Annotated in this window: 49 protein-coding genes and 1 tRNA gene (2 of these 50 only partly in view); 30 read left to right on the top strand and 20 right to left on the bottom strand. The window is 60.9% G+C overall.

Annotated features, from left to right (window positions below):
• Window positions 1-2,238, bottom strand: partial view of a PAS domain S-box protein gene (locus HX869_RS13090; RefSeq protein ID WP_178903166.1) — the 5' portion only. 150 nt of this gene lie to the left of the window's left edge; only the first 2,238 of its 2,388 coding nucleotides appear in the window; its start codon is at window positions 2,236-2,238; its stop codon lies beyond the left edge, outside the window.
• 77 nt (window positions 2,239-2,315) lie between these two features.
• Between HX869_RS13090 and HX869_RS13085 the strand changes: the two genes are divergently transcribed.
• The gene (locus HX869_RS13085) at window positions 2,316-3,290 is read left to right on the top strand and encodes an alpha/beta hydrolase family protein (protein ID WP_178903165.1); all 975 of its coding nucleotides are present in this window, start codon (window positions 2,316-2,318) and stop codon (window positions 3,288-3,290) included.
• A 180-nt stretch (window positions 3,291-3,470) separates the two neighbouring features.
• Here the strand turns inward: HX869_RS13085 and HX869_RS13080 are convergent, their stop codons facing one another.
• The 3 genes from HX869_RS13080 to HX869_RS13070 are packed head-to-tail and all read right to left on the bottom strand — an operon-like array spanning window position 3,471 to window position 5,930.
• On the bottom strand, window positions 3,471-4,238 hold the full coding sequence (locus HX869_RS13080; RefSeq protein WP_003210983.1) for a TerB family tellurite resistance protein: 768 nt from the start codon (window positions 4,236-4,238) through the stop codon (window positions 3,471-3,473).
• A 1-nt stretch (window position 4,239) separates the two neighbouring features.
• Complete coding sequence (gene murU / locus HX869_RS13075) at window positions 4,240-4,914, bottom strand: N-acetylmuramate alpha-1-phosphate uridylyltransferase MurU (protein ID WP_177020667.1); 675 nt, start codon at window positions 4,912-4,914, stop codon at window positions 4,240-4,242.
• On the bottom strand, window positions 4,911-5,930 hold the full coding sequence (locus tag HX869_RS13070) for an aminoglycoside phosphotransferase family protein (protein ID WP_008434428.1): 1,020 nt from the start codon (window positions 5,928-5,930) through the stop codon (window positions 4,911-4,913). The genes murU and HX869_RS13070 overlap by 4 nt, the downstream gene beginning before the upstream one ends.
• Window positions 5,931-6,060: 130 nt before the next feature.
• On the opposite strand from HX869_RS13070, the gene HX869_RS13065 reads away from it, so the two are divergent.
• The 11 genes from HX869_RS13065 (at window position 6,061) to HX869_RS13015 (ending at window position 20,167) form a co-directional block, all read left to right on the top strand.
• Window positions 6,061-8,871: an LPS-assembly protein LptD gene (locus tag HX869_RS13065; RefSeq protein ID WP_177027969.1), complete on the top strand. Its 2,811-nt coding sequence runs from the start codon at window positions 6,061-6,063 to the stop codon at window positions 8,869-8,871.
• The gene (locus HX869_RS13060) at window positions 8,852-10,189 is read left to right on the top strand and encodes a peptidylprolyl isomerase (protein ID WP_003210991.1); all 1,338 of its coding nucleotides are present in this window, start codon (window positions 8,852-8,854) and stop codon (window positions 10,187-10,189) included. The genes HX869_RS13065 and HX869_RS13060 overlap by 20 nt, the downstream gene beginning before the upstream one ends.
• A complete protein-coding gene (gene pdxA, locus HX869_RS13055; RefSeq protein ID WP_178903164.1) occupies window positions 10,186-11,175 on the top strand; it encodes a 4-hydroxythreonine-4-phosphate dehydrogenase PdxA in 990 nt (329 codons plus the stop codon). Before HX869_RS13060 ends, pdxA begins: the two co-directional genes overlap by 4 nt.
• The gene (gene rsmA, locus HX869_RS13050; protein ID WP_178903163.1) at window positions 11,172-11,984 is read left to right on the top strand and encodes a 16S rRNA (adenine(1518)-N(6)/adenine(1519)-N(6))-dimethyltransferase RsmA; all 813 of its coding nucleotides are present in this window, start codon (window positions 11,172-11,174) and stop codon (window positions 11,982-11,984) included. Before pdxA ends, rsmA begins: the two co-directional genes overlap by 4 nt.
• A gap of 124 nt (window positions 11,985-12,108) precedes the next feature.
• Window positions 12,109-12,489: a Co2+/Mg2+ efflux protein ApaG gene (gene apaG / locus HX869_RS13045; protein ID WP_003210996.1), complete on the top strand. Its 381-nt coding sequence runs from the start codon at window positions 12,109-12,111 to the stop codon at window positions 12,487-12,489.
• On the top strand, window positions 12,489-13,340 hold the full coding sequence (locus tag HX869_RS13040; RefSeq protein ID WP_102604410.1) for a symmetrical bis(5'-nucleosyl)-tetraphosphatase: 852 nt from the start codon (window positions 12,489-12,491) through the stop codon (window positions 13,338-13,340). Before apaG ends, HX869_RS13040 begins: the two co-directional genes overlap by 1 nt.
• A 33-nt stretch (window positions 13,341-13,373) precedes the next feature.
• Window positions 13,374-13,703, top strand: coding sequence for a thiosulfate sulfurtransferase GlpE (gene glpE / locus HX869_RS13035; RefSeq protein ID WP_178903162.1), 330 nt, complete (start codon window positions 13,374-13,376; stop codon window positions 13,701-13,703).
• Window positions 13,704-13,988: 285 nt separating this feature from the next.
• The gene (locus HX869_RS13030; RefSeq protein WP_003210999.1) at window positions 13,989-15,911 is read left to right on the top strand and encodes a PrkA family serine protein kinase; all 1,923 of its coding nucleotides are present in this window, start codon (window positions 13,989-13,991) and stop codon (window positions 15,909-15,911) included.
• Between the two features lie 126 nt (window positions 15,912-16,037).
• Window positions 16,038-17,309, top strand: a complete 1,272-nt coding sequence (locus tag HX869_RS13025) for a YeaH/YhbH family protein (protein WP_003211000.1) — start codon at window positions 16,038-16,040, stop codon at window positions 17,307-17,309.
• Window positions 17,306-18,868, top strand: coding sequence for a SpoVR family protein (locus HX869_RS13020; RefSeq protein WP_003211001.1), 1,563 nt, complete (start codon window positions 17,306-17,308; stop codon window positions 18,866-18,868). Before HX869_RS13025 ends, HX869_RS13020 begins: the two co-directional genes overlap by 4 nt.
• Window positions 18,869-18,931: 63 nt before the next feature.
• On the top strand, window positions 18,932-20,167 hold the full coding sequence (locus HX869_RS13015; protein WP_008434412.1) for a multifunctional CCA addition/repair protein: 1,236 nt from the start codon (window positions 18,932-18,934) through the stop codon (window positions 20,165-20,167).
• Here HX869_RS13015 and folK read toward each other — a convergent pair.
• Together folK and folB are read right to left on the bottom strand one after the other, a co-directional pair.
• Window positions 20,137-20,655: a 2-amino-4-hydroxy-6-hydroxymethyldihydropteridine diphosphokinase gene (gene folK, locus HX869_RS13010; protein WP_003211005.1), complete on the bottom strand. Its 519-nt coding sequence runs from the start codon at window positions 20,653-20,655 to the stop codon at window positions 20,137-20,139. The genes HX869_RS13015 and folK overlap by 31 nt on opposite strands.
• Window positions 20,646-20,999 (bottom strand): dihydroneopterin aldolase, encoded by a 354-nt coding sequence (gene folB / locus HX869_RS13005; protein ID WP_003211007.1) that lies wholly within the window; start codon window positions 20,997-20,999, stop codon window positions 20,646-20,648. Before folB ends, folK begins: the two co-directional genes overlap by 10 nt.
• A gap of 74 nt (window positions 21,000-21,073) precedes the next feature.
• On the opposite strand from folB, the gene plsY reads away from it, so the two are divergent.
• Window positions 21,074-21,643 (top strand): glycerol-3-phosphate 1-O-acyltransferase PlsY, encoded by a 570-nt coding sequence (plsY, locus tag HX869_RS13000; protein ID WP_003211009.1) that lies wholly within the window; start codon window positions 21,074-21,076, stop codon window positions 21,641-21,643.
• A gap of 33 nt (window positions 21,644-21,676) precedes the next feature.
• On the opposite strand, the gene tsaD is transcribed toward plsY, so the two are convergent.
• Window positions 21,677-22,702: a tRNA (adenosine(37)-N6)-threonylcarbamoyltransferase complex transferase subunit TsaD gene (gene tsaD / locus HX869_RS12995; RefSeq protein ID WP_087694726.1), complete on the bottom strand. Its 1,026-nt coding sequence runs from the start codon at window positions 22,700-22,702 to the stop codon at window positions 21,677-21,679.
• Window positions 22,703-22,905: 203 nt separating this feature from the next.
• On the opposite strand from tsaD, the gene rpsU reads away from it, so the two are divergent.
• From rpsU to HX869_RS12965, 6 genes are all read left to right on the top strand, one after another.
• Window positions 22,906-23,121 carry a 30S ribosomal protein S21 gene (rpsU, locus tag HX869_RS12990; protein WP_002551877.1) on the top strand — a complete coding sequence of 72 codons (216 nt, stop codon included), beginning with the start codon at window positions 22,906-22,908 and terminating at the stop codon, window positions 23,119-23,121.
• Between the two features lie 445 nt (window positions 23,122-23,566).
• Window positions 23,567-25,528 (top strand): DNA primase, encoded by a 1,962-nt coding sequence (gene dnaG, locus HX869_RS12985; protein ID WP_003211012.1) that lies wholly within the window; start codon window positions 23,567-23,569, stop codon window positions 25,526-25,528.
• A gap of 67 nt (window positions 25,529-25,595) precedes the next feature.
• A complete protein-coding gene (rpoD, locus tag HX869_RS12980) occupies window positions 25,596-27,446 on the top strand; it encodes an RNA polymerase sigma factor RpoD (RefSeq protein ID WP_003211014.1) in 1,851 nt (616 codons plus the stop codon).
• A 120-nt stretch (window positions 27,447-27,566) separates the two neighbouring features.
• Window positions 27,567-31,310: a bifunctional diguanylate cyclase/phosphodiesterase gene (locus tag HX869_RS12975; RefSeq protein WP_178903161.1), complete on the top strand. Its 3,744-nt coding sequence runs from the start codon at window positions 27,567-27,569 to the stop codon at window positions 31,308-31,310.
• 15 nt (window positions 31,311-31,325) lie between these two features.
• A tRNA-Ile gene (locus HX869_RS12970) sits at window positions 31,326-31,402 on the top strand.
• Window positions 31,403-31,549: 147 nt separating this feature from the next.
• Entirely contained in the window at window positions 31,550-32,062 is a 513-nt protein-coding gene (locus tag HX869_RS12965; RefSeq protein WP_178903160.1) for a hypothetical protein, read from the top strand.
• Window positions 32,063-32,148: 86 nt separating this feature from the next.
• On the opposite strand, the gene HX869_RS12960 is transcribed toward HX869_RS12965, so the two are convergent.
• The 4 genes from HX869_RS12960 to HX869_RS12945 form a co-directional block, all read right to left on the bottom strand.
• Window positions 32,149-32,553, bottom strand: a complete 405-nt coding sequence (locus HX869_RS12960) for a type II toxin-antitoxin system HicB family antitoxin (RefSeq protein ID WP_178903159.1) — start codon at window positions 32,551-32,553, stop codon at window positions 32,149-32,151.
• A 55-nt stretch (window positions 32,554-32,608) separates the two neighbouring features.
• On the bottom strand, window positions 32,609-32,791 hold the full coding sequence (locus tag HX869_RS12955) for a type II toxin-antitoxin system HicA family toxin (RefSeq protein WP_003211022.1): 183 nt from the start codon (window positions 32,789-32,791) through the stop codon (window positions 32,609-32,611).
• A gap of 185 nt (window positions 32,792-32,976) precedes the next feature.
• Entirely contained in the window at window positions 32,977-34,230 is a 1,254-nt protein-coding gene (locus HX869_RS12950) for an amidase (protein ID WP_178903158.1), read from the bottom strand.
• Window positions 34,231-34,240: 10 nt separating this feature from the next.
• A complete protein-coding gene (locus HX869_RS12945) occupies window positions 34,241-34,666 on the bottom strand; it encodes a VOC family protein (protein WP_178903157.1) in 426 nt (141 codons plus the stop codon).
• Window positions 34,667-34,779: 113 nt separating this feature from the next.
• On the opposite strand from HX869_RS12945, the gene HX869_RS12940 reads away from it, so the two are divergent.
• Window positions 34,780-35,646 (top strand): LysR family transcriptional regulator, encoded by an 867-nt coding sequence (locus HX869_RS12940; protein ID WP_003211026.1) that lies wholly within the window; start codon window positions 34,780-34,782, stop codon window positions 35,644-35,646.
• Between the two features lie 42 nt (window positions 35,647-35,688).
• Here the strand turns inward: HX869_RS12940 and HX869_RS12935 are convergent, their stop codons facing one another.
• Window positions 35,689-38,049 (bottom strand): glucose/quinate/shikimate family membrane-bound PQQ-dependent dehydrogenase, encoded by a 2,361-nt coding sequence (locus tag HX869_RS12935; protein ID WP_178903156.1) that lies wholly within the window; start codon window positions 38,047-38,049, stop codon window positions 35,689-35,691.
• A gap of 161 nt (window positions 38,050-38,210) precedes the next feature.
• Between HX869_RS12935 and HX869_RS12930 the strand changes: the two genes are divergently transcribed.
• From HX869_RS12930 to pqqE, 9 genes are all read left to right on the top strand, one after another.
• Complete coding sequence (locus tag HX869_RS12930) at window positions 38,211-38,693, top strand: Lrp/AsnC family transcriptional regulator (RefSeq protein WP_050543199.1); 483 nt, start codon at window positions 38,211-38,213, stop codon at window positions 38,691-38,693.
• Between the two features lie 167 nt (window positions 38,694-38,860).
• Window positions 38,861-40,543, top strand: a complete 1,683-nt coding sequence (locus HX869_RS12925; RefSeq protein ID WP_177020672.1) for an NAD(P)/FAD-dependent oxidoreductase — start codon at window positions 38,861-38,863, stop codon at window positions 40,541-40,543.
• 10 nt (window positions 40,544-40,553) lie between these two features.
• Window positions 40,554-41,348: a carbon-nitrogen hydrolase family protein gene (locus tag HX869_RS12920; protein WP_003211036.1), complete on the top strand. Its 795-nt coding sequence runs from the start codon at window positions 40,554-40,556 to the stop codon at window positions 41,346-41,348.
• A gap of 51 nt (window positions 41,349-41,399) precedes the next feature.
• On the top strand, window positions 41,400-43,772 hold the full coding sequence (gene pqqF / locus HX869_RS12915; RefSeq protein WP_178903155.1) for a pyrroloquinoline quinone biosynthesis protein PqqF: 2,373 nt from the start codon (window positions 41,400-41,402) through the stop codon (window positions 43,770-43,772).
• 159 nt (window positions 43,773-43,931) lie between these two features.
• Window positions 43,932-44,006, top strand: a complete 75-nt coding sequence (pqqA, locus tag HX869_RS12910; protein WP_003194766.1) for a pyrroloquinoline quinone precursor peptide PqqA — start codon at window positions 43,932-43,934, stop codon at window positions 44,004-44,006.
• 77 nt (window positions 44,007-44,083) lie between these two features.
• Entirely contained in the window at window positions 44,084-44,995 is a 912-nt protein-coding gene (gene pqqB, locus HX869_RS12905; RefSeq protein ID WP_003211040.1) for a pyrroloquinoline quinone biosynthesis protein PqqB, read from the top strand.
• Between the two features lie 11 nt (window positions 44,996-45,006).
• A complete protein-coding gene (pqqC, locus tag HX869_RS12900) occupies window positions 45,007-45,759 on the top strand; it encodes a pyrroloquinoline-quinone synthase PqqC (protein ID WP_003211042.1) in 753 nt (250 codons plus the stop codon).
• Window positions 45,756-46,031, top strand: coding sequence for a pyrroloquinoline quinone biosynthesis peptide chaperone PqqD (gene pqqD, locus HX869_RS12895; RefSeq protein WP_003211043.1), 276 nt, complete (start codon window positions 45,756-45,758; stop codon window positions 46,029-46,031). The genes pqqC and pqqD overlap by 4 nt, the downstream gene beginning before the upstream one ends.
• A complete protein-coding gene (pqqE, locus tag HX869_RS12890) occupies window positions 46,024-47,163 on the top strand; it encodes a pyrroloquinoline quinone biosynthesis protein PqqE (RefSeq protein ID WP_008434380.1) in 1,140 nt (379 codons plus the stop codon). Before pqqD ends, pqqE begins: the two co-directional genes overlap by 8 nt.
• Before the next feature lie 7 nt (window positions 47,164-47,170).
• Here the strand turns inward: pqqE and HX869_RS12885 are convergent, their stop codons facing one another.
• The 4 genes from HX869_RS12885 to HX869_RS12870 all read right to left on the bottom strand — a co-directional run bounded on the left by HX869_RS12885 (window position 47,171) and on the right by HX869_RS12870 (window position 49,610).
• Complete coding sequence (locus tag HX869_RS12885; RefSeq protein WP_003211049.1) at window positions 47,171-47,329, bottom strand: YqaE/Pmp3 family membrane protein; 159 nt, start codon at window positions 47,327-47,329, stop codon at window positions 47,171-47,173.
• A 96-nt stretch (window positions 47,330-47,425) separates the two neighbouring features.
• Complete coding sequence (locus HX869_RS12880; protein ID WP_063026725.1) at window positions 47,426-47,746, bottom strand: DNA-binding transcriptional regulator; 321 nt, start codon at window positions 47,744-47,746, stop codon at window positions 47,426-47,428.
• On the bottom strand, window positions 47,730-48,095 hold the full coding sequence (locus HX869_RS12875; RefSeq protein WP_177041282.1) for a type II toxin-antitoxin system RelE/ParE family toxin: 366 nt from the start codon (window positions 48,093-48,095) through the stop codon (window positions 47,730-47,732). Before HX869_RS12875 ends, HX869_RS12880 begins: the two co-directional genes overlap by 17 nt.
• Window positions 48,096-48,329: 234 nt before the next feature.
• Window positions 48,330-49,610: an aspartate aminotransferase family protein gene (locus tag HX869_RS12870; RefSeq protein ID WP_178903154.1), complete on the bottom strand. Its 1,281-nt coding sequence runs from the start codon at window positions 49,608-49,610 to the stop codon at window positions 48,330-48,332.
• A 209-nt stretch (window positions 49,611-49,819) separates the two neighbouring features.
• Between HX869_RS12870 and HX869_RS12865 the strand changes: the two genes are divergently transcribed.
• The gene (locus tag HX869_RS12865; RefSeq protein ID WP_003211052.1) at window positions 49,820-50,710 is read left to right on the top strand and encodes a LysR family transcriptional regulator; all 891 of its coding nucleotides are present in this window, start codon (window positions 49,820-49,822) and stop codon (window positions 50,708-50,710) included.
• Between the two features lie 226 nt (window positions 50,711-50,936).
• On the opposite strand, the gene HX869_RS12860 is transcribed toward HX869_RS12865, so the two are convergent.
• The 4 genes from HX869_RS12860 to HX869_RS12845 all read right to left on the bottom strand — a co-directional run.
• On the bottom strand, window positions 50,937-52,715 hold the full coding sequence (locus tag HX869_RS12860) for an acyl-CoA dehydrogenase C-terminal domain-containing protein (RefSeq protein ID WP_177020657.1): 1,779 nt from the start codon (window positions 52,713-52,715) through the stop codon (window positions 50,937-50,939).
• Window positions 52,716-52,837: 122 nt separating this feature from the next.
• Window positions 52,838-54,622: an acyl-CoA dehydrogenase C-terminal domain-containing protein gene (locus tag HX869_RS12855; protein ID WP_177008814.1), complete on the bottom strand. Its 1,785-nt coding sequence runs from the start codon at window positions 54,620-54,622 to the stop codon at window positions 52,838-52,840.
• Between the two features lie 90 nt (window positions 54,623-54,712).
• Window positions 54,713-56,002 carry a diguanylate cyclase gene (locus tag HX869_RS12850; RefSeq protein WP_023659318.1) on the bottom strand — a complete coding sequence of 430 codons (1,290 nt, stop codon included), beginning with the start codon at window positions 56,000-56,002 and terminating at the stop codon, window positions 54,713-54,715.
• Window positions 56,003-56,205: 203 nt separating this feature from the next.
• A protein-coding gene (locus HX869_RS12845; RefSeq protein ID WP_087694738.1) for a phenylacyl-CoA dehydrogenase crosses the window boundary here: on the bottom strand, window positions 56,206-57,406 show its 3' portion. Its footprint extends 605 nt past the window's final position; the window shows 1,201 of its 1,806 coding nt (coding positions 606-1,806); the start codon falls outside the window, past its right edge; it ends in the stop codon at window positions 56,206-56,208.

Raw genomic sequence — 57,406 nt, 5'->3', positions numbered from 1 at the left:
GTCGTCGCTGATGGTCAGGCGCAAGTGCGCGCCCTCCACCACCAGCGTCAGCTCGACAGTATGCGCCTGGGCATGGCGCATCACATTGGTCAGTGCCTCCTGCAGGATGCGGAACAGGCCGATGGCCTTGGCGTCGCTCAGCGCCGGCAGATTATCCGGCACCTGCACCAGGCACGGAATCTGCGTCCGGGCCTCGAAACGCCGGGCCTGCCATTCGATCGCCGAGGCAATCCCGGCATCGAGAATCGGCGGACGCAAGGCGGTGGCCACATCGCGTACCAGTTGGAACAGTTGGGCGATCAGGCGCTTCATGCTGTTCAGCCGCTCGTGCAGGCCGGGATCCAGTTGGGCGTAGGTCAGCTCGCACATCGAGGTCTCCAGCTTGAGCACGGTGAGCATCTGCCCCAACTCGTCGTGCACTTCCCGGGCGATGCGGGCCTTCTCTTCCTCGCGCACGGTTTCCAGGTGGGCCGACAATTCCCGCAATTGCGCGCGGGAGGCGTCCAGCTCCAACTCGATGCGCTTGCTCTCGCTGATGTCCCAGACAATTCCGTCCCAAACCACGGCGCCGTCTTCCAGGCGCCGGGTCACGGCCTTGATATCGGCCCAGCGCTGCTCGCCCAGGCGGGTCAGGATACGGCCCTGCCAGGCCCAATTGCTCTCGGTCTCGATGGCCTGGTCCTGGGTGCGGTGATAACTGGCGCGGTCGTCGGGATGCACCAGGCTGCGAATGCCCATGGCCGGATGGCTGAGCACTTCCGGCGCGTACCCCACCAGGCCCTCGCTGCCCTGACTGATGTAGGCGAACTCGATCGCCTCGCTGCGCGGCAAGCGCTCCAGGCGAAACACCAGCCCCGGCACATTGGCGGCGATCCCTTGCAGCCGCGCCTCACTTTCCTGCAAGGCCGCGAGGGCCCGGCGACGCTCGGTGACATCGTTGAGGTAGACCACCAGGTATTCGCCGTCGGCAAAGCGCAGGAAACTCAGGGACACATCGGCTGGCAATACGCTGCCATCGGCGCGCAGGCAATTGGTGGCAAAACTCTGTGGCCCGTCTTCGCTGGCCCGGGCGCGCTTCCACAGGTTGAGCCAGCGGTCCATGGTCAGCGTCGGGTCGAATTCGATCAGCGGGCGTTCGATCAGGGCGCCGGGGGCGTAGCCGAGCATGGTTTCCGCCGCCTGATTGGCGTAGCGCACATGGCTGTCCCAATTGACCCAGAGGATACCGACGGTGCTTTGGTCGATGGAGAACTGGGTCAGGCGCAAGGCTTCGGCACCCGCGGCGCGGGCGGCGCTTTCTTCGCGGGCGGCCAGCAGATTATGCTCCAGGCCGCGTTGCTGGCGGCGCTGCCAGAACACCACGGCCAGGCTGGCGAGCAATAGCAGGCCCAGCAGCAACGTGAGGTTTTGCCAGAAGCCGGGGGACTCGGTCACCCGTGGGTATTTGGGCTGCAGCCAGCGGCTGTGCAACTGGTCCAGATCACGAGCGGGAATCGCGCGCAAGGCGCTTTGCATGATATCGGCCAGCTCGGGCCAGTCGCGCCGCGTGGCCACCCGCAGCAATTGCGGCAGGCCGATATCGCCGACCACGGCAAGGCCGGCGAACTCGGTTTCGCCCGACAACCGGCTCAATTGCGCCTCATCCACCACCGCATACCGCGCCTGCTGGCTCACCAGCAATTGCAGGGCCTGGCGCTCCATGGGCACACCTTGCAGGTTGAGACTCGGGTAGGTGCTGCGCAGGTAATCCGCCACTGCGCTGGGCATGCGCACGGCGACGCGGGATTGGTCGTCGAGTTTCTCCAGGTCGACTGCGGTGCTGCCATCACGAACCCCGACAATGTGCTGGGGCACCCGCATATACGGATCGGAGAACAACCACAGGCGCAGGCCGGCCGGGGTTTGCAGCAGGCCGGGGGCGAGGTCGACCTCGCCGTCACGCACCGCCGCCTCCAGTTGCTCCTGATTGGGAAAGTTGCGCCAGGTCAGTTCGATATTCAGCGCCTTGGCCAACCACTGCATCAATTCGACATTGGCCCCGGACAGCCGCTGCAAGCGCCGATCGTATTGGGCATAAGGCGCCTGTAACACCAGCCCGACCCGCAGGTCGGGATGCTGTTCGAGCCATTCGCGCTGGCCGGCATCGAGCTGCGCCTCGTGAGTGGCAGGCGCAGGCACGGCGCCCGCGATCAAGGGAAAGCATATACAGCCGATAACCAGCAGGTAGCGAAAATCCATGATCCACGTCTCATATCACTGACAAATACTGACCAACCCATTAGGCTGCCGGAATCACTTCTGGCCGGAAATCAACGATGCCACTTTCCCACCGCTCGGCACTGCCAGCATTGTGCCTGTCGCTGCTGTTTACCAGCGCCTTTTGTGTCGAGGCCGCCGACACTCCCGCTCCCGCCCCGGAAAAGCCAGTGGTGCGCCAGCCCTTGCCGGAGCGCAGCCAGGAAGAAGCCAACGCCCTGGAACGACAAATCCCGCAGCAGGAACAACAACAGTTGCAGGCAGGCAGCGATTCTTTCCTGGCTTTGTGGAAGCCGGCCAACAGCGGTGAGCCTGAAGGCGTGGTGATTATCGTCCCGGGCAACGGCGAAAGTGCTGACTGGCCTCAAGCAATCGCGCCGTTGCGCAAGAAATTGCCGGACGCTTCCTGGGGCACCCTGAGCTTGTCGCTGCCGGACCTGACCCTGGACACCTTGCCACCCCGCGTCATCGAATCGCCCAAGGCGACCGTGGAGACCAGCAGCAAAGACGCCAGCACCGTCGCCAAACCCGTGGAGCAAGCCGCCAGCGCCGAAGCGGAAGGCACTGACCCGGCCGTGGTTCCCGGCACCGATGAACAAGACAAGACCGACGCCACGCGAATCTTCGCGCGCATTGACGCCGCCCTCGCCTTCGCCCAGACCCAGAATGCCCGCAGCGTCGTATTGCTCGGCCACGGCACCGGCGCCTGGTGGGCCGCGCGTTACCTGAGTGAAAAACAACCGGCGCAGGTGCAGAAATTTGTCATGGTGGCCGGGCAGACCCCGGCGGGCCGTGCCCCGGACCTGCAACAACTGGCACCGAAACTGAAGCTGGCCACGGCAGACTTTTTCTACCAGGACAACGCCCAGGCACGCAAAGCGGCCCAGGAACGTTCCCAGGCCAGCAAGCGTTTGAAGAATGATAGCTACAAGCAGGTGTCGTTGAAGGCCCTCCCCGATAACAGCCAGGCAGGGCAAGAGCAGCTGTACCGGCGGATTCGCGGGTGGCTGAGCCCGCAAAATCCCGGAGACTGATCGTAAATCTCAAAAACACTGGAGAACAAAATGTGGGAGCGGGCTTGCTCGCGAATGCGGTGAGTCAGTCACTGCATCTGTTACTGATCCACCGCATTCGCGAGCAAGTCGAATCGTCGCACCGCCACTCCCACAGTTGATCCGGTTTACGCCATAAAAAAGCAGCGCCTGATAATTCTGTTAGCGAAAGTCTCGCCTTTCGCGAATCAGCGCGTAGGCGTTGTGCAGCTCGCGGGTGCGCTCGGTCGCCTCGCGCACTTGTGCGGGGCTGGCGCCACTGCCGGCAATCTTGTCCGGGTGGTGCCGGCTGAGCAGGCGCCGGTAGGCACGCTTGATCACCGCGGGCTCCGTCGTCGACGTCACCCCCAGAATACGCAACGCCTCCTGATAAGCCCCGCCACGATTGGCCAACGGCTTGCGCTCCGGCTCATAGTCAGCCGCCAGCGCCTGGATCTGCTGGACCGTCCAGCCGAGCCATTTGCCCCATTGTTCAATCAACTCGCGCTCGGCCGTACTGGCCTTGCCGTCCGCCCAGGCCATGCGCCAACAGGCACGCAGCACACCTTCCGCCGCATGGGGCTGGGCCTTGAGCACGCCCAGGTAACTGCGTACCCGGTCCGAGCCGGATTTACCTCGATTGAACGCGGCAATCGCACGGCGCTGGGCCGGCTCGGCCATGTCCAGCGAGCGCATTTCCTGGCGCGCCTGCTGGATATGCCCGTCCACCACCCGGCCGTTGCTCTTGGCCAGGCGACCGAGCAACACGAACAGCAGTTCGTCATTGCGCAACGCCGGCCGGCCGCCAAGGCGCTCGCGTAACTGGGCCCAGCTTTGCAGTTCCAGGCGCCGGTCCAGCGCCTGGCCCAGCAGTGCGCCCAACATGGCCCCCGGAATGCTGGCAATGGCAAAGCCCGCCCCGGCTCCGATCAGAGTCCCTGGCCACAACATCCTAGTGCCCCGCTGTCAGCAGGGTTTCGACTTGCGCCAGACGCTCCAGCGTCCCGACATCGATCCAGCGTCCGTTCATGTGTTCCCCCGTCACCAACCCTTTCGCCATGGCGTCACGCAACAGCGGCGCCAGCTTGAAGGCACCCGCACTGCAACCCGCGAACAGCTGGGGGTGGAGTACGGAAATGCCACTGAAGGTCAGGTTATCGGCACCGGCGGCGGCATCATGAAGCGCGCCGTCCTTCAGGTAGAAATCACCACCGGACGGATGGTGCGGCGGGTTGTCGACCATCACCAGGTGGGCCAGCCCATCCAGTGGCTGGTGGAGGCTGGCGAAGTCGTAGTCGGTCCAGATGTCGCCATTGACCACCAGGAACGGTTCGTCCCCCAGCAGCGGCAAGGCCTTGAAGATCCCGCCGCCGGTCTCCAGCGGCTCGCCTTCGGCCGAGTACTGGATGCGTACGCCGTACTGCGAGCCATCGCCCAGATAGCCTTCGATCTGCTGGCCAAGCCACGCATGGTTGATGACGATCTCGGTAAAGCCCGCTTTCGCCAGCGCCTCGAGGTGGTACTCGATCAGGCGCTTGCCGCCGGCCTGGATCAGCGGCTTGGGCGTGTGCAAGGTCAGCGGGCGCATCCGCTCACCTTTGCCGGCGGCCAGGATCATGGCCTTCATACCACCGCCTCGACGCGCAGGCTCGCCAGCAATTCACCCAGTTCGCTCAACTCTGGCCGGTCCGCGAGCACCGCCTCTATATAAGCGAAGAAGCGCGGCACGTCCGCCAGGTAGCGCGGCTTGCCATCGCGGTGGCAGATGCGCGCAAAGATGCCGATCACCTTGAGGTGACGCTGCACGCCCATCAGGTCGCTCGCCCGCAGGAACTCCTCGAAGTCCGCCTGCACCGGGATACCCAGCGCGCCGGCGCGCTGCCAGTAACCGCGCTGCCATTCCCGCACGCGGGCCTGCGGCCAACTGAGGAAGGCGTCCTTGAACAGGCACGTGATGTCGTAGGTCACCGGGCCGTAGACTGCGTCCTGGAAGTCCAGCACGCCGGGGTTCGGCTCGCTGATCATCAGGTTGCGTGGCATATAGTCGCGATGCACCAGGACCTTGGGCTGGGCCAGGGCGCTGTCAATCAGGTGTTCGCTGACGCGTTGCCACAGGCCAAGCTGCCGGGCGTCAAACTCGATGCCCAGCTCCCGGCGAACGTACCATTCAGGAAACAATTCCAGCTCCCGACGCAACAGCGCGACGTCATAACTGGGCAACGGGGCTTCCATCGGCAATTGCTGGAAAGCCAGCAATGCGTCGATGGCATCGGCGAACAATTGATCGGCATTTTCAGCCGTAATCACGTCCAGATAGGTTTTTTTCCCCAGGTCGTTCAGCAAAAGAAAGCCGCGAAGCAGATCTTGCGCATAAATTTTCGGAACATTTATTCCCGATTGACCGAGTAAATGAGCGATATCGACGAAAGGTTTGCAGTTTTCCTGGGGGGGTGGAGCGTCCATCACGACAAAACTGCGACCTCCTCCCTCCCACCGGAAGTAACGCCTGAAACTCGCGTCACTGCTGGCCGCAGTCAACGTGGCCGGGGGTACGACACCCCAGCCCTGGGTGGTAAAGAGGCCTGGCAATTGCTCATCAAGCCAGACTTTCAGCTGTTGCAAACGTAGATCTTGGTCGGGCATTACAAGGGTCTCCGACGGCGCTAGCCGTCAAGCGGGTCATGCTTTATTATCACGCATCTTTTTCAGACCATCGAGAGGCGTGCGGCCCACACCGCGGGCAGATGGCACGCAGGAAGCCCGGACTAATAAGATGGCATTGAAATCCCCCGCGTTTCGTAGAAAATTTCCGTTGCTGGTAACCGGCAGTCTGCTGGCCATGCAACCTTTCGCCACCTCATTCGTGGTCGCCGCGGAACAGTATGACTGCTCAGTCTCTGCTTCGGGTGCCTGGGATTGCGCGCCGAAAACGGCCGCAGCCCCGCTGCCACCGCGCCCGGTGCATGACGGCAGTGCCGTCAGCTCTGCCAGTGGCACGCCGCAAGGCGAGTCCGGCGGCACCGCCGAGGCCGTGCCGCAGACCGCTCTGGTCACCGAAGCCAAGGGCCGCGGCCTGCGTTCGCGCAGCGCCGACTATAGCCACCTGGACTGGGTCCCTCGCGAGAAGCTCACCGCCGCACAACTGGCCGAAACCGGCCCGTACTGCTCCGGCGCGTACATCGAGCCGATCCGTCCTGGCATGAACGACAAGACGAATAAGAGCGACGCGCCGACCTTCATCGGCGCCAAGGTCTCTCGTTACGAGCAGGAACAACAAGTTGCTTCCCTGGCCGGTGACGTCGTCATGCGCCAGGGCAGCATGCAGGTCGAGGCCGACGAGGCCAACCTGTACCAGGCCGAGAACCGTGGCGAGCTGAACGGCAACGTCCGTCTGCGCGACAACGGTGCCCTGCTGGTGGGCGACCACGCTGAAGTCCAGCTGGACACCGGCGCCGCCAAGGTCGACAACGCCGAATACGTGATGCACAAATCGCGCATCCGCGGTAACGCCCTGTACGCCAAGCGTGCCGAGAACGCGATCATCCGTCTCAAGGACGGTACGTACACCACCTGCGAGCCGAACAGCAACGCCTGGCAGCTCAAGGGCAACAACATCACGCTCAACCCGGCCACCGGTTTCGGTACCGCGACCAACGTGACGTTGCGGGTCAAGGACATTCCGATCCTTTACACCCCGTACATCTACTTCCCGATCGACAACCGTCGTCAATCCGGCTTCCTGCCGCCGAGCTTCAGCACCGGTGGCGAGACTGGCTTCACGCTGGTTACGCCGTACTACTTCAACCTGGCGCCAAACTACGACGCCACGTTGTACCCGCAATACATGACCAAGCGCGGCCTGTTGATGGAAGGCGAATTCCGCTACCTCACCAAGTCCAGCGAAGGCCAGTTCGGCGGCGCGTACCTGAACGACGACAGCAGCGAGCGTAAAGGCCAGACCGACTACGAAAAAGATCGCTACATGATCAACTGGCAGCACAAGGGCGGGCTGGACTCGCGTGTACTGACCCAGGTCGACTACACCAACATCAGCGACCCTTATTACTTCCAGGATCTGAAGTCCTATCAGGAAGGGATCAAGAGCCAGGACTACGTGAACCAGCAAGGTTCGGTGACCTATCGCGGTGATACCTTCCAGGCGAAGCTGAACCTGCAGGCGTACCAGCTGGCAACGATCTCCCAGATCACGCCGTATGACCGCTTGCCACAGATCACCTTCAACGGCACGCTGCCGTACCATCCAGGCGGGGTGAACTTCACCTACGAGACCGAAGCCGTACGCTTTGATCGGGACTTGGAGAACGGAAGCTTCACGGATGAAAACGGGCTCGTATCGCCGCGGCTCGACACCTACGTAACCGGCCTGACCCGTGCAAACGGTACTCGCCTGAACGTTGCGCCGGCAGTCGACTACCCGATGAACTGGACCTACGGTTTTATTACGCCAAAGTTGAAGTACGTCTATACCAAGTACGATCTTGATTTGGACAGCATCGGCAAAAACCAGATTATCGCAGCGCAAGCCGCGTCAACTGCAGCCAACCCTTATGCTGGCGGCACCTTCAAAAGCTCGCAAGACCGTGCAATTCCGATTGCCAGCATCGACAGCGGCCTGTACTTCGACCGCAACACCAACTTGTTCGGCAAAGACTACCGTCAAACTCTGGAGCCTCGTGCGTACTACCTGTATGTACCGAACAAGGACCAGGGCGATATCCCGGTATTCGACAGCGGTGAGTACTCGTTCAGCTACGCGTCGCTGTTCCGTGACAACCGCTTCAGCGGTACTGACCGCATCGGCGACGAGAACAAACTGTCCCTGGGCGTGACCAGCCGCTGGATCGAAGAAAACGGCTTCGAACGCCAACGCGTCAGCATCGGCGAGGCCGTGTACTTCAAGAACCGCGAAGTTCAACTGCCGGGCATCCTGGCCGCGGACCGTGCGGACGCACAGTCTGATGTTTCGCCAATCGCCCTGGACTACGAGTTCCGCTTCAACCGTGACTGGCGCGCCACTGCCGATTACAACTGGGACCCGGAAAGCCACAGCCCACGTTCCGGCAGCGCGATGTTCCACTATCAGCCGGAAGACAACCCGAACAAGGTTATCAACGTCGGCTACCGATATCGCAACGACCAGGTGGTGTACAACCAGCTGACCGGCAAATGGCAGTTTGGTGGCGACTACGGGCAGCCAGGCGACCCGAACTTCGTGAAGGATTACTACAAAATCCAGCAACACGACTTCTCGATGATGTGGCCGATCGTTCCGCAGTGGAACCTGATCACCCGCTGGCAGTATGACTATGCCCGCAACCGTACCCTGGAAGCCTTCGGTGGTTTCGAGTACGACAACTGCTGCTGGAAACTGCGCGTCATCAACCGTTACTGGGTTTCCAACGACGAATACAGCCAGATCGCCCCGCTGAACGAAAAGGGTGACCACGGGCTCTTCTTCCAGATCGTCCTTAAAGGACTCGGCGGCCTGACCGGCGCCAAGGTAGAGAGCTTCCTCGACAAAGGCATTGAAGGTTATCGTGAACGTGAAGACCAAGCTTTCTGATTGTCTGCGCCCGCTGATGCTGGGCGCGCTGTTCCTGGGTACCGCCGCAGCTCACGCTGCGGTTCAACCGCTGGACAAGGTAGTGGCCATCGTCGATAACGACGTGATCATGCAGAGCCAACTGGACCAACGGGTCAAGGAAGTTCAGCAAACCATCGCCAAGCGTGGCGGCGGCGTACCACCGACCAGCGTGCTGGACCAGCAGGTGCTTGAACGCCTGATCGTTGAAAACCTGCAACTGCAGATCGGCGATCGCTCCGGTATCCGTATCAGCGACGAAGAATTGAACCAGGCTGTCGGCACCATCGCCCAGCGCAACAACATGAGTGTTGATCAGTTCCGCGCAGCCCTGGCTCACGACGGCCTGTCCTATGAGGACGCCCGTGACCAGATTCGCCGGGAAATGATCATCAGCCGTGTACGTCAGCGTCGCGTGGCCGAACGGATTCAGGTGTCCGAGCAGGAAGTGAAGAACTTCCTCGCCTCCGACCTTGGCAAGATGCAGCTTTCCGAAGAACTGCACCTGGCGAACATTCTGGTGCCTACGCCAGACAGCGCCAACGCTGAACAGCTCAATGCTGCCGCAGCGAAAACCCAGGCTATCTATGACCGTCTCAAGCAAGGTGCCGACTTTGCCCAGATGGCCATTGCCCAGTCCGGCAGCGACAACGCCCTCGAAGGCGGTGACATGGGCTGGCGTAAAGCCGCGCAACTGCCACCACCGTTCGACCGCGAGCTGAGTGCCATGGAAGTCGGTGGCATCACCCAGCCTGCCCGTACGCCAGGCGGTTTCATCATCCTCAAGTTGCTCGGCAAGCGCGGTGGCGAAGAAGCCCAGATGAAGGACGAAGTTCACGTTCGTCACATCCTGGTCAAGCCAAGCGAGATCCGTACCGAAGCCCAAACCAAGGAACTGGCCCAGAAGCTCTATGACCGCATCGAAGCGGGCGAAGACTTCGGCGAACTGGCGAAGAGCTATTCCGAAGACCCGGGTTCGGCGCTTAACGGCGGCGATCTGAACTGGATCGATCCGAAGGCACTGGTTCCAGAGTTCCAGGACGTCATGGCCAAGACCCCGCAAGGCGTGCTGTCCAAGCCGTTCAAGACCCAATACGGCTGGCATGTGCTGGAAGTCCTTGGCCGTCGCGCCACTGACAACACCACCCAGGCCCGCGAGCAGCAAGCCCTGACCGTACTGCGTAACCGCAAATACGACGAAGAGCTGCAAACCTGGTTGCGTCAGATCCGTGACGAAGCCTACGTAGAGAACAAGCTTCCTGGTGCCGACCAAACAGGCACCGACCAGGCAGCCCAGTGACACCCAAGCGTTTCGCACTGACACCCGGCGAGCCGGCCGGCATTGGTCCTGACCTGTGCCTGCTGCTCGCCTCGCACACCCAGCCACACCCCCTGATTGCCATTACCAGCCGCGACTTGCTCCTTGAGCGGGCCGCTCAGCTGGGCGTGGCCGTCGATCTGCTCTCGGTGGGCCCAGGTAACTGGCCTGACCTTCCGGCACCGGCCAAAAGCCTATACGTGTGGGATACCCCGCTGGCGGCCAAGGTCGTCGCCGGGCAACTGGACAAGGCCAACGCTGCCTTCGTCCTGGAAACCCTGACCCGGGCCGGCCAAGGCTGCATCGACGGGGATTTCGCCGGAATGATCACCGCGCCCGTGCACAAGGGCGTGATCAATGAATCGGGGATCGCCTTTTCCGGGCATACCGAATTTCTCGCTGAGCTGACCCATACCGAACAAGTGGTGATGATGCTGGCAACGGGCGACCTGCGGGTGGCGCTGGTGACCACTCACTTGCCCCTGCGCGAGATTGCCGACGCCATTACCCCCGAGCGACTGGAGCGTGTGACACGCATCCTGCACGCCGACCTGCAACAGAAATTCGGCATCGCCCAACCACGCATCCTGGTCTGTGGGCTCAACCCTCACGCCGGTGAAGGTGGTCACCTGGGCCATGAAGAAATCGACATCATCGAACCAACCCTGGAGCGTCTGCGCCTTGAAGGCATGGACCTGCGCGGCCCATTGCCTGCCGACACTCTGTTTACCCCCAAATATCTGGAGCACTGCGACGCAGTGCTGGCGATGTACCATGACCAGGGCCTGCCCGTGCTGAAGTACAAAGGCTTCGGCGCCGCGGTCAACGTGACACTGGGCCTGCCGATCATCCGCACCTCCGTCGACCATGGCACCGCCCTGGACCTCGCAGGCAGCGGCAAGATCGATACCGGCAGCCTGCACGTGGCCCTGGAAACCGCCTATCAGATGGCCGAGACCCGTATATGACCGAGCATTACCAACACCGGGCGCGCAAGCGTTTCGGGCAAAACTTCCTGCACGACGCTGGCGTGATCGATCGCATCCTGCGTTCCATCCATGCCCAGGCCGAAGACCGCCTGCTGGAAATCGGCCCGGGCCAGGGCGCCCTGACCCAAGGCCTGCTGAAAAGCGGCGGCCAGCTGGACGTGGTTGAGCTGGACAAGGACCTGATCCCGATCCTCAACCAGCAGTTCGCCGGCATGCCCAATTTCAACCTGCACCAGGGCGACGCGCTGAAGTTCGACTTCACCAGCCTCAATGCAGCGCCCAACAGCCTGCGGGTGGTCGGCAACCTGCCATACAACATCTCCACCCCGCTGATTTTTCACCTGCTGAACAACGCCGGCATCATCCGCGACATGCACTTCATGCTGCAAAAGGAAGTGGTCGAGCGCCTGGCAGCGGGTCCTGGAGGCGGTGACTGGGGTCGCCTGTCGATCATGGTTCAGTACCATTGCCGCGTAGAGCACCTGTTCAACGTCGGACCTGGCGCGTTCAACCCCCCGCCGAAAGTCGACTCCGCCATCGTGCGCCTGGTGCCTCACGCGGTGTTGCCACACCCGGCCAAAGATCACAAGTTGCTGGAGCGCGTGGTGCGCGAAGCCTTCAACCAGCGCCGCAAGACCTTGCGCAATACGCTGAAGGCTTTGCTCAGCAACGCTGAAATCGAGGCCGCCGGCGTCGACGGCAGCCTGCGCCCCGAGCAGTTGGACCTGGCCGCCTTCGTGCGCCTGGCTGACCAGCTCGCCATTCAGCCTGCGCCAGTGGCTGAATAAATAGTAGGCGCCGGCTTGCCGGCGATGGCGCACTCACGATCGCCATCGCTGGCAAGCCAGCGCCTACGGGCCTAGACTGACCGGCATCCGCTGTTCCCCCGCTTTTGCTTTTAAGGCCTCTTGCATGTCCGATCCTCGTTATCAGATCGACGTCAGCGTCGTCACCCGCTTTCTGGCGGAACAATCGCAACCCGAGCAGAACCGCTTTGCGTTCGCCTACACCATCACCGTGCAAAACAACGGCGAGCTGCCTGCCAAGCTGCTGTCGCGCCACTGGGTCATCACCGACGGTGACGGCCAGGTCGAGGAAGTACGCGGCGCCGGCGTGGTCGGCCAACAACCGCTGATCGCCCCAGGCAAGAGCCACACCTACAGCAGCGGCACTGTCATGACCTCCCGCGTCGGCAACATGCAAGGCAGCTACCAGATGCTCGCCGACGACGGCAAACACTTCGACGCCATCATCGCCCCGTTCCGCCTCGCGGTGCCTGGAGCCCTGCACTGATGGCGACGTATGCCGTCGGCGACCTGCAAGGCTGCCTGGAACCGCTCAAGTGCCTGCTCGAGCGTGTGGCCTTTGACCCGGCCAAGGATCGCCTGTGGCTGGTGGGCGACCTGGTCAACCGTGGCCCGCAATCCCTGGAAACCCTGCGCTTCCTTTATGGCATGCGCGACTCCCTGGTGTGCGTACTGGGCAACCATGACCTGCACTTGCTGGCCGCCGGCAATAACATCGAGCGTCTGAAAAAGGGCGATACCCTGCGGGAAATCCTCGAAGCGCCGGATCGCACCGAGCTGCTTGACTGGCTGCGCCGGCAAAAACTCATGCACTACGACGAGAGCCGCGACACCGCCTTGGTGCATGCCGGCATTCCACCCCAGTGGACGCTGAAGAAAGCCCTCAAGTGCGCGAGTGAAGTCGAAGCAGCCCTGGCCGATGACAACCTGTACACCGCTTACCTGGATGGCATGTACGGCAACGAACCCGTTAAGTGGGACAACGAACTGACCGGCGTCGCGCGCCTGCGGGTGATCACCAACTACTTCACCCGCATGCGTTTCTGCACCGCCGAAGGCAAGCTGGACCTCAAGAGCAAGGAAGGCGCCGACACTGCGCTGCCCGGCTACAAGCCCTGGTTCGCCCACAAGGAGCGCAAGACCCGTGATACGAAGATCATCTTCGGCCACTGGGCAGCCCTGGAAGGCAAGTGTGATGAACCTGGCGTGTTCGCCCTCGACACCGGCTGCGTATGGGGCGGCGCCATGACCCTGATGAACATCGACACCGGCGAGCGCTCGAGCTGCCAGTGCGACTCCCCCGTTCCCGAACAACTGCAGGCCGCGGCAAAGCGCTGAGCCGCGCTTTCATACAGGCCAAAGGAGCCCGCCATGACTGAATTCAAACGTATCCCTCCCGAGCAAGCCCAGGCCCTGCGCGAGCAAGGCGCGGTGGTTGTAGACATCCGCGACCAGCCAACCTACAACGCTGCCCACATCAGTGGTGCCCAGCACCTGGACAACCACAACATCGCCGACTTCATCCGCGCCGCCGACCTCGACGCGCCGGTCATCGTCGCGTGCTACCACGGCAACTCCAGCCAAAGCGCGGCCGCCTACCTGGTGAGCCAGGGTTTCTCCGACGTCTATAGCCTCGACGGTGGCTTTGAGCTATGGCGTGCGACCTATCCTGCAGAAATTGCCACAGGCGACGCGCAATAATTTTTTTCAAACCCCGCTATCCCGCGTGACGCTTGGCCTCGCGCCGTTTCTGACGAACGGCGCGGCCAAACTAATTTCGTATCGCGCCTTGACCTCCCGGATTCCGAACTATCCTTAAGCGCAGGCCATCCAAAACAGGGGAGAGCCGGTACACCGGCGTGCGGGTCATCGGTAGCGTTTCAGGGTGTTCTGGGGGGAAAACGGCCATTGGTGTCCACCAATGGCTGCCAGCATCGACTGATTGATCCGGCGTCGGCTCCACGTATCGAGCGAGGTGACGACGTCATGAGTATTTTTAGCCACTTCCAACAACGCTTCGAGTCCACCCGCCAGGAAGAGCTCTCGCTTCAGGAGTATCTCGAACTGTGCAAAAAGGACCGCAGCGCCTACGCGTCTGCCGCTGAACGCCTGCTGTTGGCGATCGGCGAGCCGGAGCTGGTGGACACCGCAGCCAATTCGCGCTTGTCGCGGATTTTCTCGAACAAGGTGATCCGTCGCTACCCGGCCTTTGAAGACTTCCACGGTATGGAAGAATGCATTGACCAGATCGTCTCGTATTTCCGCCATGCCGCCCAAGGCCTGGAAGAGAAGAAACAGATCCTCTACCTGCTCGGCCCCGTCGGCGGCGGCAAGTCGTCCCTGGCCGAAAAACTCAAACAACTGATCGAGAAGGTGCCGTTCTACGCCATCAAGGGCTCACCGGTGTTCGAGTCGCCCCTGGGGCTGTTCAACGCCACGGAAGATGGCGCGATCCTCGAAGAAGACTTCGGCATTCCACGGCGCTATCTCAATACCATCATGTCGCCCTGGGCGACCAAGCGCCTGGCCGAGTTCGGCGGCGACATCAGCCAGTTCCGGGTGGTGAAGCTCTACCCCTCGATCCTCAACCAGATTGCCGTGGCCAAGACCGAACCCGGTGACGAGAACAACCAGGACATCTCGGCACTGGTGGGCAAGGTCGATATCCGCAAACTCGAAGAATTCCCGCAGAACGACGCCGATGCCTACAGCTACTCGGGCGCACTGTGCCGGGCCAACCAGGGTCTGATGGAGTTCGTGGAGATGTTCAAGGCACCGATCAAGGTGCTGCACCCACTGCTCACCGCGACACAGGAAGGTAACTACAACAGCACCGAAGGCCTGGGGGCGATTCCATTCACCGGGATCCTGCTGGCCCACTCCAACGAATCGGAATGGCACACCTTCCGCAACAACAAGAACAACGAAGCCTTCATCGACCGGATCTATATCGTCAAGGTGCCGTACTGCCTGCGGGTCAGCGATGAAATCAAGATTTACGACAAGCTGCTGTTCAACAGTTCCCTGGCCAAGGCTCATTGCGCGCCTGACACCCTGAAGATGCTGGCCCAGTTCACCGTGCTGTCGCGCCTCAAGGAGCCGGAAAACTCCAACATCTACTCGAAGATGCGCGTGTATGACGGCGAAAACCTCAAGGACACCGATCCGAAGGCCAAGTCGATCCAGGAATACCGCGACACCGCCGGCGTGGATGAGGGCATGAACGGCCTGTCGACACGTTTTGCGTTCAAGATCCTGTCAAAGGTCTTCAACTTCGACCCGCACGAAATCGCCGCCAACCCGGTGCACCTGCTCTACGTGCTGGAACAGCAGATCGAACAGGAACAATTCCAGGCTGAAACCCGCGAGCGCTATCTGCGCTTCCTCAAGGAATACCTGGCACCGCGCTACATCGAGTTCATCGGCAAGGAAATCCAGACCGCGTACCTGGAGTCCTACAGCGAATACGGCCAGAACATCTTCGACCGCTATGTGCTGTACGCAGACTTCTGGATCCAGGACCAGGAATACCGCGACCCGGAAACCGGCGAGATTCTCAACCGCGTAGCCCTCAACGAGGAACTGGAAAAGATCGAAAAACCCGCCGGCATCAGCAATCCGAAGGATTTCCGCAACGAAATCGTCAACTTCGTGCTGCGCGCCCGGGCCAACAACAACGGCAAGAACCCTACCTGGCTCAGCTACGAGAAGCTGCGGGTGGTCATCGAGAAGAAAATGTTCTCCAACACCGAGGATCTGCTGCCGGTCATCAGCTTCAACGCCAAGGCCAGCAAGGAGGATCAGCAAAAACACAACGACTTCGTCACTCGCATGGTCGAGCGTGGCTACACCGACAAACAGGTACGACTGCTCTCCGAGTGGTACCTGCGGGTCCGCAAATCGCAGTAAGGCAGCGACAAGCGTGCAATGCCAGGCTCCCGGTGCGCCGGACAGCCTGGCAATCGACCGCTTGTCTTTAAGCTTCCAGCTTGCCGCTTGAAGCTTGTAACTTGAAGCTGCCCGGAGGGCTCCTGCATGAGCTATGTGATCGACCGACGTCTCAATGGCAAGAACAAGAGCACGGTAAACCGCCAGCGGTTCCTGCGGCGTTACCGTGACCACATCAAAAAGGCCGTCGAAGAGGCCGTCAGCCGCCGTTCCATCACCGATATGGAGCATGGCGAACAGATCAGCATCCCCGGACGCGACATCGATGAACCGGTGCTGCACCACGGCCGGGGCGGCAAACAGACCGTCGTGCATCCCGGCAACAAGGAATTCACCAGCGGCGAACATATCCAGCGGCCCCAGGGCGGCGCGGGCGGCAAAGGCCCGGGCAAGGCCGGTAACTCCGGCGAAGGCATGGATGAGTTCGTGTTCCAGATCACCCAGGAAGAGTTCCTGGAGTTCATGTTCGAAGACCTGGAACTGCCCAACCTGGTCAAACGCAACCTGACCGGTACCGACACCTTCAAGACCGTGCGTGCCGGGATCAGCAACGAAGGCAACCCGTCACGGATCAACATCATCCGCACCCTGCGCTCGGCCCATGCGCGACGTATCGCCTTGTCTGGCAGCAGCCGGGCAAAACTGCGGGATGCCAAGGCGGAACTGGAACGCCTGAAACGCGAAGAGCCGGACAACTTCGGCGATATCCAGGAAATTGAAGCCGAAATCGCCAAACTCAGCGCGCGAATCCATCGCGTGCCGTTTCTCGACACCTTCGACCTGAAGTACAACCTGCTGGTCAAGCAACCCAATCCCAGTTCCAAGGCGGTGATGTTCTGCCTGATGGACGTGTCCGGCTCCATGACCCAGGCGACCAAGGACATCGCCAAGCGCTTCTTCATCCTGCTGTACCTGTTTCTCAAGCGTAACTACGACAAGATCGATGTGGTGTTCATCCGCCATCACACCAGCGCCAGGGAAGTCGACGAGGAGGAATTCTTCTACTCGCGGGAAACCGGCGGCACCATCGTCTCCAGCGCCTTGAAGCTGATGCAGGAAATCATGGCCGAACGCTATCCGGCCAACGAGTGGAACATCTACGCCGCCCAGGCTTCCGACGGCGACAACTGGAACGACGACTCGCCGATCTGCCGCGACATCCTGATCAACCAGATCATGCCGTTCGTGCAGTACTACACCTACGTCGAAATCACCCCGCGCGAGCATCAGGCCCTGTGGTTCGAATACGAGCGCATCAGCGAAGCCTTCGCTGACACCTTCGCCCAGCAACAATTGGTCTCGGCCGGCGATATCTATCCGGTCTTCCGTGAACTCTTCCAGCGCAGGTTAGTGACATGACCGCCAAAGAGCATAAGCGCCAACCCATATCCACGGGGTCCGAATGGACCTTCGAACTGATCCAGGCCTATGACCGGGAAATCAGCCGCATCGCGGCGGGTTATGCCCTGGATACCTACCCCAACCAGATCGAAGTGATCACCGCCGAACAGATGATGGATGCCTATGCGTCCGTGGGCATGCCCCTGGGCTATCACCACTGGTCCTACGGCAAACACTTCCTCAGCACTGAAAAGTCCTACACCCGCGGCCAGATGGGCCTGGCCTACGAAATCGTCATCAACTCCGACCCGTGCATCGCCTACCTGATGGAAGAAAACACCATCTGCATGCAGGCGCTGGTGGTGGCCCACGCGTGCTACGGGCATAACAGCTTCTTCAAGGGTAACTACCTGTTCCGCACCTGGACCGATGCCAGCTCGATCATCGATTACCTGGTATTCGCCAAGCAGTACATCATGCAGTGCGAGGAGCGCCACGGCATCGACGCGGTGGAAGACCTGCTGGACTCCTGCCATGCCCTGATGAACTACGGCGTCGACCGCTACAAACGCCCGTATCCGATTTCCGCCGAAGAAGAACGGCTGCGCCAGAAGGACCGTGAAGAGCATCTGCAAAAGCAGATCAACGACCTGTGGCGCACCATTCCCAAACGCGCCGGCAAGAACAACGACAAGGACAATGCGCGCTTCCCCGCCGAACCTCAGGAAAACATCCTGTATTTCATCGAAAAGCACGCGCCATTGCTGGAGCCCTGGCAGCGGGAAATCGTGCGGATCGTGCGCAAGATCGCCCAGTATTTCTACCCACAACGCCAGACCCAGGTGATGAACGAAGGCTGGGCCACGTTCTGGCACTACACCCTGATGAACGACCTGTATGACGAAGGCCTGGTCACCGACGGTTTCATGATGGAGTTCCTGACGTCCCACACCAGCGTGGTCTTCCAGCCGGGCTTCGACAGCCCCTACTACAGCGGTATCAACCCGTATGCATTGGGCTTTGCGATGTACCGCGATATCCGGCGCATGTGCGAGCACCCTACCGAAGAAGACCGCCGCTGGTTCCCGGAGATTGCCGGCAGCGATTGGCTGTCGACCATCAAGTTCGCCATGAGCAGCTTCAAGGATGAGAGCTTCATCCTGCAGTACCTGTCCCCCCAGGTGATTCGAGACCTCAAGCTGTTCAGCATCATGGACGACGACCTCAAGGACGACCTGCTGGTGCCGGCGATCCACGATGAGCCGGGTTACCGCACCATCCGCGAAACCCTCGCGGCGCAGTACAACCTGGGCAACCGCGAACCCAATGTGCAGATCTACAGCATCGACGTACGCGGCGACCGCTCGCTGACCCTGCGCCACCAGCAGCACGACCGCAAACCGCTGGGAGAGTCCACTGAGGAGGTTCTCAAGCACCTGCACCGGCTGTGGGGGTTCGATATCCACCTGGAGACGCTGCAAGGCGACCAGGTGATGAAAACCCACCATGTTCCGCCCCGCAACGAACACGGCGATAACGATTACGGCCGCCTGGACCTGGCAGTCGTACATCTGTGAAACGGCAAAGCCTCCATTGGCGGGCCGCAGGCGTTATCCTGTGCCGCTAATGGAGGCTTTTTCATGCAAATCTACAAAGTCGGTGGTGCGGTACGTGATCGCCTGCTGGGCATCCCCGTTACCGATATCGACCGTGTCGTAGTCGGCGCTACCACTGAAGAAATGCTCGCCCTGGGCTACAAGCCTGTGGGTTCGGACTTCCCGGTATTTCTTGACCCGAAAAATGGTGACGAGTACGCCCTCGCCCGCACGGAGCGCAAGAGCGGCCGGGGTTATGGCGGCTTTGTGTTTCACGCCAGCCCCGAAGTTACCCTGGAAGAAGACCTGATCCGCCGCGACCTGACCATCAACGCCATGGCCGAGGATGACGCGGGCAACCTGACCGACCCTTATCACGGCCAGCAGGATCTGGACGCACGCATTCTGCGTCACGTTTCCCCGGCGTTTGCCGAAGATCCACTGCGTGTCCTGCGCGTTGCCCGCTTTGCCGCGCGCTATGCCGGCCTCGGCTTTACGGTAGCGCCCGAAACCCTGGAACTGATGCGCGAACTCAGCGCGTCGGGCGAACTGGAAGCCTTGACGCCCGAACGCAGCTGGAAGGAGATTTCCCGCGCATTGATGGAAAACCAGCCACAGGTGTTTATCCAGGTGCTGCGCGATTGCGGCGCCCTGAAAACCCTGATGCCGGAAATCGACGCACTGTTTGGCGTGCCGCAACCCGAGGCCCATCACCCCGAAATCGATACCGGCGTGCACACATTGAGCGTGCTGGAACAGGCAGCCATCCATGCCCAACCGTTGACCGTCCGCTGGGCCTGCCTGCTGCACGATCTGGGCAAGGGGCTCACGCCTGTGGATAAGTTGCCGCAGCACATCGCTCATGAGCAACGCGGCGTGAAGCTGATCAAGGCGATGAACGAACGCTTCAAGGTGCCAAGGGATTGCCAGGAGTTGGCGTTGCTGGTGGGCGAATATCACACCCACGGCCACCGCGCACTGGAGCTGAGGCCCTCGACATTGCTGGAGTTGCTGCAAAGCTTCGACGTTTACCGTCGCCCGCAACGCTTTGAAGAGTTTGTGGTGGCATGCGAGATGGACGCCCGCGGGCGCAAGGGCCTTGAGCAGAGAAGTTATCCACAAGCAGATTATTTGCGCGGTGCGGCGCTGGCGGCCAGAGGTGTGGCCGTCGCACCGCTACTGGAACAAGGCTACAAAGGTCCCGAACTGGGCGAAGCGCTGAAACGCGAACGGCTCAAGGCGCTAAAAGCCTACAAGAGCGAGTCCGGCGTCAACGGCTGATCCCGCCATTCGAACGCGACCGGCGCCAGTACCTGGTCAATGTGTGCATCCTGCCACAGCGCGGCAAATGACTTGCCCACCTCAGGATGCACACGCTGCGGCGCCATCAACGACAGCGGCCACAGCACAAACGCGTTCTTCAGGATTTCGGCCCGGGGCAGGATCAGGCCATCGAAGTTACCCACCAGCTCGCCATACAGCAGCACGTCGATGTCCAGCGGCAAGCCTTTGCGATCCGGGGCGTAGCGGCCATTGTCGGCCTCGATGAATTTCAGCCGGCGGTCCAGCTCCATCAACGGCAGGTCGGTATACGCCGACACCACCAGATTGAAGAATGGCCCGCTCTTGATGCCCACAGGCTGGCTTTCAAACACCGGCGAACAGCGCATCTGCGTCAGGAAACCCGCCAGCGCATCAAGGCCAGCGTGCAAATGGGCCTCACGCTCGATGTTACTGCCAAGACCAAGGTAAACCTGAGTTAGCGACATCCGCGCTCGATCTCCACGCCCACACCCTTGGCGGCCGGTACGGCGCCGGGCTTGGTCAGTTTGAGGTGCAGCCAGGGAATCTGGAACTCACTCATCAACACTTCAGCCAGGCGCTCGGCGAAGGTTTCCACCAGCTGGAATTGCGCCTGCTCGGCAAAGGCCTGGATCCGCGCGGACACGCTCGCGTAATCCAGCGCCAGGGTCAGGTCATCACCGGCAGCGGCCGGGCGGTTATCCCAGGCGAAGCTCAGGTCCAGACGCAGGCATTGCCGGATACCGCGCTCCCAGTCGTAGGCCCCGATCACGGTGTCGACTTCCAGGCCTTCGATAAACACTCTGTCCAAGCACTCTTCTCCGCTGCACGACAAGGGCGCGATGCCCCGTTAGAATCAGGGCGTCCTCGCCCGGAATAGTTAGCATGTTTTGGTTACTGGCGACTCTCGCCTACCTGCTCGGCTCGCTGTCCTTCGCCATTTTGCTCAGCCGCCTGACGGGAAATCCCGACCCGCGAATGAGTGGCTCAGGCAATGCCGGCGCCACCAATATGTTGCGCCTGGCCGGCAAGAAACTCGCCGTACTCACGCTGTTCGGCGACGTCTGCAAGGGCCTGCTGCCGGTGCTGATCGCCGATCTCGCCGGGCTGTCGCTGCAACAGCAAGCCTGGATCGGCGTCTGCGCGGTGCTCGGCCACCTGTTCCCGCTGTACTTTCGCTTTCGCGGCGGTAAAGGCGTTGCGACGGCGGCCGGCATGCTGCTGGGGATCTACCCACCGGCGGCGCTGCTGGCCATCCTGGCCTGGCTGCTGACGTTCTACCTGACACGCACCAGCTCGCTGGCCGCCCTCATCGCCACGCCCCTGACCCTGCCGTTGCTGGCGTGGCAGGAACCGGAGGCGCTGGTGCCGATGAGCGTGCTCACTCTGCTGATCGTCTGGCGCCACCGGGGCAATTTACGCGACCTGTTTGCCGGGCGCGAACGGCATTTTTAAATACGCCCGGTGAACCCGGCTCACGTTCGCCCGTTACAGCGGCGGCAACTGCTCCATCGGCCAGCGCGCCTGCACGCTGATTGCCAGGCTTTCATGCTGCCCGGCCTGCAAACGCTGGCAACCGGCATAGGCGATCATCGCACCGTTGTCGGTGCAGAATTCGGGACGCGCATAAAACACGTCGCCCTTCATGTCGCCGAGCATTTTCTCCAGGGAGCTGCGCAGCGCCTTGTTCGCGCTGACGCCGCCCGCGATCACCAGGCGCTTCATGCCCGCCTGCTTCAGGGCCCGCTTGCACTTGATGGTCAAAGTCTCCACCACGGCCTGCTGGAACGCCAGCGAGATGTCGCAACGGGCTTGCTCACTGTCGTCTCCGGCGCTGACGCTCTGCTGCCAGGTGTTCAGGGCAGAGGTTTTCAGGCCGCTGAAACTGAACATCAGGCCAGGGCGATCGCACATCGGGCGCGGGAAGGTATAGCGCCCCGGAACGCCTTTTTCTGCCAAGCGGGCGATTTCCGGGCCGCCCGGATAATTAAGGCCCATCATCTTCGCAGTCTTGTCGAAAGCTTCACCGGCAGCGTCGTCCAGGCTTTCGCCCAGCAGCGTGTATTGACCGATTCCGTCGACCTGAACCAGCTGCGTATGGCCGCCTGAAACCAACAAAGCGACGAACGGGAACGCTGGCGGGTTTTCTTCCAGCATCGGTGCCAATAAATGGCCTTCCATGTGGTGCACACCAAGGGCCGGAATGCCCCAGGCAAATGCCAGCGCCTGGGCGCAAGAGGCCCCAACCAGCAGGGCTCCGACCAATCCGGGGCCTGCGGTATAGGCAATGGCGTCGATCTCGGTCGGCACGCAGCCGGCCTCGTCCAACACCTGGCGAATCAATGGCAGCATGCGTTTCACATGATCACGGCTGGCCAGCTCCGGCACCACGCCGCCATAGGCGCGATGCAGGTCGATCTGACTGAACAGTGCGTCGGCCAAAAGCCCGCGTTCACTGTCGTAAAGTGCGACACCGGTTTCGTCGCACGAGGTTTCTAATCCCAGAACTAGCATGGGTTTGCGCCTTGTAGAGGCTGAATTCGAAGGCGCGCATAATAGTCGCCACTCCCCCTCCCGACTAGCGGTTTTCGATCAGAGGCTTTGCATTCCGGGCAATGAGGGGTTAACATCCGCAACCCTTAAAAACCGACGACCTCAGCCGCGAATTTTTTGCGACGAGAACGTTGATTCCCGGTAATGAAAGAAGGTAGCTCTGGATGCCAGCCGTCAAAGTAAAAGAGAACGAACCCTTCGACGTAGCTCTGCGTCGTTTCAAGCGCTCCTGCGAAAAAGCCGGTGTTCTGGCTGAAGTTCGTAGCCGCGAATTTTACGAGAAGCCAACTTCTGAGCGTAAGCGTAAAGCAGCAGCCGCTGTTAAGCGTCACGCCAAGAAAGTTCAGCGCGAGCAGCGCCGCGCCGTTCGTCTGTACTAATACACAGACGTTCGTAGCAAGCTTCTGCCAAGCCCGGCCCTCAGCCGGGCTGTTGGCATTTGCGGATATCGCTTGATGCTTCACCGTTGACGCCGCACACGCGACTGAAACGAACTGCTTCACACGTCAGGACTGGCTCTTTTGCCAGCGGTGCACGTCTCTTCTGACGAGCCTAACAAGGCTACTGACGAGCACACTTATTTTTTAACAGGCGATCAACAGGTCGGCTGCGCCCACCGATGAGCTTCCGAGGCCCCCACATGGCCAAGACCGGACTCCCGGGCAACATTTCTACGCCGGGCACTGATCGGAACTAACGTCAGTGAATGTTCGGCAGATACACTTCCTGACAGACCAAGCAGACGACAGTAGATCGAGCCGCACAACACGCGCGCCTTGAGCACTTTGCGGGCCCTCTTTTACACGCAGTGATGACGAGAACGCCATGGCCGGGCTAATTCCCCAGAGCTTTATTGACGACCTTCTGAACCGCACCGACATCGTCGATGTTGTCAGCTCGCGCCTGCAGATGAAAAAGGCCGGCAAGAACTACACCGCCTGCTGCCCGTTCCACAAGGAAAAGACTCCGTCGTTCAGCGTCAGCCCCGACAAGCAGTTCTACTACTGCTTCGGCTGCGGCGCTGGCGGCAACGCCCTCGGCTTCATCATGGACCACGACAACCTGGACTTCCCCCAGGCCGTCGAGGAACTGGCGAAAGCCGCCGGCATGGAAATCCCCCGCGAAGAAAGTGGCCGCCCGCACAAACCGCGGCAACCCACCGATTCGCCGCTGTACCCGCTGCTTACCGCTGCTGCCGACTTTTACCGCCAGGCACTGAAAAGCCACCCGCAGCGCAAAGCCGCCGTCGATTACCTCAAGGGCCGCGGCCTGACCGGTGAAATCGCCCGCGACTTCGGCCTCGGCTTCGCCCCGCCGGGCTGGGACAACCTGTACAAGCACCTGAGCAGCGACACCCTGCAGCAAAAAGCCATGATCGACGCCGGCCTGTTGGTGGAAAACGCCGAGACCGGCAAGCGTTATGACCGTTTCCGCGACCGCGTGATGTTCCCGATCCGCGACAGCCGCGGCCGCATCATCGCGTTTGGCGGCCGGGTGCTGGGGGACGACAAGCCCAAATACCTGAACTCACCGGAAACCCCGGTGTTTCATAAAGGCCAGGAACTCTACGGCCTGTTTGAGGCGCGCAAGAACAACCGCAACCTCGACGAAATCATCGTGGTTGAAGGCTATATGGACGTGATTGCCCTGGCCCAGCAAGGTTTGCGCAACGCCGTGGCGACCCTGGGCACCGCGACCAGCGAAGAGCACTTGAAGCGCCTGTTTCGCGTGGTGCCCAACGTACTGTTTTGCTTCGACGGCGACCAGGCCGGCCGCAACGCAGCGTGGCGTGCCCTTGAGTCGACCCTGTCGAGCCTGCAGGACGGGCGGCGCGCACGCTTCCTGTTCCTGCCCGAAGGCGAAGACCCGGACACCCTGGTCCGCTCCGAAGGCACCGACGCGTTCCGCGCGCGCATCAACCAACACGCACAACCGCTGGCCGATTACTTTTTCCAGCAACTGACCGAAGAGTCCGACCCGCGCTCCCTCGAGGGCAAGGCCCACATGGTCACCCTCGCGGCACCGCTGATCGACAAGGTTCCGGGCGCCAACCTGCGCACCCTGATGCGCCAGCGCCTGCTGGAAATCACCGGCTTGAGTGGCGAGGCCGTCAGCCAGCTGGCCCGCAGCGCGCCGCAAGAGGCGCCGCCGGCCTACGACCCGGGCATGGATTACGACGCCATGCCGGACTACTCCGACTTCCACCAACCGCAGGAGGCCTACACGCCCCAGCAGGAGTGGACACCGAAGAAACCCGGCGCCGGCGGCAAGAAATGGGACAAGAAACCCTGGGACAAAAACGGCAAACGTGGCGGTGACCGTGACGAACCGCGCGGCCCACGCGTCCCAGCAGCAGTAGAGCCGCCCACCATGGCAGCCCTGCGTACACTTTTGCACCACCCGCAACTGGCACAAAAAGTCGAGGATGCGGGGCACTTTGCGGCCGAAGACCACACCAATACGCAACTGTTGGTGGCCCTGCTCGAAGCCGTACAGAAGAATCCTAAGCTAAACTCATTCCAGCTGATTGCACGCTGGCACGGCACCGAACAGGGCCGTTTGCTGAAGGCATTGGCAGAAAAGGAATGGCTGATTGATGGCGATAACCTTGAACAACAGTTTTTCGACACCATTACTAGCTTGGTAGCTCGTCAACGCGAGCGAAACCTGGAACAACTTCTTCGAAAAGCGCGTCAGAGTGAATTGACCGCCGAAGAGAAAAATCAACTGCGCGACCTTTTAAGTCGCAATGTTTCCGCATCAAACCCGACCTCAGCTGGCGTGTGAGGTCATAGCTCGGGTATAATCCTCGGCTTGTTTTTTGCCCGCCAAGACCTTCAGTGGATAGGGTGTTATGTCCGGAAAAGCGCAACAGCAGTCTCGTATCAAAGAGTTGATCACCCTTGGTCGTGAGCAGAAGTATCTGACTTACGCAGAGGTCAACGACCACCTGCCTGAGGATATTTCAGATCCAGAGCAGGTGGAAGACATCATCCGCATGATTAATGACATGGGGATCCCCGTACACGAGAGTGCTCCGGATGCGGACGCCCTTATGTTGGCCGACGCCGATACCGACGAGGCAGCCGCTGAAGAAGCAGCCGCCGCGTTGGCAGCGGTCGAGACCGACATCGGTCGCACGACTGACCCTGTGCGCATGTATATGCGCGAAATGGGTACGGTAGAGCTGCTGACACGTGAAGGCGAAATCGAAATCGCCAAGCGTATCGAAGAGGGCATCCGTGAAGTGATGGGCGCAATCGCGCACTTCCCAGGCACGGTTGACCACATTCTCTCCGAGTACACTCGCGTCACCACCGAAGGTGGCCGCCTGTCCGACGTCCTGAGCGGTTATATCGACCCGGACGACGGCATTGCGCCACCTGCGGCTGAAATTCCGCCACCGATCGATGCCAAGGCTGCGAAAGCAGACGACGACACCGACGACGACGAAGCTGAAGCCAGCACCGATGACGAAGAAGAAGTCGAAAGCGGTCCGGATCCGATCATCGCAGCCCAGCGCTTTGGCGCGGTCTCCGATCAGATGGAACTGGCTCGCAAGGCCCTGAAGAAGCACGGTCGCGGCAGCAAGCAGGCAACTGCTGAATTGCTGGCCCTGGCTGAACTCTTCATGCCGATCAAACTGGTACCGAAGCAATTCGAAGGCCTGGTTGAGCGGGTTCGTAGCGCCCTTGAGCGTCTGCGTGCACAAGAGCGTGCGATCATGCAGCTCTGTGTCCGTGATGCGCGCATGCCGCGTGCCGACTTCCTGCGCCAGTTCCCTGGCAACGAAGTCGACGAAAGCTGGACCGACGCACTGGCCAAAGGCAAAAGCAAATACGCTGAAGCCATTGGTCGCTTCCAGGCCGACATCGTTCGTTGCCAGCAGAAGCTGACTGCATTGCAGACTGAAACCGGTCTGACGATTGCCGAGATCAAGGACATCAACCGTCGCATGTCGATCGGTGAGGCCAAGGCCCGCCGCGCGAAGAAAGAGATGGTTGAAGCGAACTTGCGTCTGGTGATCTCCATCGCCAAGAAGTACACCAACCGTGGCCTGCAATTCCTCGATCTGATCCAGGAAGGCAACATCGGCTTGATGAAAGCGGTGGACAAGTTCGAATACCGTCGCGGCTACAAGTTCTCGACTTATGCCACCTGGTGGATCCGTCAGGCGATCACTCGCTCGATCGCCGACCAGGCCCGCACCATCCGTATTCCGGTGCACATGATCGAGACGATCAACAAGCTCAACCGTATCTCCCGGCAGATGTTGCAGGAAATGGGTCGCGAACCGACCCCGGAAGAGTTGGGCGAACGCATGGAAATGCCTGAGGATAAAATCCGCAAGGTATTGAAGATCGCTAAAGAGCCGATCTCCATGGAAACCCCGATCGGTGATGACGAAGACTCCCATCTGGGTGACTTCATCGAAGATTCGACCATGCAGTCGCCAATCGATGTTGCTACCGTTGAGAGCCTGAAAGAAGCGACTCGCGACGTACTGTCCGGCCTCACTGCCCGTGAAGCCAAGGTACTGCGCATGCGCTTCGGCATCGACATGAATACCGACCACACCCTTGAGGAGGTTGGTAAGCAGTTCGACGTTACCCGTGAGCGGATTCGTCAGATCGAAGCCAAGGCGCTGCGCAAGCTGCGCCACCCGACGAGAAGCGAGCATTTGCGCTCCTTCCTCGACGAGTGATCACAAAAACCCCGGCCCAGGCCGGGGTTTTTGCTTCTACAGATTAAATCCTCGCTGCCTCCCCTCCCCCGCAATGCCCGTCTACACTCGAAACATTCCCCGTGCCATAACGAGACCGTTATGCCCAGATTGCCGACCGTGTTACTGCTGTCGCTGCTGACCTGGACCGCAACGGCTGGCGCGTTGACTCTCACCGATGAAGAGCGTGGCTGGCTGGCGGACCACCAAGAGTTGCGCCTGGGCGTCGACGCCTCTTGGCCACCCTTTGAATACCGCGATGAAGATGGTCGCTACCAGGGCCTGGCCGCTGATTATGTGCGGCTGATGCAGGATCGCCTTGGCGTCAGGATCAAACTGATCGAGCCGGTGAACTGGAGCGCCGTGCTGGAACAGGCCCGCAACAACCAGCTCGACCTGCTGCCGGGCATCATGTCCACACCGGAACGCCAGGGTTTCCTGTCGTTTACCCGGCCTTATCTCGACTTCCCCATCGTCATCCTCGCCCACGAAGGCGGCCCGCAACCACGCAGCCTCAAAGACCTGTACGGGTTGAAGGTGGCCGTGGTGGAAAACTACGCGCCCCATGAACTGCTGCGCACTCACCACCCGGACCTCAACCTGGTGGCCATGCCCAATGTCAGCGCTACGCTGCAGGCCCTGGCCACCGACAAGGTCGACGCCGTAGTGGGCGATCTGGCGTCCAGCGTGTGGAGCCTGCGTCAACTCAAGCTGGAAGGCCTGTACATCAGCGGCGAAACGCCTTACCGCTATCAGTTGGCCATGGGCGTACCCAAGGACGACAAGATGCTGGTGGGCATCCTCGATAAAGTCCTGGCCGACATCAGCCCGTCTGAGACCGAGGCCATCCAGCAGCGCTGGGTCGGCAACGTCATCGACCACCGCACGCTCTGGACGGATGTGCTGCTCTACGGGTTGCCTGCCGTGCTGTTGCTGAGCATCGTGCTGGCCGTGGTTATTCGGATCAATCGTCGGCTCAGCTCGGAAATTTCCCGCCGGGTCGCCCTCGAACAGGAACTGCGCAGCAGCGAATACCACTATCGCGGCCTGGTGGAGAGCCTTTCCGCGATCGCCTGGGAAGCCAGCATCAGCGATTTCACCTACAGCTACGTGTCGCCCCACGCCGAGGAACTGCTGGGTTACCCCCGTGCCCACTGGCTGATCCCGGGCTTCTGGCGCAACATCATCCACCCCGCGGACCTGACCCGCACCGAATCCTATTGCTACGCCGAAACCCGGGCCAACCGCGACCACAGTGTCGACTACCGGGTGATCACCGCCGATGGACGCTGCCTGTGGGTGCGGGACATCGTCAGCCTGATCGAACACGGCCACGAGCCCGTGCTGCGCGGCCTGATGATCGACATCAGCGAGGCCAAGCGCACCGAGGAAGCGTTGCAGCTTTCGGAACAGAAATTCGCCTCTGTGTTCCAGCAATGCCCGGACATCCTGGTCATCGCCCGGCTGTCGGACGGCTGCCTGATGGAGGTCAATAAGGCATTCGAAGACCAGATTGGCCTGAGCGCCGAAGCAGTCGTAGGAAAAACCGCCACTGAACTGAATATCTGGGGCATCCAGGGCGTAGGCCCCGGCCTGCTGCAACGGGTACAGACCACCAGCATCCGCAACCTGGAAATGCCCTTCCTGCGCAGCAACGGCCAGGCCTTCACCGGACTGATCTCCGCCGAACCCTTTCAACTGGATACCACCGAAGCCCTGGTCGTGGTGGTGCGTGACATCACCCAGCTGAAAGAAACCCAGCAGCGACTGCAGACCTCCGAAGAGAAATTCGCCAAGGCCTTTCATGCCTCTCCCGACGGCCTGCTGTTGTCCCGCCAAAGCGACGGTTTGCTGATTGAGGTCAACGAAGGATTCAGTCGAATTACCGGCTTCAACAGCGTGATGTCGCTGGACCAGTCAACCCTGGACCTCGGGATCTGGGTCGACCTGAACGAACGCAAAGATATGTTGGAGCGACTGCAACGGGATGGATTTGTCCGCGACTTTGTCTGCCACATCCGCCGCAGCGACGGCGAAATTCGCCTGTGTGAAGTCTCCAGCCGCCCGCTGCCCATCGGCGACGACGACTGCATGCTGACCATCGCCCGGGACATCACCGAACGCCAACTGATGCAGGAAAAACTGCAACAGGCCGCCACCGTGTTCGAGAGCACGGCCGAAGGCGTACTGATCACCGACACCCGGCAAAATATCAGCGCCGTGAACCGCGCCTTCAGCGAGATCACCGGCTACAGCGAAGCCGAGGCCCTCGGCCAAACCCCGCGCCTGCTTGCCTCGGGCCTGCACGACAGCGCCTTCTACGCGGCCATGTGGCACCAACTGACGGCCAACGGCCACTGGCAAGGCGAGATCTCCAACCGGCGCAAGAGCGGCGAGCTGTACCCCAGCTGGCTGACCATCAGCGCCGTGCGCAACCGCGAGGAGTCGATCACCCACTTCGTCGCCGTGTTTGCCGACATCTCCAGCCTCAAGCACGCCCAGGCGCGCCTCGATTACCAGGCCCACCACGACCCGCTGACCGGCCTGCCCAACCGCACCCTGTTTGAAAGCCGCCTGCAAGCCGCCCTCAACAACCAACAGGAAACCGGCAGCCAGGGCGCCGTGCTGTTCCTCGACCTCGACCGCTTCAAACACATCAACGACAGCCTCGGCCACCCGATTGGCGACCTGCTGCTCAAGGACATCGCCGTGCGCCTCAAGGAACAACTGCGAGACGTCGACACCGTCGCCCGCCTGGGCGGTGACGAATTCATCATCCTGCTGCCCGGCCTGCAACAAGCCAGCGACGCCGAACACCTGGCCAATAAGCTGCTGGCCTGCTTCACTCCACCATTCCAGGCGGGCGAGCATGAGTTCTTCATCAGCGCCAGCATCGGCACCAGCCTGTACCCACGGGACGGCAACGACGTCGCCACCCTGGTCAAAAACGCCGACGCCGCCATGTACCGCTCCAAGGCCAAGGGCCGCAACCGCGTCGAAAGCTACACCCAGGACCTCACCGCCCAGGCCAACGAGCGCGTGGCCCTGGAACACGAACTGCGCCGAGCGATCGAGCGCGACGAATTGTCTCTCTATTACCAGCCGAAACTCAGCCTCGACACCCAACAACTGATCGGCGCCGAAGCCCTGATTCGCTGGCGCCACCCCACCTTCGGCGAAGTGCCGCCCGAGCACTTCATTGCCCTGGCCGAAGAGAACGGCATGATCCTGCAGATTGGCGACTGGGTACTGGAGCAGGCCTGCCGACAGATGCACGACTGGCGAGAAATTTTTGATGACTTCGGCCCGCTGTCCGTCAACCTCGCCGGCGCGCAACTGCGCCACCCCAACCTGCTGGCGCGCATCGAGCAACTGCTGCGGGACAACCGCCTGGAGCCTGGCTGCCTGCAACTGGAGATCACCGAAAACTTCATCATGAGCCAGGCCGAAGAGGCGCTGGAGGTGCTGCACCAGCTCAAGCATCTGGGCGTGCAACTGGCCATTGATGACTTCGGCACCGGCTATTCGTCCCTCAGCTACCTGAAACGCCTGCCGCTGGACTTCCTGAAGATCGACCAATCCTTCGTCCGTGGCCTGCCCGACGACCCACACGATGCGGCGATCGTGCGCGCCATTATTGCCCTGGGGCACAGCATGCAATTCACCATCATTGCCGAAGGTGTGGAAACGCCGGCCCAGCAAGCGTTTCTGGCGGCTGAAGGTTGTGAGCAGATGCAAGGCTACATCGTCAGCCTGCCGCTGCCGCCGGACCTTTTCGCCGCTACGTTCCTTCGTATGAGCGTTTCGGACTTTTCGGATGGCACAGCGAAGAAACCATCGCTATAATCCGCGGCCTACTGAGGGCCTATAGCTCAGTTGGTTAGAGCAGGGGACTCATAATCCCTTGGTCGTAGGTTCGAGTCCTACTGGGCCCACCATCTTGAAAGCCGCGCATTGCGCGGCTTTGTCGTTTCTGGCGCGCGTGAGTCGTGCAGCAATGAAACATTAGTTAGTTGTCCCGAACGGCTACGGCGCTGACCATGATTCCCAGTCAACGCCAATTCAGCACGAGGGAAACTTGTTCCATGCATCAGCAAAAACGCTCGCCGCGCAACGCAATCCACAGCCTGGGCATGCGTGCCACAGCCGCCGTCGCAATCACCCTCGCAACCTTGAGCGGCGCACAAGCCGCCCCCGCCGCCACTGACTCCATCAAGGCATTCAAGCTCTGCACCGGCGCCGACAACAATTCGCACGTACTGGAAGGCACCATCGACCAGAGCATGCGCAATGACGTGACCGCCATTCACTTCAAGCAAACGGCGGCGCATTCCTCGTATAGCTGGCATAACGACCCGGAGCCACAGTACGTCATGACGCTGTCCGGCACCCTGGCGTTCGTGACACGCGGCGGTGAGAAGTTCACGTTGCATCCGGGTGAAGTACTGATCGCCGAAGACAACACCGGCACAGGGCATCGCTGGAATCTGGTGGACGATCAACCGTGGCGGCGAGGGTACGTGGTGCTGAAGCCGGGCGCGCCGGATTCATTTATCCCGAACGATGCTGCCGCTGCGAAGGTGTGCAAGGGGTCGTAGTCTCGCTGATCACACCTCCTCGAATAAAAGAAAGACTTACGCTTTGCGGCGTAAGCCTTTTTTGTACTGCGTGCTCTACCGGCCCGTTATCGAACGGAAAGTTCGCGCAAAGCCGCCGTCGCCAGGAACCCAGAGCGCGAGGCATAGCGATGGTCTTTTTGCACTCGCTCATCGATACGATTCAAAAGTTGCTCAGGCAGTGAGGCGTTGAACCTGACTGACTTGCCCAGGTAAGGAGTGAGATCAAAGTCGATCACCGCCCACACGCCACCCGCAAAGTCCGGATTCTCCAAATGGACGTCGACCTCTCTAGCCTGAGGAAGCCGCTCCTCATCAGCAACCAATCCCTCGAGGTGCAGCGCTAAAGCTTCGCGGACATTATCCAGAGCTTCGGAAAAGGTTGTGCCCGCAGAAAAGCAACCTGGCACGTCCGGGACGGTCACGCTGTAATCTGAATCAGCGTCTTTGTGTATCACCACTGGAAATTTCATTTTTCCTCCTTTGAATGAGCCGCAGCGGGATCATTCACCACATAACCTACGGTCATCACTTCAGGCCTGCTGATTTCAAAATGCTGTGCAAGGTCCCCTTGGCTATCTCTGATTTAGGATGAGGAACCGTCACCCGGCCGGGCTTGGTTGAGTGCTTGAATTGATGGTGACTGCCTTTCGCCGCCACCTCAAACCATCCATCCGCCATCAGCAAGTCAATTACCTCTCTGCTTCTCATCGCGCCCGCTCCGCAGTGTGTATCTTACACACCGAAGGTATCCTGCAGCATCTTTTATACACACAGGACACACCAATGAAAAAAGCCCGCTCATTTCTGAACGGGCTCATGCGAAGAATATGATGACTACGCCTATCGCCGCTTCGCCAGCGAACTAATGTCAGTTTTTGTGCCTTGACTGACTCTCAGCTTACCAACGCATTAACAATGACTTGCGCCGTACCTAGCAACGGCGCATCCCCTCTAAACGCCCCAATCACCTGCAACCCCACCGGCAACTCCCCTTCCCCACGCATCACCGGCACATTCACCTGCGGCAAGCCAAAAGCGCCCCAGAACTTGATGAAGTCCGACGGGCCCGTGGTCGCCAACCCCACCGGCGCCAGCATCCCGCAGGAAACACTCAACATCGCATCAAACGGCTGGCAGATTTGCGCAAGCTGCGGGGCCAGTTGTACCAAGCGGGCCTTGGCTGCCGACTCCTGCTCCCAACTCGTCGTCTGGGCGCGCTCGATCATGGCCAACGTCGAGTCGCTGAGTAGTTCGGGATGAGACTGAAACTCCTTGGCCAATGAACGGGCACCTTCGCAATCGTTGATCAACTGGTGATCGTCGAATACTCCGTCGAACGCTTCAGGCAACACGACCTCACTGACAAGAGGCCCCAACCGTGCAACCGCTCGTTCAATAGCCTCGGCCACCAACGGCTGCACATCCGACCAGCGAGAGGTACGGCAGAAACCAAGCCGCAAGGGCCGACGCCCCGCCTCAACAGCCGGAAACCCCGGGATCAACACCCGCGCCACCCGCTCAAGATCACGCACCGAACGGCCATACCAACCCACGGTATCGAAGCTCGGCGCCAGGGGTTTCACGCCTTCCAGCGAGACCAGTCCAAACGAAGGTTTGAAGGCAAACAACCCGCAATAAGCCGCAGGCTTGAGCAACGACCCCGCCGTTTGGGTACCCAACGCCAACGGGAAAAAACCGGCCGCCATCCCCGCCGCGGAACCCGCGCTGGAGCTACCCGGAGTGCAGGACAAATCCAGCGGATTACGCGTCGGCCCCGTGTTCATGTAGGCAAATTCGGTGGTGTGGGTCTTGCCCATGATGATAGCGCCCGCCTGGCGTAGCAGCGTCACCACATGGGCATCCCGCGATGGACGATTACCCTGGTAAATCGGCGAATAGAATTCCGTTGGGTGGTCGGCGGTATCGAAGATGTCCTTGATCCCCACGGGCAAGCCCGCCAGCGGACCGGAACAGCCTTCAAGCTGCAACGCCTGCTCGCGCACCGCCTCAGCGTCGAAGGATACAAACGCCTGGATATCTGGTTCGTCGACACCTATGCGCGCAAGAAAGTGTTCAGCAACCAAAGCCGGCGTAATTGCCCCCGAACCCACCGCCTCGGCGATGCCCGTCGCATCCAGGCCATTCATCAAAGCGCCCTCACTTGGCAAACAACTGCCCAATGTCCTTGAACGCCTTGAACTCCAACGCGTTGCCGCACGGGTCAAACAGAAACAACGTCGCCTGCTCGCCCACCTGGCCTTTGAAACGAATGTGCGGCTCCAGCACAAATCGGGTATTGCGTGCCTGTAACCGCTCCGCCAGCGCATGCCAATCATCCCAGCTCAGCACCACGCCAAAATGCGGCACCGGTACATCGTGGCCGTCTACCGCATTGGTGTGCGCCGCTTCTTGAGAAGCAGTTTTCGGATGTTCATGGATGACCAGTTGATGGCCGAAGAAGTTGAAGTCCACCCAGTGATCACTGGCGCGCCCCTCCTCCAGGCCGAACACGTCACCGTAAAACTGCCGCGCAGCCGCCAAGTCGAATACCGGAATTGCCAAGTGAAAAGGAGCCAGTGCCATCAGGTCTAACCTCTATGGGTATTAAGTCCTTGCGAGTCTAGCCTTGCCGTAACCGATGGAAAGACGATAGTTTTCGCAGCGAGCTCAAATTATTTCGATCAATCGAGACGCCCATGCTGCGGGAACTGAAAACCTTTATCGCCGTTACCCGCCATGGCACGTTCGCCGCAGCGGGCATGCATATCGGGCTGACACAATCGGCGGTGAGTGCGCAGATCCGTCAGTTGGAGCAGGTGCTCGGCGTGCAGTTGTTCGACCGAACCGGGCGCCAGGCCACGCTGAACGCGGCGGGGATCCGCGCGCTGCCGCTGGCCAGGGAGATTCTCGAGACGTTCAACCGCATGGCTGTGCCGGTGGATGCCAATGAGTACAGGGGCGAGTTGAAGGTCGGCGCCATCACCACCGCCCAGACCGGCCTGCTGCCCCAGGCCCTGGTGCGTTTGCGCCAGGCGGCGCCGACGGTGGAGTGCAAGTTGGTGCCGGGAGTTTCCCTGGAGCTGCTCAGCCAGGTGGATGCAGGCGAACTCGACTCGGCGATCATCATTCGCCCACCCTTTGACTTGCCCAAGGAACTGCACGTGCAACTGCTGCGCAGGGAGCCGTTTGTGTTGATCGCGCCGCTGACGGTCGAGGGGGATGACCCGCTGCAACTGCTCGCCGCTCATCCTCACGTGCGCTACGACCGGGCTTCGTTTGGCGGGCGGCTGGTCAGTCGCTTTCTGCGGGATCAGCGGCTGGACGTGCAAGTGGCGCTGGAACTGGACGAGATCGAGGCGCTGGTCAAAATGGTCGAATGCGGCCTGGGCGTTTCACTGGTTCCCCACGCCGGACTATGGCTGGACCGATCCCCGCAGGTGCGTGTCATCCCGCTGGGCGAGCTGACCTTTAACCGGGAAATCATCCTGCTGAGCCGCTACAGCCAGCGCAACCTTCCGGTGCCACAACTCTTTGCCCGATGCCTGCTGGCAGACACGATCTAAGACGCAAAAAAAAGCCGCACATCCGTGCGGCTTTTTCACGCCCTATTTCTTGGGCAACGCGTAGGCAATCACATAATCCCCACGGTCCGGCGACTGTCGCGCGCCGCCAGCGGTGAGCACGATGTACTGCGTGCCGGTCTTGGGCGACACGTAGGTCATCGGCCCCGACTGGCTACCCACCGGCAGCCGTGATTTCCAGATCTCGTTGCCGTTGCCGGTGTCGAAAGCGCGCAGGTAGAAGTCCTGGGTGCCGGCGAAAAACAGCAAGCCGGACTGGGTGGCCAGGGACGCGCCGAGGGTCGGCATGCCGATTGGAATCGGCATGTGCATGCGGATGCCCAGCGGCCCGGTGTCTTCAACCGTGCCCACCGGCACTTGCCACATCAGCTTGTGGGTTTTCAGGTCGATGGCCGACAGGGTGCCGAACGGCGGCTTCTGACACGGAATGCCCGCCGCCGAGAGGAAGCGCTCGCGCATTGCACCGAATGGCGTACCTTCTTGCGGCACCACGCCCATTTCGATGCCACTGGCACCGGCGGCAATCTTGTCGCGCGGGATCATGTAGTTGGCCAAACCCAGGCGCATGTCGTTGACGAACATGTAGTGGGTGTTCGGGTCCACTGACACGCTGCCCCAGTTCATTCCGCCCAGGGAGCCCGGGAATTGCAGCGCGCGGTCCAGGCCTGGCGGCGTATAGACGCCCTGGTGGCGCATGCCCTTGAACTGGATGCGGCACATCAACTGGTCAAACGGCGTGGCGCCCCACATGTCGGATTCGGTCAGTTGCCGATTGCCGATCGAAGGCATGTCCACCGAAAACGGCTGGGTCGGCGAATAGCGTTCGCCGGGCACATTGCCCTGGGGCACCGGACGCTCTTCGACCCGGGCGATGGGCACGCCGGTTGCGCGGTTGAGCAGGAAGATTTCACCTTGCTTGGTGACTTGGGCCAGTGCCGGTTGCACGCCGCCGTTGCCATCCGGAATGTCGTAGAGCAGCGGCTGTGCCGGCAGGTCGAAGTCCCACAGGTCGTGGTGAGTGGTCTGGAAGTGCCAGCGCACTTGGCCGGTCTTCACGTCGATGGCGACGATGGAGGAGCTCCACTTGTCGTCATAGGCGGTACGTTCACCGGCGAAGAAGTCCGGGGTGGCGTTACCGGTGGGCAGGTAGACTAGGCCGAGCTTGGCGTCGTAGGACATGGCCGACCATACGTTCGGCGTGCCCCGGGTGTAGGTCTCTCCTGCAGGTGGGCGTTTGGTGGTGTTCGGGTTGCCCGGATCCCAGGCCCACACCAGTTCGCCGCTGTGCACGTCAAAGGCGCGCACCACGCCTGGCGGTTCACCGGTGGAGAAGTTGTCTGCCACACGCCCGCCCACGATCACCACATTGCCCGCCACCAGTGGCGTCGAGGTTTGCTGGTAATAACCGGGCTTCACTTCGCCCATGTCGGTCTTCAGGTCGACAGTGCCGTGGTCGCCGAAGTCTTCGCAAGGCGCGCCGGTTTCAGCATTGATCGCAATCAACCGGGCATCGCCGGTCGGCAGAAACAGACGTTTCACACAGGCTTTGGCGCCGGCGGGTTGCTCGCTGGCACTGCTGTCGAAATACCCCAGGCCACGGCAACGCTGCCAGTTGGGGCCGCTGCCCTGGGGATCGAATTTCCAGCGTTGGGCACCGGTATCGGCGTCCAGGGAAAACACTTTGCCGTAGGCGGTGCACACGTAAACGCTGTCACCGATCTGCAGCGGGGTGTTCTGGTCTTCGGCACCGGCGCCATTGCTCTCGGGGATGTCACCGGTGTGGAAGGTCCAGGCCACCTGCAACTTGTCGATGTTGCCTTTGTTGATCTGGTCCAGCGCGGCAAACCGATTGCCGGCGGTGGTGTTGCCCCAGTGGGCCCAGTCTTTTTGCTCGGTGCCCGGCGTTACCGCAGTCACCGCAGGCTCACTGCTGGCCTTGACCACGTGGGTCGGTACAAACATGTACGCCAGGGTGGCGACCACGCCCAGGCCCAGCAGCCCGGCAACGCCATAGGCGCCGCGCCCGGGTGTCGATCCCGAAGCGCGGGCGAGCTGTGGATAAATCAGCGCGACTACCAGGCCGATGACGGCGAAGGTCAGGACTCGCGAAACCAACGGCCAGTATTCCAGACCGGTATCCCACACCGCCCAGATCGCAGTCAGCACCAATGCCACGGCGTACAGCCATGCGCCCTGAGGCCGGCGCTTGGCGATCAGCACACCAGAGACCAGCATCGCCAGGCCCATCAGCAGGAAATACCAACTGCCGCCCAGCACTACGAGGTAACCGCCACCGCCTGCCAAACCCAGGCCGATCAAGGCGATCAGCAGGCCCAGCCCAACCAGCAACCATCTGCTGCCGGTAGCAGCTCCAAAGTTATTCATCGCGCAAACGTCCTTCCTGTATACCTAACGCAAAATAATGTACCAAACAGTTACTTTTCACAATCTGGCACAAAATAATGTGTTCGATCAGCGGCGAAAATAAATTCCCGGCCGGGCGGGCAGTATCGCCAGGACCGAGCCTGTAACATGCTCGCCCATTGATGCCCGCGCCGGAGAACACCTTGCCCGCCTCTCACCCTCCCGTCCTCGATGAAATCGATCGCCAGTTGATCGCCGCCTTGCAGATCAACGCGCGTGAAAGCGTGGCCATGCTTGCCCGGCAACTGGGCATCGCGCGCACCACCGTCACCTCACGCCTGGCGCGCCTGGAAAAAACCCAGGTGATTACCGGCTATGGCGTGCGCCTCAGCCAGCGGGTGGTGGACGGTGGTTTGCAGGCCTACGTGGGGATCACCGTGCAACCGCGCTCCGGCAAGGAAGTGCTGCGCCGGATCAGTGCCATGGCGCAGGTTCAGCAGTTATGTGCGGTAAGCGGCGAGTTCGATTACGTGGCCTGGCTGCGCACCGATTCGCCGGAACAGCTGGATCAACTGCTGGACCAGATCGGCAGCGTCGATGGCGTGGAGAAGACCACCACCTCGATCATCCTCAGTAACAAACTGGATCGCGGCCAACCAATCTGACCAGCAAGCTCGTCACTCTGACTAAAAACAATTCAATCCGACGACACATTGCGTCTTATTAACGAACGCTACGCTCCCTAGAATGGCTGCCATCTTTTCCTATACTCAGCGGGTCGCGCCCCGCCGAGCCGCCAGCAAGGTCAGCCATGAGCATTCCTTCCAGCACCATCAGCAAGACCAATCGCCACCCGGCAAACGGCAAGAAGCCCATCACTATCTTTGGCCCGGACTTCCCGTTTGCCTTTGATGACTGGATCGAACACCCGGCGGGCCTGGGTAGCATTCCGGCGGCCAACCACGGCGCCGAAGTGGCGATCGTCGGCGCCGGGATTGCCGGGCTGGTAGCCGCCTATGAGCTGATGAAGCTGGGCCTTAAACCCGTGGTGTATGAAGCCTCGAAAATGGGTGGCCGCCTGCGCTCCCAGGCGTTTGAAGGCGCCGAAGGCATCATCGCGGAACTGGGTGGCATGCGCTTCCCGGTGTCCTCCACCGCGTTCTACCACTATGTGGACAAGCTCGGGCTGGAGACCAAACCCTTCCCCAACCCGCTGACGCCGGCTTCCGGCAGCACGGTCATCGACCTCGAAGGCCAGACGCACTACGCACAGAAACTCGCTGACCTTCCTGCACTGTTCCAGGAAGTGGCTGACGCCTGGGCCGACGCCCTGGAAGCCGGCTCGCAGTTCGCCGATATCCAGCAAGCCATCCGCGACCGTGACGTACCGCGCCTGAAAGAGCTGTGGAATACGCTGGTTCCGTTGTGGGACGACCGCACCTTCTACGACTTCGTGGCGACCTCCAAAGCGTTCGCCAAGTTGTCCTTTCATCACCGCGAAGTGTTCGGCCAGGTCGGTTTCGGCACCGGCGGCTGGGACTCGGACTTCCCCAACTCGATGCTGGAAATCTTCCGCGTGGTGATGACCAACTGCGACGATCACCAGCATCTGGTGGTCGGCGGCGTCGCCCAAGTGCCCATGGGCATCTGGCGCCATGTGCCGGAGCGTTGCGCCCACTGGCCCGAAGGCACCAGCCTCAGTTCCCTGCACAACGGTGCGCCACGGGCCGGGGTCAAGCGCATTGCCCACGCCCCGGACGGCCGTTTCGCCGTCACCGACAACTACGGTGACACCCGCGAATACGCCGCCGTGCTGACCACCTGCCAGAGCTGGCTGCTGACCACCCAGATCGAGTGCGACGAAACCCTGTTCTCGCAAAAGATGTGGATGGCCCTGGACCGCACCCGCTACATGCAGTCGTCGAAGACCTTCGTGATGGTCGACCGGCCATTCTGGAAGGACAAGGATCCGGAAACCGGCCGCGACCTGATGAGCATGACGCTGACGGATCGCCTGACCCGCGGCACCTATCTGTTCGACAACGGTGACGACAAGCCGGGGGTGATTTGCCTGTCCTACTCCTGGATGAGCGATGCGCTGAAAATGCTTCCGCAACCCATCGAGAAACGCGTGAAGCTGGCTCTGGATGCGCTGAAGAAGATCTACCCGAAAGTCGACATCGCCGCGCGGATCATCGGCGACCCGATCACCGTGTCATGGGAAGCCGACCCACATTTCCTCGGCGCTTTCAAAGGCGCACTCCCCGGTCACTATCGCTATAACCAACGGATGTACGCGCACTTCATGCAGAAGGACATGCCGGCGGAGCAACGCGGTATTTTCATCGCCGGTGACGACGTGTCCTGGACCCCGGCGTGGGTTGAAGGCGCCGTGCAAACCTCGCTGAACGCGGTGTGGGGCATCATGACTCACTTCGGTGGCAGCACTCACCCGCAGAACCCGGGGCCGGGGGATGTGTTCGACGAGATCGGGCCGATCGCACTGCCCGAGTAAGGAGTTGCCCATGCGTGTTGCCCTGTATCAATGCCCACCTTTGCCGCTGGACGTGGCCGGTAATCTCAAGCGCCTGCATCAGTTGGCGCAAGAGGCCACCGACGCCGACCTGCTGGTACTGCCGGAGATGTTTCTCACCGGCTATAACATCGGCGTGGAAGCGGTCGGCGCCCTGGCTGAAACCCAGGACGGCCCATCCGCACAGTCCATCGCCGCGCTGGCGAAAAACTCGGGCGTGGCGATTCTGTATGGCTATCCGGAGCGCGGTGCAGACGGGCAGATCTACAACGCCGTGCAGTTGATAGACGCCAACGGCCAACGCCTGTGCAACTACCGCAAGACCCACCTGTTTGGCGACCTCGACAACTCGATGTTCAGCGCCGGGGACGATGATTTCCCGCTGGTGGAATTGAACGGCTGGAAGCTGGGTTTCCTGATTTGCTATGACCTGGAATTCCCGGAGAACACCCGGCGCCTGGCGCTGGCCGGGGCGGAGTTGATCCTGGTGCCGACGGCCAATATGGTGCCCTTCGATTTCGTCGCCGATGTGACCGTGCGGGCGCGGGCTTTTGAAAACCAGTGTTATGTGGCCTACGCCAATTACTGCGGGCAGGAAGGCGAGATCCAGTATTGCGGGCAAAGCAGCATCGCCGCGCCGGATGGCCAGCGGATTGCCCAGGCCGGTCTGGATGAAGCGCTGATCGTGGGCACACTCGATCGGCAGTTGATGGTCGACTCACGCGCGGCCAATCGCTACCTGCTGGACCGTCGTCCCGAGCTTTATGGGGCGTTGCACAAGCACTGATCCCGGCTGCTTTGCGCTAGCATAGGCACTTCCTACGTTTCGGAAGTGCTCATGCCTGCGCCGGCCCACCCTCATCACCTTCAATTGACCCTGGCCAGCGGCCTGCGGGTTTCCTTGCATCATGCGCCGCGCTTGAAGCGCGCCGCGGCTGCCTTGCGCGTTGCAGCGGGCAGCCACGATGTACCCCTGGCGTGGCCGGGACTGGCGCATTTTCTTGAGCATTTATTGTTCCTGGGCACCGGACGTTTTCCTGCAAGCGACGGGCTGATGGCCTACGTCCAGCGCCAGGGTGGACAGGTGAATGCCAGCACCCGCGAGCGCACTACCGACTTTTTCTTTGAGGTGCCTGTTACGGCATTTGAAGCCGCACTGGAGCGCCTGGGGGACATGCTCGCCCATCCGCGCCTGGCCCTGGAAGACCAGTTGCGTGAGCGCGAAGTATTGCAGGCGGAGTTTATTGCCTGGTCGCAAGATGCCACGGCGCAACAGCAACAAGCGTTGCTGGGAGGTGTTGCGGCGGGTCATCCGTTGCGCGCGTTTCATGCGGGCAACCGGGATAGCTTGCCGGTAGAGCGTGAGGATTTTCAGCAGGCCTTGCGGGATTTTTATGAAGGTTTCTATCATTCCGGGCAGATGACCTTGAGCCTTGCGGGCCCTCAGTCGCTGGTGGAGCTGGAGGCATTGGCGCATCAGTTTGGCGCTGCGCTGAAGACTGCACCTCTGCGGCGACAGACGCCGGCGCCCGCGTTGCTGGCCGGCAATCAACGTACTTATCAACACACCGATGAACACCACTGGCATCAGGTGGTGGCAAGCGACGCTTCCCCTGAGGCGCTGGATTTCCTCTGCCTGTGGCTGAACACTTCGGCGCCCGGCGGGTTGCTCGCCGAGTTGCAGTCGCGGCAGTTAGTCAGTGCCATTAACGCAACGGCGCTGTATCAATTTGCCGGACAGGCGTTGTTGGATATCAAGTTCACCCTGGACACTCAGGGTGCGCAGCAGACGACACTGATCGAAGAACTGCTGCACGACTGGCTGAGCTTTTTCGCACACAGTGACTGGGCGCCCCTGCGGGAAGAGCACGCCTTGCTGCTTGCTCGCAAACAACAGGTCAGTGGTGCCCTGGCATTGGCCCGGCAGGACAAGGAACTGGTCCTGTCCGAGCAGAGCGCCAGCTCCCTCAAGACCCTGCTGGACTCGCTGCAATTGCCGCCGTCCCGGCACGCCTGGCAACTGCCGCCCACCAATCCGTTCCTGCAGCCGGCAGCCAGGGAAGAGCGCCCGGGGCTGATTCGCGGGCAAACCAGCGCCCATCGCGGCCTGCGCACGTTCGCCCAGGATCGCTCCCGTGGGCGGAAGGATCTTTCGGCGCTGACCTTCAGCCAGGCCTTGCCAGGTGACACAGATGAAGGCGCGCTCTACCTGCGCTGGCATCTGGATTCGCCGCTGGATGCGGAGCTTTTCCCACGGCTGCGTGAGAACGCCAGCCAGGCTGGCGTTCAGTTGTCTTTCGAGACAATCGGCGGTCACTGGCAGCTGAAGATGCTAGGGCTGCACGAACCCATGCCCGCGATATTGGAGGAAGTGGCACGCGAGCTGACCCGGCTCGACGAAAATGCCGGAGCGTCATCCTCCCCGGCGCCGGCAATGGCGATCCGGCAGTTACTCAAGGCATTGCCCGGGTATTGCGCCGACATCCAAGCTGCACAGCAGGTTGCTGGGCGAGACCGATGGTCAACCGCTCGCTGGCAAGGGCTCGCCGTGGGGCTGCCCGCCGCCTGCGAGACGGCGATAAAAAGTGCAGCCGGGAAACTGCCCGGCCAACCGCAAGCGGCTATCAGCGAACTGCCGTCAATCAGCAGCCAGCATCGTTGGCACGAAGTCAGGACCGATTCCAGCGACGCCGCGTTGCTGCTGTTCTGCCCGACAGCCACACGCTCCCTGGCGGACGAGGCTTGCTGGCGTCTACTCGCACATCTGGTGCAAGCGCCGTTCTACCAGCAACTGCGTGTTGAGCTTCAATTGGGCTACGCGGTGTTCAGCGACATCCGACAGTACAGCGGGCAAACCGGCCTGCTGTTTGGGGTGCAATCCCCAAGCGCGTCTCTTGCGCAAATACTTGATCACCTGCAGGCGTTCCTGAAGCAACTGCCCGCGCTGATCAACGCCAGCGAACTGCCGAACGATCTGGCCCGGCAATTTTCCCTCGACGCCCTACCCACTTCCCAAGCCGCTGAACTGCTCTGGCACGCGCACTTGGCAGGCCACCCGTCGGATTACATCCAGCAGCTGCAAGATTTCATCCAGACCCGCACCCGTGAGGATTTAATGGTAGCTGCACAGCAACTCAATGCTGCTGCAGGCGGATGGTGCTGTGTGGCCAATGGCGCTTGTGCCGCCGGCTCCTGGCAACGATCTGGCTGATCATTGCCGCTTCGGTAAAAGGCTTTTTCCCGCAGGACAGCGCTATCTTCAAAAGAAGTACGTAACATTCACATGCACACATCTGAACATCTCCGCTTGGAGGTGGACTATATGTATTACTTGGTAGTAAACGTCCCTTCCCTTCGTAGGAGTAAGAACATGACTTGGTCCAAACCTGCTTACACTGATCTGCGTATCGGCTTTGAAGTCACCATGTACTTTGCCAGCCGCTGATTGGCTTTGTATCGCAATGCAACGCCTCGGCTCGCCCGGGGCGTTTTTATTTTTGAGTTGTGTGTAATGGAGCGGCCATGTTTGTCCAGATTCTAGGTTCCGCCGCGGGCGGTGGTTTCCCGCAATGGAACTGCAACTGCGTGAACTGTGCAGGTTTTCGCGACGGCAGCCTGCGGGCCGAGGCGCGTACCCAGTCGTCCATCGCGATTTCCGATGACGGCGTGAACTGGGTGCTGTGCAACGCCTCGCCAGATATTCGCGCCCAGCTTCAAGGCTTCGCCCCGATGCAACCGGGCCGCGCGCTGCGGGATACCGGCATCAGCGCGATCATCCTGATGGACAGCCAGATCGACCACACCACCGGCCTGCTCAGCCTGCGCGAAGGCTGCCCGCACCAGGTGTGGTGCACCGACATGGTCCATGAAGACCTGAGCACCGGCTTCCCGCTGTTCACCATGCTGACCCACTGGAACGGCGGCCTGGCCTGGAACCGCATCGAGCTGGACGCCAGCTTCACGATCCCCGCCTGCCCCAACCTGCGCTTCACACCATTGCCCCTGCGCAGCGCGGCACCGCCCTACTCACCTCACCGATTCGACCCACACCCGGGCGACAACATCGGCCTGATCGTCGAAGACCTGCGCACCGGCGGCAAGCTGTTCTATGCGCCGGGCCTGGGCAAGGTTGACGCACCGTTGCTGGAAATAATGGCCGGCAGCGATTGCCTGCTGGTGGACGGCACGATGTGGGACGACGACGAAATGCAGCGCCGTGGCGTCGGCACCCGCACCGGTCGCGAGATGGGCCACCTGGCACAAAACGGCCCCGGCGGCATGCTGGAAGTGCTGGAGCAGTTGCCCAAGCAGCGCAAGGTGCTTATCCACATCAACAACACCAACCCGATCCTGGATGAAGACTCGCCCGAGCGAGCCGAGCTGCTGCGACGCAATGTGGAAGTGGCGTACGACGGCATGAGCATTGAATTGTAGGAGCGAGCCAAATGACTGACACACCGCTGACCACCGCCGAGTTCGAACAGGCCCTGCGCGCCAAGGGCGCCTTCTACCATATCCATCACCCGTATCACGTGGCGATGTACGAAGGCCGCGCCACCCGCGAGCAGATCCAGGGCTGGGTCGCCAACCGTTTTTATTATCAGGTGAACATTCCCCTCAAGGACGCCGCGATCCTGGCCAACTGCCCGGACCGGGAGATTCGTCGTGAGTGGATCCAGCGCCTGCTGGATCACGACGGCGCTCCCGGCGAAGACGGCGGCATTGAAGCCTGGTTGCGCCTGGGACAGGCCGTCGGCCTCGACCCGGATCAACTGCGCTCCCAGGAGTTGGTACTGCCGGGCGTACGATTTGCGGTAGACGCCTACGTCAACTTCGCCCGCCGGGCCAGCTGGCAGGAAGCCGCCAGCAGTTCCCTGACCGAGTTGTTCGCCCCGCAGATCCACCAGTCGCGCCTCGACAGCTGGCCCCAGCATTACCCATGGATCGACCCCGCCGGCTACGAGTATTTCCGCACCCGCCTGGGCCAGGCTCGCCGGGATGTGGAGCACGGTCTGGCCATCACCCTGCAGCACTACACCACCCGCGAAGGCCAGGAGCGCATGCTGGAAATTCTCCAGTTCAAACTGGACATTCTTTGGAGCATGCTCGATGCAATGAGCATGGCTTATGAACTGAAACGCCCGCCGTATCACAGCGTGACCGATCAGCGTGTATGGCATAAGGGGATCACCCTATGAGCTTCGATCGCAGCAAAAAACCGACCTGGCGCCAGGGCTATCGTTTCCAGTACGAACCGGCGCAAAAAGGCCATGTGCTGCTGTACCCGGAAGGCATGATCAAGCTCAACGACAGCGCCGCCTTGATCGGTGGCTTGATCGACGGCGAGCGCGATGTCAGCGCAATCATCGCCGAGTTGGACAAGCAGTTCCCTGGCGTGCCCGAGCTCGGTGAAGACATCGAGCAATTCATGGAGGTTGCCCGTGCTCAGCACTGGATCGAACTTGCCTGACCTGCCACCCAAGCCGGAAATCGGCCTGCCGCTCTGGTTGCTGGCCGAGCTGACCTACCGCTGCCCGCTGCAATGCCCGTACTGCTCCAATCCGCTGGATTTCGCCGAGCAGGGCAAGGAACTGAGCACGGAACAGTGGATCAAGGTATTTCGTGAAGCCCGGGAAATGGGCGCTGCGCAACTGGGGTTTTCCGGCGGTGAGCCGCTGGTGCGCCAGGACCTCGCCGAACTGATCGCCGAGGCGCGCAAGCTGGGTTTCTATACCAACCTGATCACCTCCGGCATCGGCCTCACCGAGCAGAAGATCAGCGACTTCAAGAAGGCCGGCCTGGACCATATCCAGATCAGTTTCCAGGCCAGTGACGAGCAAGTGAACAACTTGCTGGCCGGCTCGAAAAAAGCCTTCGCGCAAAAACTCGAAATGGCCCGGGCAGTGAAAGCCCATGGCTACCCGATGGTGCTGAACTTCGTCACCCATCGGCACAATATCGACAAGATCGACCGCATCATTGAGCTGTGCATCGCCCTGGAAGCGGACTTTGTCGAGCTTGCCACCTGCCAGTTCTACGGCTGGGCCCAGCTCAATCGGGTCGGCCTGTTGCCGACCCAGGAACAGCTGGTGCGCGCCGAACGCATCACCAACGAATACCGCGCCAAGCTCGAAGCCGAAGGCCACCCGTGCAAGCTGATATTCGTCACGCCGGATTACTACGAGGAACGCCCGAAAGCCTGCATGAATGGCTGGGGCAGCATCTTTCTGACAGTAACGCCGGACGGTACTGCCCTGCCGTGCCACGGAGCCCGACAGATGCCGGTGCAATTTCCCAATGTGCGCGACCACAGCATGCAACACATCTGGTACGACTCGTTTGGCTTCAACCGCTTTCGCGGCTACGACTGGATGCCCGAGCCGTGCCGTTCATGTGACGAGAAGGAAAAGGACTTCGGTGGGTGCCGCTGCCAGGCGTTCATGCTGACCGGGGATGCCAGCAACGCCGACCCGGTGTGCAGCAAATCGGAGCACCACGGCATGATCCTCCAGGCCCGCGAAGAAGCGGAGCACGCCACCCAGACCATCGAGCAACTGGCCTTTCGCAATGAGCGCAACTCACGGCTGATCGCGAAAGGCTGAGGTCTTTTTAGCGTTTGGCGATGATGTACACCGCGTGCACGATACCCGGGATATAACCGCACAAGGTCAGCAGAATATTCAGCCAGAACGCGCCAGCGAAACCCACTTGCAGGAACACACCCAGTGGCGGCAGCAGAATGGCGATGATGATGCGAATGATATCCATGGGTTCAGCTCCAGAAAATCGGCTCGTGTGAGCCGTACAAGCTAATCGACCTTGGCCGTTGGTAAGGGTTCAGTGGGATCTGGCACGGGGCCATCCTCAGGCCAGGATTTCCAAACCATGCTTCTGCACGATGCTCAACAGCTTGAGCGCCATGCCGCTGGGCCGCTTCTCACCAGACTCCCATTGCTTCACCGTGGAGGCGCTGGTGTTCAAGTAACGGGCAAATACAGGTTGGCTGACGTGACTGCGCTCGCGTAGTTGTTTGATTTGCTCGGCCGGGATTTGCGCCGGAATATCCGCAAGGCATGCCTCGTCGAACTCACGAAGGGTGGTTTTGTTAATAGCGCCAATTGCATAAAGCGCTTCGGCGGATTGATGAATGGACTCAAACGCCTCACTTTTATATTTCTTGGTCATGATGTATCTCCACAAACTCCCTGAGATCCAGCATCTGCTGAATCTGTGCTTCGCTGAAACCTTCATAGGTCTTAGCCAGCGACCGAAACCAAACCAGCTCGCTTTGACTGATATTGCTTTGGTTCTGCTTGGCGTATAGCAATTGATATACCCAGTAATGCCTGCCCTTGGCCAAGACAATTGAACGATGTCGGTTCTGATTCAGACGTTTCTTCCAAACACCACCGCCCAAATTGTCGGCTTGGCCGCCAAGCATCTCGCTGAATGCTTCCCTCAATTGCGAATCACATATCCAAGCCTTGCTGGCTGCGTTGGCAAAATTCCGCGTTTTGAACAGCCTGAGCCTCATAGGCATCCCTTCCCAAAAACATACCACTCAGTGGTATAGATTAGAAATAGGGCATAAATAACTTCACGCCCTATCGGCAGTCCTTGCCGACGCCCGCTAAAAGGCCATTTTTCCCAATGATGCTCAAGCACCCTTTTCAATCCAAAAATTACGCGGACAAAAAAACGCCCCCAGCCAAAAGAATCAGGCTGGAGGCGCCGCGTATACCGCGAGACGGTTCAGGAAATATGGGGCTTAAACGGCAATGCCCTTGCGGCATTGCAGCTGTGCAGTGCGCACCCGGGAGAAGGCACGGGCCAGACGCAGGAGCATTTCGTCGACGTTGCTTTTGCTCAATGTGAGCGCCGGGGTGAAGCGCAGGCAATCGGGTTGCGGCGCGCTCAGGATCAGGCCTTCACTGAGCGCGGCGTTTACCACCGCATCTGCCGAATCCTCCGACAGAGTCAGTCCCCACAGCAGGCCCTGGCCGCGCAGTTCACCCTGGTCATAGCGATGTGCCAGGCGGGCAAGCCCTTCACCCAGGTAAGTGCCGACCTCGCAGACGTGTGCAAGAAATCCGTGGTTCAGCACCGTATCAAGCACCGCCACACCGGCGGAAGCCATCAGCGCGTTGCCGTGGTGGGTGCCTTCCAGCTCACCCAGCTCAAAACAACACGCTTTGCCCCGTGCCAGCAACGCCGCCAGCGGCACACCGCCCCCCAAGCCCTTGCCCAGGGTGATGATGTCGGCGCGAACGCCATAGTGCTGTTCGGCGAGCAACGTGCCACAACGGCCGGTGCCGGTTTGCACTTCATCGAGGATCAACAGAATTCCCAGCTCACGGCACAGGCGTTCGACACCCTTGAGGTAATGCTCGGTCGCGGGAATGACGCCGGCATCGTTCTGGATCGGTTCCAGCATGATTGCTACGGTTTGCGCATCCACCGCCGCGTGCAGCGCCGGCAGGTCGTTGAACGGCACGTGGCTGAAGCCTGGCAACTGGGGCTCAAAACGGTTTTCACTGGCGGCTGCCGAGGCTGACATCGCGGCAAAGCTGCGGCCATGGCAACCGTTGCTCGCGGTGATGATGCGATAGGCGCCGCCACGGTGCAGTTGGCCCCATTTGCGCGCCAGCTTGATAGCCGCTTCGCAGGCTTCGGCGCCGCTGTTGAGCAGGTAGGCCTGGTCGCTGCCGGTGCGATGGCACAGGCGGTCGGCGAGGTTCAGTTGAACGCGGTTGTGCAGGCTGTTACCGGGATTGATCAGCGATTGGGCCTGATCGGCCAGCGCCTTGGTCACTGCCTGTGGGCTATGGCCCAGGCTGTTGGCGCCGCCACCCTGGCTGAAGTCGAGATAGGCGCGGTCTTCGCTGTCCCACAGCCAGGAGCCCTGGCCGCGTACAAACACCTGGGGCGGGCGGGCCACACTGGGCATCAGGCAATCGCTGGAAAGATCGTCTCGCAGAGCCGGGGTCTTCGCCTCGAGGATCAGATCATCCAGGCTGGGGGCGGGGCGACGCAGGTTGAACAGGTTCATGGATGAACCCCTTTGGCAATCGCACCTTGGTCGGTATTACCGATAAACCCATGGCGGAGGTTTTTTGCCTTGCCTATGCAAACACCGTCAACATAAACACTACTCATCGTGCTTTCCGGCCCTGTAAGCCCTGTGAATAGGCGCTAGACTAGGCGCCTTGGGGGCACTCGGCCATTTCGATTTTCCAGCATTTTCGATAAGCATTACTTATGGATTTCAAGCAACTGCGTTATTTCGTCGCGGTGTACGAAGAAGGCCATGTGGGAAGGGCAGCGGAGCGCCTGTCGATCTCCCAGCCAGCCTTGTCGCAGCAGATTCGCCAGCTCGAGCAAAACCTTGATGTGAGCCTGTTCGAACGCAGCAGCAAGCGCCTGCTGCCGACCCTCGCCGCCCACACTTTGTATAACCACGCCCTGCCCTTGCTCGACGGTATGCAGCACGCGGTGGAAGCACTGCGCAACTTCAAGGGCCAGGCACTGCGCACCTTGGCGATCGGCGTGCTGCAAACCGTGCACACCAGCCTGGTGCCGCAGATGCTCGAACGAGTGCGCAAGGCCCAGCCGCACCTGGTCGTACAGATCTACGAGCTGACCGGGATGGAAATCGAACGCCGGCTGCTCAACGGCTCGCTGGATATCGGCATCAGCTACCTGCCGCCACGCCAGCCGGGGCTGCACGGCGTGCTGCTGTATGAAGATGAACTGAAGGTGGTCATCCCGGCTGATCACCCGCTGCGGGAATTCAAGAAAGTCTCCCTGAAGCAAGCCGCCGAGTTACCCATGTTGCTGCTGGGGGAAGAGTTTCAGGTGCGCCAGATATGGCAAGGTCAATTGGCCAACCTGGGCCGACGCCCGCAAGTGCAGGCCGAGTTGAATACGATGGCGGGGATTCTCGACAGCCTGCCCCACACCAAGCTGGCGACGGTGCTTCCCGGACGCTCCCAGGATGAACACAACAGCAAGGCGTTGCTGTGGAAACCCTTGAGCGAACCACGGGTGCCGTTGAAAGTGGGGTTGGTGTGCCGGGATGTGCAGCGCCAGCAGGCGACGCTGGAATTGTTGCGCACGCTGCTGGAAGACGTGATGAACGCGCCCGCCTGACTTTTTCGCAGGCAAAAGAAAACCCCGCCGAAGCGGGGCTTTGCAGACTGTTTCCCTGACATCCATTTCACTCCGCCTTCCTGGCAGAATCCTACGTGTCCGTGTTGTTGCTTTGCGCTTCCTGCGCGACGTCCATGTGAAGTAGATTATCCGTGGATCCAATTTGGCGATAGAGGACGAATAGCAGCACGTCATGTAAGAGAATGCTTACACGCCCTCCAAGTCCTTAGAACAGTGCTTCATCCAGCAAAAACAGCGATTCGCTACCGGCTTTTACCGAGGCGCTGAGGGACGCGATCCGCGGCAGCAAGCGCGCAAAGTAGAAACGCGCGGTGCCCAGCTTGCTCGCGTAGAAGTCTTCCTGAGCCTCTTTACCCAGAGCCGCCTTGGCCATCAGGGCCCACATGTAGGCATAAGCCATGTAGCCGAACGCGTGCAGGTATTCCACGGATGCCGCGCCGATTTCATTCGGGTTGGATTTGGCGCGGTCCAGCAGCCAGGCGGTCAGTTCGTCCAGGTCATCCACGGCCGCGTTCAGCGGTTTGGTGAATTCGGCCAGTTCGGCGCCGGCAGTGGCGGTGAAATGGCGGATCTCATCAGCGAACAGCTTGTAGAACGCCCCACCGCTGCCGACGATCTTGCGTCCCACCAGGTCCAGGGCCTGAATGCCGTTGGTGCCTTCGTAGATCTGGGTGATGCGCACATCACGCACCAGTTGCTCCTGGCCCCATTCGCGAATGTAGCCGTGGCCGCCGAAAACCTGCTGGCCGTGCACGGTGGTTTCCAGGCCCAGGTCGGTCAGGAACGCCTTGGCAACCGGGGTCAGCAGAGCAACCAGATCGTCCGCGCGTTTGCGGGCGGTGGCGTCTTCGCTGAACTTGGCGGTGTCGAGCTGCATCGCCACATAGGTGGAGAACGCACGGCCACCTTCGTTCGAGGCTTTCATGGTCAGCAGCATGCGCCGCACGTCCGGGTGGACGATGATTGGGTCAGCGACCTTGTCCTTGGCTTTCGGACCGGTTGGCGAACGGCTTTGCAGGCGGTCGCGCGCATATTCGATAGCGTTCTGATAAGAGCGCTCACCGGAGGCCAGGCCCTGGATGCCAACACCCAGGCGCTCGTAGTTCATCATGGTGAACATCGCGGCCAGGCCACGGTTCGGCTCGCCCACCAGGTAGCCCACGGCTTCGTCGAAGTTCATCACGCAGGTCGCAGACGCCTGGATGCCCATCTTGTGTTCGATGGAGCCACAGGTCACCGGATTACGCGCCCCCAGGCTGCCGTCGGCATTGACCATGAACTTGGGCACCAGGAACAGCGAAATACCCTTGGGACCCGCCGGTGCGTCCGGCAGCTTGGCCAGCACCAGGTGGATGATGTTCTCGGTGAGGTCGTGCTCGCCACCGGTGATGAAGATCTTGGTGCCGCTGACCTTGTAGGAACCGTCTGCCTGAGGCTCGGCCTTGGTCCGAATTATCCCCAGGTCAGTGCCGGCATGAGGTTCGGTCAGGCACATGGAACCGGCCCACACGCCGGAGTACATATTCGGCAGGTAAGTGGCCTTGAGCTCTTCACTGGCGTGGGTGTTGATCGACACGCAGGCGCCGGAGGTCAGCATCGGGTACAGGCCGAAGGCCAGGCCCGAGGAGTTGATCATCTCTTCCACCTGGGCCGACACCGCCTTGGGCATGCCCATGCCGCCGTACGCCGGGTCGCCGCCAACACCTACCCAACCGCCTTCAGCGTAGGTTTTGTAGGCGTCCTTGAAGCCAGCCGGGGTGAAGACCGCGCCATTCTCCCAGCGGCAGCCTTCTTCGTCGCCGCCGCGGCTGAGCGGGGCGACGGTCTTGGAGGTGACTTTGCCGGCTTCTTCGAGGATTGCCTCAACGGTCTCGGCGTCGACGGTTTCTGCCAGCGCGGGCAGTTGGGCCCAGAGTTTGGCGACCTCGAAAACTTCGTTGAGGACGAAGCGCATATCGCGCAGCGGCGCTTTGTAGTCAGCCATGGCAAACCTCGTGAGAACTTTAACGTTATTCGGGTGGGGTCGGTTTTACAGACCCCGAGTGTAACCGAACAACTTTTGTGACACATAGGGTCTGCTTGTGACCAACAAGTATTTTACGGTCACTAAAGCGCAAACAGCTCCGCCGGCAGACTCATCAGGCACTCACTGCCCGCCTCCACCGCCGCCCGGTGCGCGGCCGTGCGCGGTAGCAGGCGCTTGAAGTAGAACTCGCAGGTCGCCAGCTTGCCTTGGGCGTAATCGGCATCACCGCTACCGCTGTCCAACTGCTCCTGCGCCACCAGCGCCATGCGCAGCCACAAGTAGGCAAGGATGATGTAGCCGCTGTACATCAGGTAATCCAGGGCTGCAGCGCCGACTTCATCCGGGTTTTTCATGGCTGCCATGCCTACCTTGACCGTCAGCTCACCCCACTGCTGATTCAACTGGTTGAGCTGAGCCACATGGGCCTTGAGTTGCGGATGTTCGGCGTTGGCCGCGCAAAACTTGTGGACGATTTTGGTAAAGCCGCGCAGCAGCTTGCCCTGGCTGCCGAGCACCTTGCGCCCGAGCAAATCCAGGGCCTGGATGCCGTTGGTCCCTTCATAGATCGGCGCAATCCGGCAATCGCGAACCAGTTGCTCCATGCCCCATTCACGAATGAAGCCATGGCCACCGAACACCTGCATGCCGTGGTTGGTCACCTCCAGCCCGGTTTCGGTCATGAACGCCTTGCAGATCGGCGTAAGGAAGGCCAACAGGTCTTCGGCTTCCTGGCGTTGCCCCTCGTCGCCACTCAGGTGTGCGGTATCGAGCAACTGTGCCGAGAAGTAGGTCAATGCGCGGTTGCCTTCATTGAAGGCTTTCATGGTCAGCAACATGCGCCGCACATCCGGGTGGACGATGATCGGATCAGCGGCTTTTTCGGGTGCCTTGGCGCCGGTCAGCGAGCGCATCTGCAAGCGGTCGTTGGCGTACTTGATCGCACCCTGGAAGCTCGCTTCCCCCAGGCAAAGGCCCTGCATGCCGGTGCCCAGGCGCGCATGGTTCATCATGGTGAACATGCAGTTGAGGCCCTTGTTCGCCTCACCGATCAGGAAACCCCGGGCGCCATCGAAGTTCAGCACACAGGTGGCCGACGCCTTGATGCCCATCTTGTGCTCGATGGAGCCGCAACTCATCGTGTTGCGCTCGCCCGAGTCGGCATGGAACTTGGGCACGATAAACAGCGAGATTCCCTTGGTGCCGGCCGGCGCATCCGGCAGCTTGGCCAGCACCAGGTGGATGATGTTGTCACTCATGTCATGCTCGCCGGCCGAGATGAAAATCTTGCTGCCGGTGACTGCATAACTGCCGTCGGCCTGCGGTACGGCGCGGGTCTTGATCAGGCCAAGGTCGGTGCCGCAATGGGCTTCAGTCAGGCACATGGTGCCGGTCCACTGGCCCGCGGTGAGTTTGCTCAGGTAGGTGTTTTTCTGCTCTTCAGTGCCGTGGGCACGGATCGCCGACATCGCACCGTGGGTCAGGCCAGGGTACATGCCCCAGGACGTATTGCTGGAGGAGATCATCTCCGCGAGCACCAGGCCCAGGGACATTGGCAAGCCCTGCCCGCCGTAGGCCGGGTCAGCCGCCAAACCGTGCCAGCCGCCTTCCACGTACTGCGCGAAGGCTTCCTTGAAGCCCTTGGGCGTGGTCACCACACCGTTGTCGAAATGGCAGCCTTCTTCATCGCCGGAGCGGTTCAACGGCGCCAGGACGTTTTCGCAGAACTTCGCACCTTCCTCGAGGATCGCGCCGACCATGTCCGGGCTGGCATCGCTTGCACCCAGCGCGGCGTAGTGGCCGTGGAAGTCAAAGACGTGATCGATCAGAAAGCGCATGTCGCGCAGGGGAGCTTTATAGTCAGGCATGGCAATGTCTCCGGCAGCAGATGCCTTCAACCTACTGCCCCACGGCCCACCGGACAATCACTGTAGGGCCGCTGAATACACCACCATCACTCAACCGGCAGCGCTGTCCATGCGGACCGCGCCGCGGCGGGTCTGCCCCGCAGCGACCACGCAGTTACGCCCCGCGCCCTTGGCGTTGTACAGCGCCTGGTCGGCGGATTTGAGCACTTCTTCAGGGCTGCGCTGCTCGGCCTGGCGTTCGGCCACGCCGATGCTGACGGTCACCGACACGCTGGAAGCGCCATTGCCCACACGACGCTGGCGCCCCTGCTGGTCGTCGTGGGGACGGTCCGGGTTACGCAGCTTGATGTCGTAGTTGGCGATGATTTCGCGGATCTCTTCCAGGTGCGGCAGGCATTCATCCAGGGTCTTGCCGGCGAATACCACGGCAAATTCCTCACCGCCATAGCGGTAGGCCCGGCCGCCGCCGTTGACCTTGGACAACTTGCTGGCCACCAGGCGCAGTACCTGGTCGCCCACGTCGTGGCCATGGGTATCGTTGAAACGCTTGAAGTGATCGACGTCGCCCATGGCCAGCACATAATTGCGCCCCAGGCGCTGCATGCGCTCATTGAGCGCGCGGCGGCCCGGCAACCCGGTCAGCTCGTCACGGAAGGCCATTTGATAAGCTTCGTGGGCCACCCCGGCAGCGATCATCAGCATCACCTGGCTGCACATGATGTTCAGGGTGAACGGCAGGATGAACGTCTGCGGCAACATCCAGAACAACCCCAGCAACCCTACCAGCTGCGCGGCGTGCAGCGGTCTTGGTTGATACCAGTACTGCGCGGCCAGGGTCACAAAACCAATCAGGAACATCGGATAGGACAGCTGGATCAGGCTCATCCAGCGTCCATGCAAGGCGGGCCAGCGAATTTCGGCCAACCAGCTTAATAAGGCATGGGGGAAACTTTGTTCAAGGGCAAGCGCCACGCTGCCTACCGCAAACAGCACCGCGCAGCGTGCGACGAAGTCGCGAAACAGGTGGGTTTTTTCTTGCCAGACCGCGTAGATGCCGAACAGCAACGGTAACAACAGGCAACACAGATGGAAGACCACGGCCGCGTCGTCCCGCACGCGACCGTTATCGCGGTAGTAATCGGTCTGGGTATCCAGCAGGAAATAGACCACGTACACCGTGATCATCAGGAACAGCTCTCGTTGGCGCCGGTAGACCGCGCAGTACGAACCGCCCAGTAGCAGCACGAGAGTCGGCAGCACATTGAACAGTGAAGTGAAGAACACATTGAGATCCTTCACATACGCAGCCGAGAGCCCCGCCAGCAGTAAAAGCAGTGAAGGTAAAAAATGACTGAAACGTACAGCAGACGCGCGCGACAAGGGTAAAGCTCCGACCCACAAAAAAGATGGCATAGTGCCTTCACTGATCACAGTTAAGCACATTCAATGTGATGCGTATCACATTGCCATCACTGTAACGGCCGCTCGGAGCAATCCCTGAGTGCGGTACTGTGGTTTTTTATCGCGCAAAAAAACCGCCGCTCCCGAAGGAGTGGCGGCTTTTGAAACGAAATGGCCGAGGCTTAGTAGCCCAGGTCGAAGTTCTCTTCTTTCATGTCCATCAGGTTGTTGGCGCCCGACAGCATGGTTGCAACGTGGGTGCGGGTACGCGGCAGGATGCGCTGGAAGTAGAAGCGCGCAGTCTGCAGCTTGGCGGTGTAGAAGCCTTCTTCGCTGGTGCCGGCAGCCAGTTTCTCGGCGGCCAGGCGGGCCATGTCGGCCCAGAAGTAAGCCAGGCAGGCATAACCGGAGTACATCAGGTAATCCACCGAAGCGGCACCGACTTCTTCGCGGTCTTTCATGGCCGCCATGCCGACCTTCATGGTCAACTCGCCCCACTCTTTGTTCAGTGCCGCCAGCGGTGCAACGAATTCCTGTACGGCTTCGTTGCCTTCGTTGGCCTGGCAGAACTTGTGGACGATCTTGGTGAAGCCCTTCAGCGCTTCGCCTTGGGTCATCAGCACTTTACGGCCCAGCAGGTCGAGGGCCTGGATGCCGGTGGTGCCTTCGTACAGCATCGAAATGCGGCTGTCGCGAACGTTCTGCTCCATGCCCCACTCGGCGATGAAGCCGTGGCCGCCGTAGATTTGCACGCCGTGGTTGGCGGCTTCAAAACCGACTTCGGTCATGAACGCCTTGGCAATCGGGGTCATGAACGCCAGCAGTGCGTCAGCCTGTTTCTTGGCTTCGTCGTCAGTGCCGTACTTGACCACGTCAACCTGCTTGGCGGTGAAGTACACCATCGCGCGGTTGCCTTCGGCGAAGGCTTTCATGGTCAGCAGCATGCGGCGCACGTCAGGGTGCACGATGATCGGGTCAGCGGCCTTGTCTGGCGCTTTCGGGCCAGTCAGGGAGCGCATTTGCAGGCGGTCGCGAGCGTATTTGAGGCCGCCCTGGAAGCCGATTTCAGCGTGGGATAGGCCTTGCAGCGCGGTGCCCAGGCGAGCGGTGTTCATAAAGGTGAACATGCAGTTCAGGCCTTTGTTCGCCGGGCCGATCAGGAAACCGGTGGCCGCGTCGAAGTTCATCACGCAGGTGGCGTTGCCGTGGATACCCATCTTGTGTTCCAGGGAACCACAGGACACCGCGTTGCGTTCGCCAATCGAACCGTCGGCGTTTGGTACGAACTTGGGAACGATGAACAGCGAAATGCCTTTGGTGCCAGCCGGTGCGTCCGGCAGGCGAGCCAGCACGATGTGGACGATGTTGTCGGCCATGTCGTGT

Source organism: Pseudomonas sp. P7779 (genome assembly GCF_013386315.1).
Taxonomy (GTDB): Bacteria; Pseudomonadota; Gammaproteobacteria; order Pseudomonadales; family Pseudomonadaceae; genus Aquipseudomonas.
Note: the sequence above shows the minus strand (reverse complement) of the source record. Positions and strands in the feature narration are given on the sequence as shown.

What these genes read in the sequence shown, in the direction of transcription:
- HX869_RS12935 (WP_178903156.1), bottom strand. Translation starts at nt 38,049, where the DNA reads ATGAATAACTTTGGAGCTGCTACCGGCAGCAGATGGTTGCTGGTTGGG.
- HX869_RS13065 (WP_177027969.1), top strand. Translation starts at nt 6,061, where the DNA reads ATGGCATTGAAATCCCCCGCGTTTCGTAGAAAATTTCCGTTGCTGGTA.
- HX869_RS12975 (WP_178903161.1), top strand. Translation starts at nt 27,567, where the DNA reads ATGCCCAGATTGCCGACCGTGTTACTGCTGTCGCTGCTGACCTGGACC.
- HX869_RS12950 (WP_178903158.1), bottom strand. Translation starts at nt 34,230, where the DNA reads ATGAATGGCCTGGATGCGACGGGCATCGCCGAGGCGGTGGGTTCGGGG.
- HX869_RS13015 (WP_008434412.1), top strand. Translation starts at nt 18,932, where the DNA reads ATGCAAATCTACAAAGTCGGTGGTGCGGTACGTGATCGCCTGCTGGGC.
- HX869_RS13030 (WP_003210999.1), top strand. Translation starts at nt 13,989, where the DNA reads ATGAGTATTTTTAGCCACTTCCAACAACGCTTCGAGTCCACCCGCCAG.
- HX869_RS12960 (WP_178903159.1), bottom strand. Translation starts at nt 32,553, where the DNA reads ATGAAATTTCCAGTGGTGATACACAAAGACGCTGATTCAGATTACAGC.
- HX869_RS12880 (WP_063026725.1), bottom strand. Translation starts at nt 47,746, where the DNA reads ATGACCAAGAAATATAAAAGTGAGGCGTTTGAGTCCATTCATCAATCC.
- pqqB (WP_003211040.1), top strand. Translation starts at nt 44,084, where the DNA reads ATGTTTGTCCAGATTCTAGGTTCCGCCGCGGGCGGTGGTTTCCCGCAA.
- HX869_RS12955 (WP_003211022.1), bottom strand. Translation starts at nt 32,791, where the DNA reads ATGAGAAGCAGAGAGGTAATTGACTTGCTGATGGCGGATGGATGGTTT.
- glpE (WP_178903162.1), top strand. Translation starts at nt 13,374, where the DNA reads ATGACTGAATTCAAACGTATCCCTCCCGAGCAAGCCCAGGCCCTGCGC.
- folK (WP_003211005.1), bottom strand. Translation starts at nt 20,655, where the DNA reads ATGTCGCTAACTCAGGTTTACCTTGGTCTTGGCAGTAACATCGAGCGT.
- HX869_RS12870 (WP_178903154.1), bottom strand. Translation starts at nt 49,610, where the DNA reads ATGAACCTGTTCAACCTGCGTCGCCCCGCCCCCAGCCTGGATGATCTG.
- HX869_RS13080 (WP_003210983.1), bottom strand. Translation starts at nt 4,238, where the DNA reads ATGTTGTGGCCAGGGACTCTGATCGGAGCCGGGGCGGGCTTTGCCATT.
- HX869_RS12965 (WP_178903160.1), top strand. Translation starts at nt 31,550, where the DNA reads ATGCATCAGCAAAAACGCTCGCCGCGCAACGCAATCCACAGCCTGGGC.
- murU (WP_177020667.1), bottom strand. Translation starts at nt 4,914, where the DNA reads ATGAAGGCCATGATCCTGGCCGCCGGCAAAGGTGAGCGGATGCGCCCG.
- pqqF (WP_178903155.1), top strand. Translation starts at nt 41,400, where the DNA reads ATGCCTGCGCCGGCCCACCCTCATCACCTTCAATTGACCCTGGCCAGC.
- HX869_RS13025 (WP_003211000.1), top strand. Translation starts at nt 16,038, where the DNA reads ATGAGCTATGTGATCGACCGACGTCTCAATGGCAAGAACAAGAGCACG.
- rpsU (WP_002551877.1), top strand. Translation starts at nt 22,906, where the DNA reads ATGCCAGCCGTCAAAGTAAAAGAGAACGAACCCTTCGACGTAGCTCTG.
- HX869_RS12860 (WP_177020657.1), bottom strand. Translation starts at nt 52,715, where the DNA reads ATGGCTGACTACAAAGCGCCGCTGCGCGATATGCGCTTCGTCCTCAAC.
- HX869_RS12875 (WP_177041282.1), bottom strand. Translation starts at nt 48,095, where the DNA reads ATGAGGCTCAGGCTGTTCAAAACGCGGAATTTTGCCAACGCAGCCAGC.
- HX869_RS13070 (WP_008434428.1), bottom strand. Translation starts at nt 5,930, where the DNA reads ATGCCCGACCAAGATCTACGTTTGCAACAGCTGAAAGTCTGGCTTGAT.
- HX869_RS12885 (WP_003211049.1), bottom strand. Translation starts at nt 47,329, where the DNA reads ATGGATATCATTCGCATCATCATCGCCATTCTGCTGCCGCCACTGGGT.
- tsaD (WP_087694726.1), bottom strand. Translation starts at nt 22,702, where the DNA reads ATGCTAGTTCTGGGATTAGAAACCTCGTGCGACGAAACCGGTGTCGCA.
- HX869_RS13085 (WP_178903165.1), top strand. Translation starts at nt 2,316, where the DNA reads ATGCCACTTTCCCACCGCTCGGCACTGCCAGCATTGTGCCTGTCGCTG.
- HX869_RS12940 (WP_003211026.1), top strand. Translation starts at nt 34,780, where the DNA reads ATGCTGCGGGAACTGAAAACCTTTATCGCCGTTACCCGCCATGGCACG.
- HX869_RS12865 (WP_003211052.1), top strand. Translation starts at nt 49,820, where the DNA reads ATGGATTTCAAGCAACTGCGTTATTTCGTCGCGGTGTACGAAGAAGGC.
- HX869_RS13020 (WP_003211001.1), top strand. Translation starts at nt 17,306, where the DNA reads ATGACCGCCAAAGAGCATAAGCGCCAACCCATATCCACGGGGTCCGAA.
- HX869_RS12945 (WP_178903157.1), bottom strand. Translation starts at nt 34,666, where the DNA reads ATGGCACTGGCTCCTTTTCACTTGGCAATTCCGGTATTCGACTTGGCG.
- HX869_RS12855 (WP_177008814.1), bottom strand. Translation starts at nt 54,622, where the DNA reads ATGCCTGACTATAAAGCTCCCCTGCGCGACATGCGCTTTCTGATCGAT.
- rpoD (WP_003211014.1), top strand. Translation starts at nt 25,596, where the DNA reads ATGTCCGGAAAAGCGCAACAGCAGTCTCGTATCAAAGAGTTGATCACC.
- HX869_RS12930 (WP_050543199.1), top strand. Translation starts at nt 38,211, where the DNA reads ATGCCCGCGCCGGAGAACACCTTGCCCGCCTCTCACCCTCCCGTCCTC.
- rsmA (WP_178903163.1), top strand. Translation starts at nt 11,172, where the DNA reads ATGACCGAGCATTACCAACACCGGGCGCGCAAGCGTTTCGGGCAAAAC.
- apaG (WP_003210996.1), top strand. Translation starts at nt 12,109, where the DNA reads ATGTCCGATCCTCGTTATCAGATCGACGTCAGCGTCGTCACCCGCTTT.
- pqqD (WP_003211043.1), top strand. Translation starts at nt 45,756, where the DNA reads ATGAGCTTCGATCGCAGCAAAAAACCGACCTGGCGCCAGGGCTATCGT.
- HX869_RS12920 (WP_003211036.1), top strand. Translation starts at nt 40,554, where the DNA reads ATGCGTGTTGCCCTGTATCAATGCCCACCTTTGCCGCTGGACGTGGCC.
- HX869_RS13040 (WP_102604410.1), top strand. Translation starts at nt 12,489, where the DNA reads ATGGCGACGTATGCCGTCGGCGACCTGCAAGGCTGCCTGGAACCGCTC.
- plsY (WP_003211009.1), top strand. Translation starts at nt 21,074, where the DNA reads ATGTTTTGGTTACTGGCGACTCTCGCCTACCTGCTCGGCTCGCTGTCC.
- dnaG (WP_003211012.1), top strand. Translation starts at nt 23,567, where the DNA reads ATGGCCGGGCTAATTCCCCAGAGCTTTATTGACGACCTTCTGAACCGC.
- pqqC (WP_003211042.1), top strand. Translation starts at nt 45,007, where the DNA reads ATGACTGACACACCGCTGACCACCGCCGAGTTCGAACAGGCCCTGCGC.